Source organism: Mycobacterium sp. Panama NTM2 (assembly GCF_054355555.1).
The window spans coordinates 3,019,225-3,075,908 of record NZ_CM135953.1; the positions used below are offsets into that span (position 1 = coordinate 3,019,225).

56 protein-coding genes and 1 pseudogene (2 of these 57 only partly in view) are annotated in these 56,684 nt (G+C 66.8%); 24 read left to right on the forward strand and 33 right to left on the reverse strand.

Going from position 1 to position 56,684, the window contains the following annotated elements; translation table 11 throughout:
• From ACXYX3_RS14315 to ACXYX3_RS14345, 7 genes are all read right to left on the reverse strand, one after another.
• On the reverse strand, positions 1-427 hold the 5' portion of the coding sequence (locus ACXYX3_RS14315) for a hypothetical protein (protein WP_458607974.1). The gene continues 86 nt to the left of window position 1, outside the view; the window shows 427 of its 513 coding nt (coding positions 1-427); it begins with the start codon at positions 425-427; the stop codon falls past the left edge of the window.
• 133 nt (positions 428-560) lie between these two features.
• Positions 561-1,283: a hypothetical protein gene (locus tag ACXYX3_RS14320; protein ID WP_458607975.1), complete on the reverse strand. Its 723-nt coding sequence runs from the start codon at positions 1,281-1,283 to the stop codon at positions 561-563.
• Complete coding sequence (locus ACXYX3_RS14325; RefSeq protein WP_458607976.1) at positions 1,280-1,798, reverse strand: phage tail protein; 519 nt, start codon at positions 1,796-1,798, stop codon at positions 1,280-1,282. The genes ACXYX3_RS14320 and ACXYX3_RS14325 overlap by 4 nt, the downstream gene beginning before the upstream one ends.
• A 15-nt stretch (positions 1,799-1,813) precedes the next feature.
• Entirely contained in the window at positions 1,814-3,364 is a 1,551-nt protein-coding gene (locus tag ACXYX3_RS14330) for a phage tail sheath family protein (RefSeq protein WP_458607977.1), read from the reverse strand.
• A gap of 35 nt (positions 3,365-3,399) precedes the next feature.
• On the reverse strand, positions 3,400-3,864 hold the full coding sequence (locus ACXYX3_RS14335; RefSeq protein WP_458607978.1) for a hypothetical protein: 465 nt from the start codon (positions 3,862-3,864) through the stop codon (positions 3,400-3,402).
• On the reverse strand, positions 3,861-4,214 hold the full coding sequence (locus ACXYX3_RS14340; protein ID WP_458607979.1) for a hypothetical protein: 354 nt from the start codon (positions 4,212-4,214) through the stop codon (positions 3,861-3,863). Before ACXYX3_RS14340 ends, ACXYX3_RS14335 begins: the two co-directional genes overlap by 4 nt.
• Positions 4,215-4,437: 223 nt before the next feature.
• A complete protein-coding gene (locus ACXYX3_RS14345; RefSeq protein WP_458607980.1) occupies positions 4,438-5,124 on the reverse strand; it encodes a LuxR C-terminal-related transcriptional regulator in 687 nt (228 codons plus the stop codon).
• Positions 5,125-5,988: 864 nt separating this feature from the next.
• On the opposite strand from ACXYX3_RS14345, the gene ACXYX3_RS14350 reads away from it, so the two are divergent.
• Together ACXYX3_RS14350 and ACXYX3_RS14355 are read left to right on the forward strand one after the other, a co-directional pair.
• Positions 5,989-6,609 carry an integrase catalytic domain-containing protein gene (locus ACXYX3_RS14350; RefSeq protein WP_458607981.1) on the forward strand — a complete coding sequence of 207 codons (621 nt, stop codon included), beginning with the start codon at positions 5,989-5,991 and terminating at the stop codon, positions 6,607-6,609.
• A gap of 973 nt (positions 6,610-7,582) precedes the next feature.
• A complete protein-coding gene (locus ACXYX3_RS14355) occupies positions 7,583-8,347 on the forward strand; it encodes a hypothetical protein (RefSeq protein ID WP_458607982.1) in 765 nt (254 codons plus the stop codon).
• Positions 8,348-8,754: 407 nt separating this feature from the next.
• Here the strand turns inward: ACXYX3_RS14355 and ACXYX3_RS14360 are convergent, their stop codons facing one another.
• The 16 genes from ACXYX3_RS14360 to ACXYX3_RS14435 all read right to left on the reverse strand — a co-directional run bounded on the left by ACXYX3_RS14360 (position 8,755) and on the right by ACXYX3_RS14435 (position 23,777).
• A complete protein-coding gene (locus tag ACXYX3_RS14360; RefSeq protein WP_458607983.1) occupies positions 8,755-9,129 on the reverse strand; it encodes a DUF2267 domain-containing protein in 375 nt (124 codons plus the stop codon).
• 123 nt (positions 9,130-9,252) lie between these two features.
• The gene (locus ACXYX3_RS14365; RefSeq protein ID WP_458607984.1) at positions 9,253-9,705 is read right to left on the reverse strand and encodes a DUF1931 family protein; all 453 of its coding nucleotides are present in this window, start codon (positions 9,703-9,705) and stop codon (positions 9,253-9,255) included.
• 155 nt (positions 9,706-9,860) lie between these two features.
• Positions 9,861-12,437 (reverse strand): excinuclease ABC subunit UvrA, encoded by a 2,577-nt coding sequence (locus tag ACXYX3_RS14370; protein WP_458607985.1) that lies wholly within the window; start codon positions 12,435-12,437, stop codon positions 9,861-9,863.
• 83 nt (positions 12,438-12,520) lie between these two features.
• Entirely contained in the window at positions 12,521-12,817 is a 297-nt protein-coding gene (locus ACXYX3_RS14375) for a hypothetical protein (RefSeq protein ID WP_241207507.1), read from the reverse strand.
• A 48-nt stretch (positions 12,818-12,865) separates the two neighbouring features.
• The gene (locus ACXYX3_RS14380; RefSeq protein WP_458607986.1) at positions 12,866-13,804 is read right to left on the reverse strand and encodes an alpha/beta fold hydrolase; all 939 of its coding nucleotides are present in this window, start codon (positions 13,802-13,804) and stop codon (positions 12,866-12,868) included.
• A gap of 312 nt (positions 13,805-14,116) precedes the next feature.
• On the reverse strand, positions 14,117-15,193 hold the full coding sequence (locus tag ACXYX3_RS14385; RefSeq protein WP_458612091.1) for an MSMEG_0565 family glycosyltransferase: 1,077 nt from the start codon (positions 15,191-15,193) through the stop codon (positions 14,117-14,119).
• A gap of 2 nt (positions 15,194-15,195) precedes the next feature.
• Positions 15,196-16,032: a carbon-nitrogen hydrolase family protein gene (locus ACXYX3_RS14390; protein ID WP_458607987.1), complete on the reverse strand. Its 837-nt coding sequence runs from the start codon at positions 16,030-16,032 to the stop codon at positions 15,196-15,198.
• Positions 16,033-16,042: 10 nt separating this feature from the next.
• Positions 16,043-17,461 carry an MSMEG_0567/sll0787 family protein gene (locus ACXYX3_RS14395; protein WP_241207550.1) on the reverse strand — a complete coding sequence of 473 codons (1,419 nt, stop codon included), beginning with the start codon at positions 17,459-17,461 and terminating at the stop codon, positions 16,043-16,045.
• Positions 17,461-18,516 (reverse strand): MSMEG_0568 family radical SAM protein, encoded by a 1,056-nt coding sequence (locus ACXYX3_RS14400; protein WP_458607988.1) that lies wholly within the window; start codon positions 18,514-18,516, stop codon positions 17,461-17,463. The genes ACXYX3_RS14395 and ACXYX3_RS14400 overlap by 1 nt, the downstream gene beginning before the upstream one ends.
• 77 nt (positions 18,517-18,593) lie before the next feature.
• Complete coding sequence (locus ACXYX3_RS14405) at positions 18,594-19,868, reverse strand: MSMEG_0569 family flavin-dependent oxidoreductase (protein WP_241207511.1); 1,275 nt, start codon at positions 19,866-19,868, stop codon at positions 18,594-18,596.
• Entirely contained in the window at positions 19,865-20,161 is a 297-nt protein-coding gene (locus tag ACXYX3_RS14410; protein WP_241207512.1) for an MSMEG_0570 family nitrogen starvation response protein, read from the reverse strand. The genes ACXYX3_RS14405 and ACXYX3_RS14410 overlap by 4 nt, the downstream gene beginning before the upstream one ends.
• A complete protein-coding gene (locus ACXYX3_RS14415) occupies positions 20,154-21,044 on the reverse strand; it encodes a carbon-nitrogen hydrolase family protein (RefSeq protein WP_458607989.1) in 891 nt (296 codons plus the stop codon). The genes ACXYX3_RS14410 and ACXYX3_RS14415 overlap by 8 nt, the downstream gene beginning before the upstream one ends.
• Positions 21,045-21,051: 7 nt before the next feature.
• A complete protein-coding gene (locus tag ACXYX3_RS14420; RefSeq protein ID WP_241207514.1) occupies positions 21,052-21,573 on the reverse strand; it encodes an MSMEG_0572/Sll0783 family nitrogen starvation response protein in 522 nt (173 codons plus the stop codon).
• A 288-nt stretch (positions 21,574-21,861) separates the two neighbouring features.
• A complete protein-coding gene (locus ACXYX3_RS14425) occupies positions 21,862-22,299 on the reverse strand; it encodes a RidA family protein (RefSeq protein WP_458607990.1) in 438 nt (145 codons plus the stop codon).
• Entirely contained in the window at positions 22,281-23,312 is a 1,032-nt protein-coding gene (locus ACXYX3_RS14430; RefSeq protein WP_458607991.1) for an acetamidase/formamidase family protein, read from the reverse strand. Before ACXYX3_RS14430 ends, ACXYX3_RS14425 begins: the two co-directional genes overlap by 19 nt.
• 54 nt (positions 23,313-23,366) lie before the next feature.
• Entirely contained in the window at positions 23,367-23,777 is a 411-nt protein-coding gene (locus tag ACXYX3_RS14435; RefSeq protein WP_458607992.1) for a TIGR03618 family F420-dependent PPOX class oxidoreductase, read from the reverse strand.
• Positions 23,778-23,924: 147 nt separating this feature from the next.
• Between ACXYX3_RS14435 and ACXYX3_RS14440 the strand changes: the two genes are divergently transcribed.
• Entirely contained in the window at positions 23,925-24,593 is a 669-nt protein-coding gene (locus ACXYX3_RS14440; protein ID WP_458607993.1) for an NADPH-dependent F420 reductase, read from the forward strand.
• A 63-nt stretch (positions 24,594-24,656) separates the two neighbouring features.
• On the opposite strand, the gene ACXYX3_RS14445 is transcribed toward ACXYX3_RS14440, so the two are convergent.
• Positions 24,657-25,259 carry a TetR-like C-terminal domain-containing protein gene (locus ACXYX3_RS14445; protein WP_241207519.1) on the reverse strand — a complete coding sequence of 201 codons (603 nt, stop codon included), beginning with the start codon at positions 25,257-25,259 and terminating at the stop codon, positions 24,657-24,659.
• 80 nt (positions 25,260-25,339) lie between these two features.
• On the opposite strand from ACXYX3_RS14445, the pseudogene ACXYX3_RS14450 reads away from it, so the two are divergent.
• From ACXYX3_RS14450 to ACXYX3_RS14465, 4 genes and pseudogenes are all read left to right on the forward strand, one after another.
• Positions 25,340-25,695 (forward strand): annotated as a pseudogene (locus tag ACXYX3_RS14450) (hypothetical protein); the annotation flags it as partial.
• Complete coding sequence (locus ACXYX3_RS14455; protein ID WP_458607994.1) at positions 25,695-26,672, forward strand: TIGR03617 family F420-dependent LLM class oxidoreductase; 978 nt, start codon at positions 25,695-25,697, stop codon at positions 26,670-26,672. The pseudogene ACXYX3_RS14450 and the gene ACXYX3_RS14455, both read left to right, overlap by 1 nt.
• Positions 26,673-26,676: 4 nt before the next feature.
• Entirely contained in the window at positions 26,677-29,058 is a 2,382-nt protein-coding gene (locus ACXYX3_RS14460) for a PEP/pyruvate-binding domain-containing protein (RefSeq protein ID WP_458607995.1), read from the forward strand.
• A gap of 96 nt (positions 29,059-29,154) precedes the next feature.
• On the forward strand, positions 29,155-29,778 hold the full coding sequence (locus ACXYX3_RS14465; protein WP_241207522.1) for a flavin reductase family protein: 624 nt from the start codon (positions 29,155-29,157) through the stop codon (positions 29,776-29,778).
• Between the two features lie 7 nt (positions 29,779-29,785).
• Here ACXYX3_RS14465 and ACXYX3_RS14470 read toward each other — a convergent pair whose 3' ends face one another.
• Positions 29,786-31,765: a DUF7064 domain-containing protein gene (locus tag ACXYX3_RS14470; RefSeq protein ID WP_458607996.1), complete on the reverse strand. Its 1,980-nt coding sequence runs from the start codon at positions 31,763-31,765 to the stop codon at positions 29,786-29,788.
• Positions 31,766-31,936: 171 nt separating this feature from the next.
• Between ACXYX3_RS14470 and ACXYX3_RS14475 the strand changes: the two genes are divergently transcribed.
• Positions 31,937-32,926: an NAD-dependent epimerase/dehydratase family protein gene (locus tag ACXYX3_RS14475; RefSeq protein ID WP_458607997.1), complete on the forward strand. Its 990-nt coding sequence runs from the start codon at positions 31,937-31,939 to the stop codon at positions 32,924-32,926.
• On the opposite strand, the gene ACXYX3_RS14480 is transcribed toward ACXYX3_RS14475, so the two are convergent.
• Positions 32,908-33,510 carry a TetR/AcrR family transcriptional regulator gene (locus ACXYX3_RS14480; protein WP_458607998.1) on the reverse strand — a complete coding sequence of 201 codons (603 nt, stop codon included), beginning with the start codon at positions 33,508-33,510 and terminating at the stop codon, positions 32,908-32,910. The genes ACXYX3_RS14475 and ACXYX3_RS14480 overlap by 19 nt on opposite strands.
• Positions 33,511-33,569: 59 nt before the next feature.
• Between ACXYX3_RS14480 and ACXYX3_RS14485 the strand changes: the two genes are divergently transcribed.
• Entirely contained in the window at positions 33,570-35,813 is a 2,244-nt protein-coding gene (locus tag ACXYX3_RS14485) for a molybdopterin-dependent oxidoreductase (protein ID WP_458607999.1), read from the forward strand.
• On the opposite strand, the gene ACXYX3_RS14490 is transcribed toward ACXYX3_RS14485, so the two are convergent.
• Complete coding sequence (locus tag ACXYX3_RS14490) at positions 35,797-36,624, reverse strand: peptidoglycan recognition protein family protein (protein ID WP_458608000.1); 828 nt, start codon at positions 36,622-36,624, stop codon at positions 35,797-35,799. The two genes, ACXYX3_RS14485 and ACXYX3_RS14490, sit on opposite strands and share 17 nt — an antisense overlap.
• Positions 36,625-36,708: 84 nt before the next feature.
• Here ACXYX3_RS14490 and ACXYX3_RS14495 point away from each other — a divergent pair, with 84 nt between their 5' ends.
• Together ACXYX3_RS14495 and ACXYX3_RS14500 are read left to right on the forward strand one after the other, a co-directional pair.
• Positions 36,709-37,188, forward strand: coding sequence for an SRPBCC family protein (locus tag ACXYX3_RS14495; protein ID WP_458608001.1), 480 nt, complete (start codon positions 36,709-36,711; stop codon positions 37,186-37,188).
• Entirely contained in the window at positions 37,178-38,785 is a 1,608-nt protein-coding gene (locus ACXYX3_RS14500; protein ID WP_458608002.1) for a phytoene desaturase family protein, read from the forward strand. Before ACXYX3_RS14495 ends, ACXYX3_RS14500 begins: the two co-directional genes overlap by 11 nt.
• Positions 38,786-38,860: 75 nt before the next feature.
• On the opposite strand, the gene ACXYX3_RS14505 is transcribed toward ACXYX3_RS14500, so the two are convergent.
• From ACXYX3_RS14505 to ACXYX3_RS14515, 3 genes are all read right to left on the reverse strand, one after another.
• The gene (locus ACXYX3_RS14505; RefSeq protein ID WP_241207530.1) at positions 38,861-39,187 is read right to left on the reverse strand and encodes a DUF8129 domain-containing protein; all 327 of its coding nucleotides are present in this window, start codon (positions 39,185-39,187) and stop codon (positions 38,861-38,863) included.
• Between the two features lie 10 nt (positions 39,188-39,197).
• Complete coding sequence (locus ACXYX3_RS14510; RefSeq protein ID WP_458612092.1) at positions 39,198-39,518, reverse strand: hypothetical protein; 321 nt, start codon at positions 39,516-39,518, stop codon at positions 39,198-39,200.
• A 156-nt stretch (positions 39,519-39,674) separates the two neighbouring features.
• Positions 39,675-40,586, reverse strand: a complete 912-nt coding sequence (locus tag ACXYX3_RS14515) for a manganese catalase (protein WP_241207531.1) — start codon at positions 40,584-40,586, stop codon at positions 39,675-39,677.
• A gap of 484 nt (positions 40,587-41,070) precedes the next feature.
• Here ACXYX3_RS14515 and ACXYX3_RS14520 point away from each other — a divergent pair, with 484 nt between their 5' ends.
• From ACXYX3_RS14520 to ACXYX3_RS14530, 3 genes are read left to right on the forward strand one after another with little or no spacing between them, the layout of a single operon-like run.
• Entirely contained in the window at positions 41,071-41,286 is a 216-nt protein-coding gene (locus tag ACXYX3_RS14520) for a GAF domain-containing protein (protein ID WP_458608003.1), read from the forward strand.
• 37 nt (positions 41,287-41,323) lie between these two features.
• A complete protein-coding gene (locus ACXYX3_RS14525; protein WP_241207533.1) occupies positions 41,324-41,719 on the forward strand; it encodes a nuclear transport factor 2 family protein in 396 nt (131 codons plus the stop codon).
• Positions 41,719-42,543, forward strand: a complete 825-nt coding sequence (locus ACXYX3_RS14530) for a PHP domain-containing protein (protein ID WP_458608004.1) — start codon at positions 41,719-41,721, stop codon at positions 42,541-42,543. The genes ACXYX3_RS14525 and ACXYX3_RS14530 overlap by 1 nt, the downstream gene beginning before the upstream one ends.
• 5 nt (positions 42,544-42,548) lie before the next feature.
• On the opposite strand, the gene ACXYX3_RS14535 is transcribed toward ACXYX3_RS14530, so the two are convergent.
• Positions 42,549-43,373: an alpha/beta fold hydrolase gene (locus ACXYX3_RS14535; protein WP_458608005.1), complete on the reverse strand. Its 825-nt coding sequence runs from the start codon at positions 43,371-43,373 to the stop codon at positions 42,549-42,551.
• A 61-nt stretch (positions 43,374-43,434) separates the two neighbouring features.
• Between ACXYX3_RS14535 and ACXYX3_RS14540 the strand changes: the two genes are divergently transcribed.
• From ACXYX3_RS14540 to ACXYX3_RS14550, 3 genes are read left to right on the forward strand one after another with little or no spacing between them, the layout of a single operon-like run.
• The gene (locus ACXYX3_RS14540; RefSeq protein WP_458608006.1) at positions 43,435-44,748 is read left to right on the forward strand and encodes a glycosyltransferase; all 1,314 of its coding nucleotides are present in this window, start codon (positions 43,435-43,437) and stop codon (positions 44,746-44,748) included.
• Positions 44,745-45,947: a glucosamine kinase gene (locus ACXYX3_RS14545; protein WP_458608007.1), complete on the forward strand. Its 1,203-nt coding sequence runs from the start codon at positions 44,745-44,747 to the stop codon at positions 45,945-45,947. Before ACXYX3_RS14540 ends, ACXYX3_RS14545 begins: the two co-directional genes overlap by 4 nt.
• Positions 45,944-46,924: an SIS domain-containing protein gene (locus ACXYX3_RS14550; protein WP_458608008.1), complete on the forward strand. Its 981-nt coding sequence runs from the start codon at positions 45,944-45,946 to the stop codon at positions 46,922-46,924. The genes ACXYX3_RS14545 and ACXYX3_RS14550 overlap by 4 nt, the downstream gene beginning before the upstream one ends.
• On the opposite strand, the gene ACXYX3_RS14555 is transcribed toward ACXYX3_RS14550, so the two are convergent.
• Positions 46,902-48,098 carry an ankyrin repeat domain-containing protein gene (locus ACXYX3_RS14555; RefSeq protein ID WP_458608009.1) on the reverse strand — a complete coding sequence of 399 codons (1,197 nt, stop codon included), beginning with the start codon at positions 48,096-48,098 and terminating at the stop codon, positions 46,902-46,904. The two genes, ACXYX3_RS14550 and ACXYX3_RS14555, sit on opposite strands and share 23 nt — an antisense overlap.
• A 223-nt stretch (positions 48,099-48,321) precedes the next feature.
• Here ACXYX3_RS14555 and ACXYX3_RS14560 point away from each other — a divergent pair, with 223 nt between their 5' ends.
• From ACXYX3_RS14560 to ACXYX3_RS14575, 4 genes are read left to right on the forward strand one after another with little or no spacing between them, the layout of a single operon-like run.
• On the forward strand, positions 48,322-49,134 hold the full coding sequence (locus tag ACXYX3_RS14560) for a siderophore-interacting protein (RefSeq protein WP_458608010.1): 813 nt from the start codon (positions 48,322-48,324) through the stop codon (positions 49,132-49,134).
• 22 nt (positions 49,135-49,156) lie between these two features.
• Positions 49,157-50,188: a FecCD family ABC transporter permease gene (locus tag ACXYX3_RS14565; RefSeq protein ID WP_458612093.1), complete on the forward strand. Its 1,032-nt coding sequence runs from the start codon at positions 49,157-49,159 to the stop codon at positions 50,186-50,188.
• The gene (locus ACXYX3_RS14570) at positions 50,185-51,237 is read left to right on the forward strand and encodes a FecCD family ABC transporter permease (RefSeq protein ID WP_458608011.1); all 1,053 of its coding nucleotides are present in this window, start codon (positions 50,185-50,187) and stop codon (positions 51,235-51,237) included. Before ACXYX3_RS14565 ends, ACXYX3_RS14570 begins: the two co-directional genes overlap by 4 nt.
• Positions 51,238-51,240: 3 nt before the next feature.
• Positions 51,241-52,047, forward strand: coding sequence for an ABC transporter ATP-binding protein (locus ACXYX3_RS14575; protein ID WP_458608012.1), 807 nt, complete (start codon positions 51,241-51,243; stop codon positions 52,045-52,047).
• Here ACXYX3_RS14575 and ACXYX3_RS14580 read toward each other — a convergent pair.
• The gene (locus ACXYX3_RS14580; RefSeq protein WP_241207544.1) at positions 52,031-52,975 is read right to left on the reverse strand and encodes a methionyl-tRNA formyltransferase; all 945 of its coding nucleotides are present in this window, start codon (positions 52,973-52,975) and stop codon (positions 52,031-52,033) included. The two genes, ACXYX3_RS14575 and ACXYX3_RS14580, sit on opposite strands and share 17 nt — an antisense overlap.
• 141 nt (positions 52,976-53,116) lie before the next feature.
• Here ACXYX3_RS14580 and ACXYX3_RS14585 point away from each other — a divergent pair, with 141 nt between their 5' ends.
• The 3 genes in view from ACXYX3_RS14585 to ACXYX3_RS14595 are tightly spaced (each overlapping or abutting the next) and all read left to right on the forward strand, a layout consistent with a single transcriptional unit that may run on beyond the window.
• Positions 53,117-53,356, forward strand: coding sequence for an MbtH family protein (locus ACXYX3_RS14585; protein WP_241207545.1), 240 nt, complete (start codon positions 53,117-53,119; stop codon positions 53,354-53,356).
• Positions 53,353-55,053 carry an ABC transporter transmembrane domain-containing protein gene (locus ACXYX3_RS14590; RefSeq protein ID WP_458608013.1) on the forward strand — a complete coding sequence of 567 codons (1,701 nt, stop codon included), beginning with the start codon at positions 53,353-53,355 and terminating at the stop codon, positions 55,051-55,053. The genes ACXYX3_RS14585 and ACXYX3_RS14590 overlap by 4 nt, the downstream gene beginning before the upstream one ends.
• Positions 55,050-56,684, forward strand: partial view of an ABC transporter ATP-binding protein gene (locus ACXYX3_RS14595; protein ID WP_458608014.1) — the 5' portion only. It continues 138 nt past the right edge of the window; only the first 1,635 of its 1,773 coding nucleotides appear in the window; it begins with the start codon at positions 55,050-55,052; its stop codon lies beyond the right edge, outside the window. Before ACXYX3_RS14590 ends, ACXYX3_RS14595 begins: the two co-directional genes overlap by 4 nt.

Here is a 56,684-nt window from a genome sequence, read left to right on the forward strand (position 1 = left end):
GGGCCGCGGGTATCGGCTGTGCCGGCGCCTGCGCCGTACGGATTTCGATACGGCCGATACTGATATGGACATCAGGCTCAGCGGCAGCGGCGAAGACCCGCCCGCGCGCGCTGCTGTCGCGGTGCTGTGTTGGCGGGTCGATCGAGATCTGATGAGGTGGACGCAGCCGATGTATGTCAAGTTCCGAAGCAGGCAAATCGGTTTCGGGCGCGGCGGAGTGGGCTACGACATTTGGTTGCACTTCTCCTCGGTGTTCCGTGCTGTTCACCACGGTACGGTCCGATGCCGTCGCGTGGGCGCGACCTGCTACGACGGCCGGGCCCTGCTGGTTGGCGTTGGCGACATTGTTGACCAGCCCATTGGACGACGGCGTTGCCGCGCCAACGTCAACCTGCGGCGGTGCCGACAGGACCGACTCGGCGGTCACGGAGTCGCGGTCGTCCGCCATTGAGGGTTCGGTCGAAATGATTCCCGTTTGTGGTGATTCGAATCGCGATGCTACTCGGGGTGCGATCGCAGAAGCCTCTCCGCGCGCATATTCGTACAATCGCATGAACAAATCACCCACCGCGCACCAACTCCAGGTAGTTGTCCCTGCGAGCCTGTGACAGCGCCAGAATCTGCTGTTCCGACCAGCCGTAACAGCGCGCCAGTTCATCGACTTCGCGCAACAGTCGCCGAGCCCGCGACTGCATCGCGACCCAGACGAACTCGGCGATATCCAACGTGGTCTCCCACGCACCCGTGCAGGTAGGACAGACCAGTGTCAGCGTCAAGTCGGCGTAGGGGTCAGCTGCGGCGATACATTCGGCCAGCGCCTCTCGCGCACCACCGGGCAAAGTGCCATCATGAGTTGATCCCCCACTGGTGCAGCGGGACAAAAGGATCCGCGCCCCTTGGTCGGCGTCACTGGCCGCAGCGGCGGCCGACAGATCCGCCGTCACCGGTAACCGCCACTCGATGGTTTCGCCCTCGATTACAAGCGGCTCGACCGGATGGGTCGGCGCCATGGACTCCTGCAGACCGGCGATGTCAAGCGACAACTCCACATCGGTACCGCAGTCCGGACAGCATGCGACTCCGTCAAGCTCCGGCGAAAACTGCTCGGCATATAGGCTGAGCAGTTCGGCATTGCAGGCGCCGATTGTGGGTGGGTCGGCAATCCCAAACGCGCGAAAGATTGCGTTGGTGCGCTGGCTGGCTGGCGCCGACCGGGCGACCTCCCACGCAGCAAGCTCGACATCGGCGCCAACGTTTACCATCTCGACGTGCCACCGGCTCACTCAGTGAACTCGGGTTCGGATGGCTCGACGACTTTGTCATCCCGATCCCAGCCCTCATGCTCAAGCTTGATGTGCTGAATCGCCACCGCGTTCGCGTTGGCGTCCAAGTCCGGCAACGCTTGGTACTCCGACACCCACACTCGATACACGTTGTACGCAAGTACCAGCTGACCAGCCTCGTTGTACATCTCGATGGTGAGGTCCTTTCGGAAATTCTTCAACGCGACTTCCATTCCCAAGGCGGCACCGAAGTTCCACACCCGCTTGGCCCACGTCTCGAATTCGGTGTCATGGGTGACTCCGCGTTCCAGCGTAATTGGCTCATACTTCGTGCGGCCCGGCGACTTTCGCGACGTCGACGGATCCCCACCCTCGCGGTGTTCGACAACCTCGGTCGTCCGTTTGAGCGCGCCAACCTTGCTCACGCCCGCGACATAGCGGCCGTCCCATCGCACCCGGAACTTGAAATTCTTGTACGGGTCGAAGCGTTTCGAGTTGACCCTGAACTGTGCCATTTGTTCGCGCCTCTCCTAGGTAGCGATTTGGCCGGCCATCTGCTTGAGGGAGATGACCACGAACTCGGCAGGTTTGAGGGGAGCGAACCCGACGACGATGTTGACGATGCCGTTGTTGATGTCACTCTGCGTGGTGCTTTCGTTGTCGCACTTGACGAAGTAGGCCTTGTTCGGAGTCAACCCTTGGAACGCGCCCTGCCGAAACATGTCGTGCATGAACGCGCCTACGTTGAGCCGGATTTGGGACCACAGCGGTTCGTCGTTGGGTTCGAAAACCACCCACTTAAGACCGCGATACAGGCTCTCTTCGATGTAGAGTGCTGTGCGCCGCACCGGAAGGTACTTCCACTCATTCGCCAGCTGGTCGTCACCCTTCAATGTGCGCGCACCCCATACCACGCGACCGGTGGCAGGGAATTGGCGCAGACAGTTGATGCCCCGAGGGTTGAGTCGGCCATTCTTGCCGTCGTCCAAGGTGTACTTCAGCGCGCTAACCCCCACCAGCGTGGCGTCCAGACCAGCGGGCGCCTTCCACACACCGCGGGTGGCATCGGTACGGGCGATCACTCCTGCGACCGCGCCGCATGGAGCGAAGGTGTCAATCCGGTTCTCCCGCAGAGGATCAGCCGCCATGATACGCGGATAGTAGATAGCGCCGTTCGCTGTAGTGCTGACCCAGGTTTGTAGTCCATCACGTGCCGCATCCGGATTAGCCCAGCTTGTCTTGGGGTCAACGAGCACTATCGCCCGCCGCGCTTCGGCATATGTGGCGACCGCGTCCCACAGATTCTGGTCCCAGTCGCCTTCACGAGTGGGTGGCGGCACGCAGATAAGGTTGACGATGTCGGCCAAGTCGAGCAAGTACATGCCGCGCTGCAGCGCTTCGAGGCCGGGATCTGCGACTTCGTTGGCCGTGATGTCCACCCCGTCGGATCCGTCAGATTGAAATCCGGTGGATGTTGAGGCATCTTCCAGCGGATCGGCGGGAAGCGGGTTGGGGGTGTTGCTCGCGGTCGGCGCTGCATTCGGCACAGACCCGGAGATACGCACTAGTGCCGATTCTGCTTCCAGAACCTTCAACACAAACCTCGGGTGGGTGTCCACTACTGACAAGTTGAGAAATGCTTCGGTCTGTTTCGTATCGGTATCTCGCACCAGGAGATTGAACCGGCTGTTCGGCGGATCTGCACTGTCGTGCGGGGCGCCCTCCACCCGGACGCGAAGTTTGCTTCCCCAGGACCCCTCGTTGGCCGCCTTCAAACCAAAACTGTTGGGCAATGTCACCGACGCCGTCTGCGCGCTCTTGTGCACCCGGCAGATCAGAGCGTCCCGGCCACCGTTGAGAAAATATTGGGACACCGCGTATGTCAACGGACTCTGGTCCCACATGCCACCGTAGATCGCAGCGAACTCGCCGAAGCTTTGCACCAGCACCGGCCGATCTGTGGGGCCCCGGCGGGTCCGGCCGATAAAGGCCGTGACCGAGGTTGCCACACCGGTGATGGTCCGGACCTCGCTAGGGATCTCGCGGACGTAAACGCCCGGGTACTTAAAGCTGAGGGTCATGAATAACGCTCCGTGTCGAGTCGGCTGTGGATGAACTAGGGGGGTGGCGCCTTTTTGGCTGGGGCCTTAGCCGCCGGGGCCTTGGCTGGCTGAGCCTTGGCTGGTTGGGCCTTGTTCGCCGGAGCCGGTCCGCCTTCTGGGGGATTTCGCCGTCCGATCAGAACCTCGATCGAAACCGGGTCACCGTCGGCGTTTTGAATTGTCAATTCGTCACCGACTAGTCCAACGGCGCCGCCAAAGAGAAACTGCGGCTGATCGAGTGCGATCGACTTGCCGCCAACCCTGTAGGTGAGGTGTTCGGTTTTCCGGTCAGGGACAAGCGCCACGCAGCAGGCGACTTTCCCATCTCCGTCAGGGCCGATGTCAACCGTAAGGTCATTATTGTTCGCCACTGACTCGGAAACCTTGGTGTACGCATCGATAGGTATCGTGTTGGAACCCGTGAGTTGTGGCCCGCCGTCCACTCGGACTGTGGCATTCCAGATCAGTTGTTCGGTCACCATTTCTCCTCACCGTCAGGGGGATCAACACAACGTGCGGTACTCGCACAGATGGCCGCGATGAGGGCCTCCGGCGACAACTCGCCCAGTTGCATACGTGCAGGCATCAGTTCCCACAGCGACGCGCTGCGACCGTCGGCGACTGTGGCCAATACCCGCGGGGTGGTATCCAGGTCTCTTAGCCACTGCCACAATGCGGTTTCGTCGGCGTTGTGCCAGACGACGAGGTCTGCGGCATCCGGCAATCCACCCTTCAGCGCATCGACATCGAGTTCAGCAACTACATCGATAGACCGTGCCTGGCTAACTGTCCTACGGACGATATCTCCCAGCAGCCCCGTGCATCCCACGAGAGCAACCCGCACACTTGCCGAGTCCTGTGTGCTCGATGACAAGTTCACATGCGTCCCCACTCGGTTGCCGTCGCAGCCAGTAAGCGCCTCTACACTCGACGCCGACAATCCATCCAGGGATGCCTTTGGGATCCAGTCACTAGATCCGCATTGGCCAGTCTGGGAAGTCGGCGTCGGTAGTCGACGAGGTACTAGATCCTTTACCGGCTTGAGCCGCAGCTCAACGGGATGCGATCGCCCCGGATCTATCCGGCGATCCGTCAGGAGTGAGATTGAAATCCAGATCTCGACGCATCGCAGCCAGTGCGAGCTCACGACGGCCGGACACACCCAGCTTCGTCAATAGACGGTGGACGTGGTTCTTCACCGTGCTGAGTTCAATGCCGAGCGTCCGTGCGATCTCTTTGTTGGACATGTCGGCCTGAATGAGAAGCAACACCTCGCGCTCACGGCGCGTCAGCGTATCGCCGATACCCGAGACGCGGTGCGAGCGAGCATGCAGGGCAATATGGCGAATTAATCCTGCCGCAATCTTCGCTGAGCACGACACCTCGCCGCGCATGGCTGCGCGAATTGCAGACGCGAGGTCGTCGAAACTTGCATCACGAGACACGTAACCCGACACGCCCGTCTCAGCACACGCAACGACATCGGGTCCCTCCTCACGGACGCCAAGCGCGATCACTCGGACGCTTGGCCGCGCCGTGAGGAGAGCAACGGCGGTTTGAATACCTGAGTCGATCGCCATATCTAGCAGTACGACGTCACACTGGCTGCGTTGTGCTGCTGCCACAGCCAGCGCTCCGTTTGCTGCCGTAGCCACATGCTGAACCTCTGGCAATGCTCGCAACCCCTGGGCCACCCCCTCGCGATATAGCCGGATCTCTGCTACCACCAGCACTCTCATGGGTCAGACGATCCTGCGGAGCGCACGAGAAGTTTCGGAAGCAAGCGGCTTTCTTGGATGTGCCCGGATTCTGCCAACCATGTCCCGATCTCCCCCGCGGGATTGAGCCATTGCAACTTCAGTAGAGCACTATTGTCGCGGCGGTTTTAGTAGTTGGCTACAGCATTTCTGGATTGGTGTACTTCCCGGCCACAGCACTGGGGCCAACGTAGTCTCGCCGCGCCGCCTAATGGGTCACCGCCAGTACCGCGGCCATGCACTTCCGCGGCACCAAGTGCTATGCCACGTGAAACGGCTCATCGTCGACACCGCGGCCTCGGTCTCACCTGTGGTTACCTCTGCTGATCCTCGGGCTGACATCGGTACTGCTTGCACGAGTGCACTCGCTCGCACCATCCCCGGGTGGTTGTCCCTTATGGAGGGGATCCTCATCCTGGCCCCGTATCGATCTTCAGCGCATCCTCGGTGCAGAAGCAGTCACCCGAGTCACGGCGTCCGGCACTCTCAGGTTTTTCCGGATCTCGTACGAGACTCCCAGGTATTCGCGGACAAGTACAACCGCGGCAGTCCGGAACAAATTGAGAGCATGCAAGTCAGGACGTCGGCTTACTCGCACCTAGTTCAGGATCGGACACGAAGGGCGTGGGCGGCGTTGCGCTACGACGAGCGCCGTGAGGTCAACAGGAAGAAGATCCACCGGCTGTGGCGCGAAGAGGGCCTGCAGGTGCGGGTGCACAGTCCACGCAAGCGGGCCGGGGTCTCGTCGATCCCACCGATCGAGGCCGACGCACCGAACGTGGTGTGGGCTATCGACTTCCAGTTTGACTCCACACCATCGATGGCAAGGCCATCAAGATCGCCTCGATGATCGACGAACACACCCGCGAGTCGCTGCTGCATCTGGTGGAGCGCTCGATCACCGGCGAGGTACTCGTCGCCGAGCTCACCAAGGTGTTCGCGTCCCACGGCGGGCTGCCGAAGGTGCTGCGCATGGACAACGGTCCGGAGATGGTTTTCTCAAGCGCTGCAACGGTTCTGCGCGGGCAGGACCGGCATGATGTACATCCCGCCGGGCTGCCCGTGGGACAACAGCTACATCGATTCGTTCAACAACCGACTACGCAAGGAGTGCCTCAACCGCAACCACTGGAACACCCTGTTCGAGGCCCGCGTGGTCATCGGCGACTTCAAACACGAGCACAATCACCGACACCGGCACTCAGCCCTGGGATACAGGACGCCGGCCGAGTACGCTGCCACCTACCGGTGCACCCACACTCCGGTGGCATGCAGCATCAACTGAGAATGGATCACACCAACCCGACTCTAGAACCGGGTGGACTCAGTAACGGGGACTCGCCAATGCGCAGCTCCTGGAAGGCGTCGGCCGCGATCCTGACGCGTCCAACTTCCAACTTCATGGACACCCTGACCATCGTGCAACTTGAGTTTCGCTTGGTTGGCCATGACGACCGCGACTGGTGAAGGGCGGATGCTTCGCGAAACGTGCGGGTGTATGTCACCTGGCCGGAGTCGGGACGTAGGCAGGAGTTCGTGGCCACAACGCAAGGGGGACATAGGTGGATGGCGGCGCGTCGGCGGCAAGCCGTTCTGGCGTTGCGACCGAATTACGCGCAAAAGTTGCCGTCGTCACCAGCGGCTGTTCTAGCATCGCCCGATTCGCTCCCGGCGGGCAAGCACGTGTGGGCTCCGAGTTTCCGGCCATCCAGATCGCCGAAACTGTCGAGCGGAATTGCCAACCGGCATGCCTCCCGGGCTCATGTCCGATGGAAAGAGTCTGCGAGGTCACCGATTGTCGATTGGTTGATAGGTCATCTTATTACCCGGGTCAATCGAGTGGATTCGCCACGCAAGCGATGAGAACTGCCGTTGGCAACCCTTTTGGGACCAGCCATGTCCGAACCCCTCTCCGTAACAGATGAATTCGTCGGCATAGCTGGCGGGTCCGACCGCACATCCGGGTGGCTCGTTCGTGAAATTCACCCTTGACAACGCATCTTGAGTACGGGATAAATCCGTGGGGAGATTTGACGTAGTCGTCACCGGACACGCATTGGTGACAGCTACCTGTCATATGGGGTGCGTTATGACATCGAAGCGTGGAGCGACCAAAAGGCGGCAAGCCCCACGGCAGAATCTAGAGGCAAGAGCGCCGCTAGGGTCCACGACCGCATCGCCTACGGCTCGGCGGCCGCAAGTTCCATCGCCACCAGCCCTGCGGGAAGCACGGCGGACGAGCGACCAGGCGCCTGAGCCGGTCAAGCCGCCAGGGCCGACGGCACAGGATTGTTGTTGTGGCTTCGTCTTCAATATTTCCGCGGATGGTGACGTCCACGTCAACAACTACTGCGCACCTCCGGCCCGGGAGACGGATTCTGACTCAGTCGGCCCGCCCGGCCACTCCTGCGCTCCGCTGAGCGGTAGCTGTCTGCCGGTTGTGGCAGGAGCCAAGCACAAGCTGAGCCGCGCGCAGAAGATCGCCCTGCGGGCGGCATCGAGTCGGACGCCAAGCGTGTTGGCTACCAGCACTATTCATGCTATCCGCCGATATATTGCGGGTGCAGCGCCGGCAAATGGCCTCGAGGAACGGATTTTTGGTGTGCTTGCGCACATGCCTCGTGAATTTCTGCAATGCGCCGTCGACGGTGTCGACCAGTTGCCGCCAGGGCAGCGCGACGTCTTATTCACCCCCGGCTTGATAGCTGACCCGAATGCTCCCATTGACATCAGCGACCTGGCGGCCGCCCTCGACAAGGAACTGTCGATACGGGCTGCGATCGAAGTATTCGGTGATGCGGCGGCCGTTGACGGGGAACGTCCCGGACTCAACCGGCTGTACGAACCGCAAGGAGAAGACTTCTTTAGCCAGGTGCGGATCTGCCGGGTGAGCAACCTCAGGACTGCCAGTTACATCCCAAGTCTGCAGCCCTCCGAGTACCAACCCGACGAGTTCCAGCAGGACTGCGAAGCAACAATTGTCGACGGCGAGCCTCGTGTTGTGTGCGAAATCCGCGCCTCCGACTGCTACGGCAATCAGTTGGCTGGTGCGTGTGGCCGAGTCCTGGACGTGATGCAAGGTGACGGCGTGTCAGTTGAGGGAGTCAACTACTTCGACACCAATGCTGTAGTGCGACTTACTGATAAAGACACCGGCACAATTCAGCGTCGATTTCCTGAACGGATGCTGTCCACAACCAGTTGAGAGCGCGCTGGTCAGCGCTCCCCGGGACTCTCAGATACTTCCGGATCGGACATCAGCGACCGATCCGGACCTCGTTGAGCGCCATCTTGGAAATCCGAGAGCAATCAGATTTCTCGCCCTGCTCGAGAACTATCTGACAACGCAACCCGCTCAGGTCTCCGCCCATGCACCTGACGGCTTGTGTTCACCGGATCATCTGCGACTAATCGGCGGCGACGAACTGGACGATTGTCGGCCCAGAACTGCCCACACCGAGCGGACCGCCCGGTCTTGAGAGCCCCTTGCACCCCAGGCCTAAATCGTCACTGTGACGTTATTGTGATGGTTCCGACGCCGGTCCCATCTCTGTAGAAGCACTTCGTCGCGGACGAGTCGCGAGTGCTGCCGAGATCGCGTCTTCTGACTCTCTACGGTCGCGTACCCAGCCGCTGGAAGTCCGAGGGCAGCTGACTGAGGACATCGTCGAACTCCCCAGGCGTAACTGCCTCTCTCAGAGTGACGAACACGGCGTCGACGCCCCGTTCAGCGACATCTCTATCTATGTCAGCCGACTTAGCCACACGCTCAACGAATTCCTCGAAACTGAACGCCTGGGCGTTTTCTTGGGTACTGACCAAAGCCGACTGAAGGGGCGCGGGCAACTGAGCTGCGAGATCCTGCGCCTCGCCGCCGCTGATGCGGTCCGCGAGAGTGGCCAACGTGGCGCGAGTCAGACTTGCTGCTTGCTCCTGTGGCAGGTCGGCAGCCATGGCCACTCGGGTGATGAAATCGTCGTATTGCATTGTTTCTCCTTTTCATTTTTATGTGTTCCGTTGCCATCATGACGAATTCGCAATCGCCGCGCCTCCATCTACGGGGCGGAACTCGACTACCGAAAATCAACACCAGCAGACGAAACGTCAACGTCAGAAGACAAGTCGGAATATGGTGAACACTCGGTTCCAATGCTCGCTGGACGGATTCGCCACCGTCGCATCCACCATGCGTAACGTGCGGGCGAGCGCCACGGCCAGGCCGCCGAATACTTCCGGCAGCAGCTGCTCTGCGTCCTCCGCGAAAGTGACATCGGCGGGTGGCTGTCGCACCACCTGGCGAAGCAGGTCTCGTATCCCCTCAGCTTCGTCGAGCTTGTCGAATTCGCGCATTCGCTCTTGAAGGCCCTTCGTTATCGGAAGGTCCTGCGCTGCGACGACGTCGCGGCCGTTCATCTTCGCCGAATTGCGCCCGCTGATGGCCAAGTCGTCTACCAACTCACCGATGAAACTCTGCAAGCGACGAATATCGTTCTTGTCGATGTCGACGCTCGCGACAACACGAAAGAAGCGCTCGAACAACGGAATACCGGCCGGATGTGTCACGTCCTGCCTCCATTTCGCAATTCACGCCCCGAGAGCGCGCTGAGGTTCACGGTCGCACTGTTGCCCGTGAGTGCGAACCGGACCGGCAGGTGCAATATGGACCGGCCGTTTCGACACGCCAGGCCGAAGAATCCACCGAACGCAGGTCAACCGTTCTATCCGGTTACCCGCGCATCATTCGATATTCGATCAGCGTCACGCTGTGACCCGTCTCCCACGAACGGGGCAAGGTACGGCGCGGTCCGGCTCACCGTATCGGCGGCAACCACCGCCGGCGCACCGGCCACGACGACGCTTCCTCCGTCCTCGCCGCCACCGGGTCCGAGGTCTATGACGTGATCCGCGTTTGCTACGACGGACATGTCGTGCTCGGCCACCACGACGGTGTTGCCGGCGTCGACGAGGCCGTGCAGCTGACGTTCCAACAACTCGACGTCGGCAGGATGTAGCCCCGTCGTGGGCTCGTCGAGCACGTAGAGCGTGTGACCCCTCTTGGCCCGTTGCAACTCCGATGCGAGTTTGATGCGTTGCGCCTCGCCACCGGAGAGTTCTGTGGCCGGTTGTCCGAGTCGCAAGTATCCCAGACCCACATCGCACAACGCTGCCAAACTCCTTGACGCAGAGGGCAAGTCAGCCAGGAACTCGGCGGCCTCGTCAACGGTCTGAGCGAGCACGTCGGCAATGGTTTTGCCTCGATAGGTGATCTCGAGGGTCTCGTCGGAATAGCGCGCTCCCCCACACGCCGGACACCTCGCGTAAGTGCCGGGCAAGAACAACAGTTCCACCGCGACAAACCCTTCGCCGCGACAGGTGTCGCAGCGGCCTTCGGCGACGTTGAACGAGAACCGGCCCGCGCTCCACCCGCGTCGCCGCGCTTCGGGGGTATCGGCGAATGCCTTGCGGACCGCGTCGAAGAGGCCGGTATACGTCGCGAGGTTCGAACGAGGGGTGCGGCCGATGGGTCGCTGATCCACGGTGACGAGCCGGCCGAGCACCTCGGCACCTTCGACGGACACGCCCACACTCGAATCGATGTCGATATCGAGGAGCTCGGCATCGCTGTCATCGGCGTCGTCGACGAGTTCGATCTGCCTACCCAGCTGCCTGGCCATCACGTCGCCGAGTACTTTGCAGACCAGTGTCGACTTGCCCGATCCTGACACACCGGTGACCGCGACGAACACACCCAGGGGAATATCGACGTCGATACCCCGTAGGTTGTGAAATGTGATGTTGCGCAACCGCATCACACCGACCGGTGCGCGCGTGGGTCGCCGGGCGACCTGGCCGTCACGGAACAAAAAACGCCGGGTGACCGACGGGGCGACCTCGGCGAGGCCGGCCACCGGTCCGCTGTACAGCACCTCGCCGCCTAGTTCGCCGGCGCCAGGTCCGACATCGACGATCCAGTCGGCGCGCCGCACCACATCCATATCGTGCTCGACCACGAACAACGAGTTGCCTGCGCGGCGGAGCCGGTCCAGCACGTCGAGAAGAGGCTCGGCGTCGGCGGGATGCAGCCCCGCCGACGGCTCGTCGAGGACGTACAGGACACCGAACAATCCGGCCCGTAGTTGGGTAGCCAGGCGCAAGCGCTGCAGTTCACCGGGTGACACGGTAGGTGTGCGACGGTTGAGGCTCAGGTAACCGAGCCCCAGGTCGACGAGTACGGATATGCGCGCCACCAGATCAGCCGCGATCATGGTCGCCACTTCGGTGAATTCACCCGATTCGGTCGATTCGTAGGCCGCGGCGAACTCCGTCCTGATCGCCGCCGGCGAGAGAACGTCGGTGAGCTTCGTGAGCGGCAGGGCCGCGAGCTCGGCGATGGTGCGGCCGGCGAACGTCACCGCGAGGGCTTCGGGTCGCAGCCCAGAGCCGCCGCAGACTGGGCAATCAGTGCTGTGCACGAAGTGCAGAACCCGCCGTCGCATCGCCGCGCTCTGCGAGTTGGCAAGCGTGTGACGGACGTGACGCTCCGCGCTGGAGAATGTCGCGTTGTAGTAATAGTCCGCGGTGACCGGATGCTGGCTCGGATCGATCTCGACGGTGGGTTGCTCCTCGGTGAACAAGATCCATTCCCGTTGGCGCTTGGGAAGTTTGCGCCACGGTTTGTCGATGTCGTAGCCGAGCGTGATGAGGATGTCGCGCAGATTCTGTCCCTGCCACGCTCCGGGCCACGCCGCCACCGCGCCTTCCCGGACGGTCAGCGACGGGTCGGGCACCAGTGTCTGTTCGGTGACCTCGTGGATGCGGCCGAGACCGTGGCATGTCGGGCACGCGCCGATCGTGGTGTTCGGAGAGAACGCATCGGAGTCGAGCCGCTCAGTGGCTCCCGGCGGGTAGCTCCCTGCGCGGGAGTACAACATGCGCAGCAGATTCGACAGCGTGGTGATGGTGCCGACGGTCGAGCGGGAGGTCGCCGATCCGCGTCGCTGCTGCAGGGCGACCGCAGGCGGCAGTCCTGTGATGTCGTCGACCTTCGGTGCATCCTGAGGGAGTAGGAGTCGGCGTGCATAGGGTGCCACCGACTCGAAGTAGCGGCGCTGGGCCTCGGCGTAGATGGTGCCGAATGCCAATGACGATTTGCCCGAACCGGACACTCCGGTGAACGCGACGAACGAGTCCCGCGGCGCGGCGACGTCTACGGTTTTCAGGTTGTGTACCCGGGACGCGTAGACACGGATGTACGGATCCGGCCCATCCAAGCCCGTCTCAGTACCGCCGTTCATCTCGCCCATTGTGTATGACTGCCCATCATTTCCGGCTTTATGTCACGCGACACCTCGCCACCGCTGCGTCGCGCGCAGCGCTCCTAGTCGATCTCGCCAGTCAGTCCCACGCGGCGCTGCTCCAGATCCGCCAGCACAGCGGTGTAGAGATCGTGCGTATCGATGTCAGTACCGCTTACCCGTACGACGCGCGTGTTCTGTGTCGATTCGAGGTGGACGCGCCCGCGGGGATCCAACGGGGTGTACTCACCCGTCGCATCGCCCGCCGCGACTGCCTCGTAGTTGTAGCGCTGAAGTTCCTGGTACACGGTCGACAGGATGTCCGACTCGAGTTCCTCGGCGATGGTCTGATCCGGCAGGATCACTTTGAGTGACGACATCTTTCCACGTTAGCCCCGCGAGAAGGTCCGATGACAATTCTCTGCGGCCTAGCCGGGCGAGCCGACCATTTCCATCCCCGCATTGATAGCCGGACGGTGACGCAAGATGCGGTAGTGGGCCAACCGGCCGAGCCCACGTGTGCTCATCAGCTGAGCACCCGGCCACAGTGTCGACAGCCGCGCCGTAGCGGCGTACGGGCTGTCGGGGTCGTCTGGGTCGTGGATGAGCAGCAGCGGCGGATAGTTGGCGCGGCGACCGAGACGCGACATGTTCGTCTCTTCCAACCGCATGCCGATCCGCTTCTCCAGACGACGGTGCAAACCGGCACGGATTCGACGACCGAAGTCGTGTCGCGCGGCGAAAAGATCCAAATACAAGGGGAAGTCGCCCATAGGCGCCAGTAACACCAGTCGCCCAACGGATGCGCCGCCTGCCGCAGCAAGTGTAGTCGCATTGGCTCCCAGAGAATGTGCCACCACCGCGTGGGCAGCACCATGTGTCCGGATCATCGCCGCAATCGCATCGGCGCACTCAGTGGCGGTCGTGCGTCCCGGCGCCAGCTCCCCCGGATCGGATGCGTTGTGACTGGGAAGATCGAAGGCAATGGCCCGAAAACCCCTATCCACCAACGGCTTGACGAATACCGCAAGGTGCGCGCGCTGCCCGCCCCAGCCGTGCACCAAGTACACCGGCGGCCCCTCGCCCCACTGCTCGCCGACTACCCGATGCCTGTTCCCCCAGTAGGCGTCGACGGGCTCACCCGGACCTACGCCAGGTGGCATACGCAGAGCTGATTCCAACACCGGCGGTGTGCACCACAGCTCGACTGCCCAGCGCGACCCCACCCAGGGCGCCAGCCGTTCCAGCCACCGGAACGCCTGGCGCACCCTGGGCTCGACCGGCGGCAATACACCCGAGCCGGCGATATCGAGCGGTGCGATGGCGCTCGCCTGGCCCGGCGCGCTTCCAGCAGCCTCTTCGGTCACCTGACAATCATGGCACCAGGGGCACAACGCCGATCGCGTCCGGTCAGCCCATTCGCATTACGTTCCTGAACCCGCAAATCTTCACCCGCGGGGAGCCGAAGCGGTAGGTGATGACGTTGCCGAGCCCGCCCCACAGATTGCCTCCTGTCATCAAAGGACTTCAGCCATTGCGCGCGCCCGCTCGTCAACGAACGGGATACGAGCTCAGATGATGTGCGCTTTGGTGATACGGATTCTGGTCTGACTGCAGCACCATCCACACGACCGACACCTGGGGAGCGCCGTCGGCGTTGAGTCTCATGGTTGTTCCCTTCATGACGTGACGCGTCGATAAAAGTCGATATGTGCGGCCGCCGCTGCGTCCCAGGTCATGCTCGACGCCAACGCGCGACCCCACACCGGCTCGGGTGGCGTTGCGATCGCTTCCTGCAGCCGGGCTGCGAAATCCGCCGGCGTGGAGGCGTACGCGACGCTATCGCCGAACACTTCACGCAGGACCGGAAGGTCGCGCGCCACCACGGGCCTGCCCGCGGCCAATGCCTCCATGGCGGCCAGGCCGAACCCTTCCTTGGTGGATGGGAACGCGAACACCTCGCAGGCGGCTACCAGACTCGGCAGGGCGTCATTCTCGACGGTTCCGAGAATCACCGGGGCGACGCCCAGTTCAGCGCAACGCTCGTCGAATGCCGACCGGTAGTCGCGATAGTCGAACAGTGTTTCACCGCCCGCGATCACCAGCGAGACGCCCGGCTCGCGCTCTCGCAACACCGCCATGGCGTCGACCAGATCCACCGTCCCTTTGCGCGGTTCGATACCCCCGACCGCCAGGACGTACCGGCCCAGGTCTGAGCGCCACTGTTCCTGCGCAGCGGTGTCGTCCGAAGCATCGATGAACCGTTGCGCCTGAACACCATTGGGTATCACCGTCGGAGAGAAGCCCCACCCGGCGCGAACTTCGTCGGCCACCGCCTGGGACACACAGATCCGGGCGTACGGCTCCACGATGGCGCGCTCGTGGCATTCCGCGAGGACGGGGGTCGTGAACTGGTCGAGATGGTGAATCGTGCGGATACACCGTCCGACCGCGTTGGCGCTGATGCAGTCTTGAGCGTGCACGATGTCGTAGTCGTCTGCGCAGAACGCGTCTCGCAGGGTGGCGATCGACCGCACGATCCGGTCGGTGACGGTGTCGCCAGGCAGATCGGTGAACTCGACGAGTTTCACGGTCACGGCCGGATCGACAGCGCGGAAGAAGCCGCGATCACCGGCGCGCGCCAGCGACCACACCGTCACATCGACCCCGCGATGCGCCAGTGCCTCGGACAGGTTCAGCGTGTGCACCACGCCGCCGCGCGGTTTGGTCGAATACGTCAGCAGGGCGACGCGCATCGTCACGATCCGCTCCGGTAGGTGTCCGGTCGCAGCTCCGCGAGGTGGTTGAGTACCTTCCGGGCGCGGCTGATCTCGGCCTCCACGTCGATCTCCGCTCTTGCGAGCCCGCCTTTGGCACGAGTGGTCGCGAGAATGTCCCCGCCCGGCCCCACCACTTTGGCCTGACCCAGGAAGCGCAGATTGCCCATCACACCCGTCTGATTGGACGACACCAGCACCACCTGGTTCTCGGCGGCGCGAGCGCAGTCGTACAGGTCGAACAGGCGGGACTGACGATCGGCGGGTAGCCGAGAGGCGCGGTCGGTGATGCTCGCCGGCCACGCCGACAGCGCGGCGATGACGTGCGCGCCGTCGGCCGCCAGCGTGCGCGCCGCTTCCGGGAAGGTCTTGTCGTAGTCGATCAGCATGCCGAGTTTTCCCACGGGGGTGTCGAACGCTGAGAAACCATCACCGGCAAGGTAGGTCAATGACTCGCCCGCCGGTTGATGCACTTTGCGATAGGTGCCCAGGACGCCGTCACCGGTGACGCAGATGGCAGCGTTGTACCGGCCGCCACCGGCAACTGCCTCCGCATACCCCAAGCAGACGGTCATCGGCCCGGCCGCGGCGATGACGTCGGCGATCTCGGGACCGTCGGGATCGAGCGCAGGTGGCGGATCAGCCGGGTCGGGGGCACGGAAGTCGCCGATGTACCCACCCAGGCACGCATCCGGCAGCACCAGCAGATCGACGCCGTCCTGCCGGGCGGATGCGATGATGCCGACGACCTTCTCGACACATCGAGGGAGGTCGCGCCCGAAGTGCGCGGCCACCGCAGCCAGGGTCACCGATGTCATCGGCTGTAGCCTACGACGGCCCCAGCCCCGTCACCGCGGGCGCGAGAGCGCTTGTCACGACTCCATCGGGCCACCGCAGCCGTACTCCGGGCTCGGCTGTCAGCACGGCGCATTCTGCGCTGTCGACGCCGGCGGGCAGGGCGTGCACCAATTGCGGTCCCGCGGTGAGCATTCCGAATCCCGGGAAGCAGGTCAGCCAGTCGCCCATCGCCGCATCAGTGGGCCGCGGGACCGCCGCAACGTCGATCTCGGCCCCGGTACCGCACGCTTCGGCCATCATGCCGAGGGTGCCGGCGATCCCGGCCATGCTCACGTCTTTGGCGGATGCCGGCATCGACTGCGCCACCAGACCCGTCATGGCAACCAGGTCGGCGCTGCTGCGTCGACTGGTCGAATCCCACTGCCGCCCGTGATATCCCGGCCGCCATTGCCCGGAGGTGTCTGCGGTCAACCGCACCGTGTCCCCCACCGCGGCTCCCCCTGCTCGCACCAGAGCGCTGCTGCGTCCCAGCGCCGTGACGGACAGGGCCGCCGGCACACCGAGCTGCGTGTGTCCGCCGAGCACCGGGATCTGCCAGGCCGCGGATGCTCTAGCGACACCGGAGATGACCCTGTCCAGAAGTGCTCTGTTGGGAGCACCGACGGCGTCGAGAAGACCGATGGGGTGCGCTCCCATGGCGGCCAGGTCGTTGACGTTGACCAGAACCGAACACCAGCCGGCCCATTCCGGGTCGCGTTCCACCATGGACGGGATGATCGCGTCGCACGCGGCGATCAGGTCGCTTCCCGGCACCGGTACACCGTCATCACCGACGAAACCCGCCGGCCCGAGTGCCCCGGGCACACTTCGTAAGGGCGCCAACGCATCGCCGAGGAAGGATTTGGTGGCGGTGGCCACGCGTTGGATCGAGGTGATCGGCCATCGCATCCATGCGTGCCGCCGGCCGGCGACCATCCGCTCGCCGACGAGATTCCATCCCAGGGTCTCGAACAATCGGGAGTACCGCCGTTGCACGGTGGCCTCGAATCGCAGCACGCCGGCCGACTCGGCATGGGCGCAGGCCGCCCGCACCAGCGCGGGCCCCACACCGTCAGACCTGACGCTGGGGTGGACCACCAGCCGGCTGCCTGTCCACCAACCGATGTCAGGCTCGATGGCCGGGGCCAGCCGCACTCCCCCGAGCACCTGCCCATCTGGGGTGGTGGCCACCAGGACGACGGTGCGCGGATCGTCGTCGATGTCGTCGCGGTCGGTGCCCGCGAACAGCCCTTGCGCGGAGACGAACTCCTCGTGGCGCAGGTGCCGGTAGGCGGTGATTTCGGACGAGCTGGCCGCCGGGGCGATCAGGAATGGGGCCGCAGGGCGTGGCGTGCCGGACAGGATCGACAGTCCGACAGGACCCTGCGCGCTGGCTGCGAACGGGATCATCACGCCCCCAGGTTCTGCAGGACGCTGCACGCTCCGCATGCGGCGCATCCGGCGCGTTGGTCGGCTCCTGTCATCCCCGCGGACTGCAGCATCAGTGCGACTTCGCGACTGACCTTCTCGACCACCGGAGCCTCGGGAGAACGGGCGCCGTCGACGTCGACGGCGAGCGAACCGGGCTGCGGACGGAACGGGACGATGAACGGATACACCCCCATGTCGATGAGTTCTGCTGCCCCGCTGATCAACTCCTGCGGATCCTCGCCGAGCCCGACGAGCAGATAGGTCGACACCTGGTTGCGCCCGAAGACCCGCACCGCCTCACGCCAGGCCGCCCGATAGCGCTCCACACTGACCTGGGCCTTGCCGGGCATCCACCGTTTCCGGACGTCGTCGTCGAGCGATTCGATGTGGATGCCGATGGCGTCGGCGCCGGCCTCGCGCAGTTCGGTCAACACCTCGAGGTCGGCCGGCGGTTCACACTGGACCTGTATGGGTAGCGACGGCACCGCGGCCTTGACCGCCCGCACGCAGCGGGCCAGGTGCCGGGCACCGCGGTCGCTGCCCGCCGACGTGCCGGTGGTCATCACCATCTGGGTGACGCCATCCAGACGCACGGCCGCGGCGGCCACCTCGGCCAACTCAGAGGGTCGTTTCACCGCGGTGGTGGCACCGGAACGCAGCGACTCTTCGATCGTGCAGAATCGGCACCGCTGGTCTTCGACGTATCGAATGCAGGTTTGAACGACGGTCGTGGCCAACACGTCACGGCCGTGCAGGCGGGCCAGCTTCTCGTAGGGCACGCCGTCGACCGTGCACAGGTCGTAGAACCGAGGCCGGGTCACCACCTCGACATCGAGGCCGGTGTCCTCGCCGTCGAGAATCACTCGCGTGCCGTCGAAGACGAAGGGACTGTTCGGGTTACGTGGGATGGCGGCATTGAGCCCGTCGATGACCAGGTGACCGTCGGCGCTCGGACCGGCGCCCGCGGTCCGGCTCACCGGTGGCGAACCCCGGAAACCCAACAGCGCCAGATCGACTCGTGTGGATACAGACATGCGATGCCTCCTACGCTGTGGGGGGTTCGGGTGCGCGGAAGGCACGTCGATGTGCCGTGAGTGCGGGTGCCATGACGTCAGCTCCCGACGGCGAGTCGTAGCACCGACTCGTGGTAGCCACTGATGATGGTGGCGGCGATGTGCGAGGCGTCGCGGTCGATCCCGAGGAACCGACCCGATCCCCACGTGTGCATCCACGGCAGCCCCACAAAGCTCAGCCCCGGCACCGAGGTGACACCACGCGTCTGCATCGGCCGGCCAGCACCGTCGAACGCGCTGGCTTCGATCCATCGATAGTCCGGCCGGTATCCGATGGCCCACACGATGCTGGTGACGTTCTCGGCGGCCAGATCCAGTGTCGTGGGCTCTGTCTCGGGCACCCACACCGGCTCATAGCGGGTGGCCGGCGGCGCGGTGATGCTCTCGCGTTCGATGTGGGCGTCGATGTCCGAGCAGATCGAGTTGTAGACCGCGTCGGCATGGTCGAGGGCGGCACGCAGGGTGGGCTCGAACGACAGCGTGGTGTCCTTGCCGCCGGCCAGAGCGCCATAGAGCTTCATGCCCTCGACGGCGAACTGCCGCAGGTCCACATCGCGGCCACCGTCGCGGCCGGTGACATAGTGGTTGGTCTTCTCGATTGCGGCCTTTCCACCCGGATACTGCGCTGCTGCGCGGTCATACAGACCCATGTCCGACAGCCAGGTCATGCAGTCGCGGCCCCGGTAGAAGCGGGCCACCCGTGGAGCGTTGCCCACCGCCAGGTGCACGCGGCGGCCGGCGAGGTGCAGGTCCTCGGCGATCTGGGCGCCGGACTGCCCGGTGCCCACCACCAGCACCGCGCCGTCGGGCAGCTGCTCGGCGTTGCGGTACTGCTCGGAGTGGATCTGGGTGATGGCGGCATCCAGCGAACCTGCGTAGGCGGGAATGACGGGCAGCGGATACCCGCCGGTCGCGATCACGGCGTTCTCACAGGTGAGTTCTTCGATTCCCGAGGGGGTTTGGAGTGTGAGAGCGAAGCCGCCTTCGGGGCGTCGGGTCAGCGTGGTGACGCGGGTGTGGGTGCGCAGCGGAGCGTCGAAGGTCTTCAGCCAGCCGTCCAGCCAGGCGACCACTTCGTCACGGGTCATGAAGCCGTCGGGGTCTGCGCCGTCATAGGCGTAGCCGGGCAGCTTGCAGTGCCAATTGGGGGTGACCAGGGTGAAGTTGTCCCAGCGGCTGTCGGCCCAGGCGTGCACCGGTGTGTGCGCTTCGAGTACCACGTGCTCGATGCCGGCGCGGCTCAGATACCAGCTGACCGAGAGCCCGGCCTGCCCGCCGCCGATGATCGCCACCGGTACATGCGCGCCTGTCATGATTGCTCCAGCGAGGGTTGCATGGCGATGACGGTGACCTCCGCGTCGATGGCAAAACGTCTCGCGGACTCCATGATCTGATCATTGGTGGCGGCTGCCGACGTACAGGCAAAGCCGTACTTGGCGCGCACCCTGTCGCTGGCCTGCTCGAGTGCGGCGCCGGCACGGTCCACCAGGTCGCCGACGGTGTAGCGCCGTCCCGTGGTCAAGAAGTCGTGCATCACCAGACTCGGTGAGTAGCAGGACTGGATGGAACCGTCGGGCCAGCGGATGTCGAATGTCATCTCAGGCATGCGCCAGCTCCGCCCACTTCGTGGCGTCGGCGTCGGTCAGCGGGCCGTACACGTCCGGCCGGCGGTCACGCAGGTGGAACATGCCTGCCCGCATGGTTCGGAAGGTCTCGTCGATGTCCACGTCGGCGACTGCCATCCCGCTTCCCAGCAGGGTGGTCGCGAGGATGTTGCCGCCCGGGTCTACCACTTTGGAGTTGCCGACGTAGCGCAGCGACCCGAAAGTGCCGCTCTGGTTGGAGGCCACCCAGAACACCTGGTTGTCGAGAGCGCGGGCGATGTCGAACTGGTTGAACCGGTAGGTCCAGCGGTCGTCCTGCAAGTTCTCCGCCGTGGCGGTGCGAGCCGCCGGCCATGCCGACAGGCTGGCGATGATCTGCGCGCCGTCCAGAGCCATCACGCGGGCGGCCTCGGGGAAGGCCTTGTCGTAGCAGATCTGCAGTCCGATACGCCCGGCCGGGGTGTCGTACACGTCGTAGCGGGTGCCCGCCGCGTACGACATGCTCTCCCCCAGCGGCTGGTGCACCTTGCGATAGACGCCGTAGACATTCCCGCCGTCCAGCAGTGCTGCTGCGTTGTAACGGGTTTCGCCGTCGTCGGCGAGTTCGCAGAAACCGATGGCGACCACCAGGTCCCCGGCCAGTTGTTGCACTCGTTTGATCTCGGGTCCGTCGACCCGGATGGCCGGCGGCAGTGATCGGGTTGTGGTCTTGATGGTGTCCCCGTGATTGCCCAGCGACGACAGGTAGCCGCCGATCGCCGCTTCCGGCAATGCCAGGAAGTCGACGCCGCCTGCGCGTGCCTCCTCGGCCAGCGATGCGATCAGAGCGTAGTTCTGGTCGAGATCCCTGGTGAAGTTGGCAGAAACCGCTGCAAGAGTGGTCATTTCGCTGTCACACCATGTACGTGGAGTTGATGATGGCACCCTTGCGGGCGTAATAGATGAGGGCGTCCTGGACGTCCAGCGGATGCGCGGGGATGACGCCCTCGATCAGGTCCTCCTCACGGCCGCCGTGCAGCGCGAGCCCGAAGCGACAGGCGAACACCGTGCCACCCTCCTTGATGAAGGTGGCCAGCGCATCGTTGATGTTCTGCTCACCTGGGAAGCCGGAGTCACCGGTGGTGGGAAAACCGCGGGTGGCGAGGCAATTGATGGCGCCGGGGCCGTAGAAGTAGATGGCGGACTCGAATCCTTTGCGCAAGGCGCGAGTCGCCTGCAGGACGGCTACGAAGCTGACCGACGACTCGTGGGCGATACCGTGCACCAGGGTGAAGTAGCTCTCGCCCTCTTCGGCCTGGTAATCGGGGAAGATCTTGGTGCCGCCGTAGATGTTGCTGCCCTTGGGTAGCGACGGATGCGGGATCTCGGCGAGCGAGGTGGCGATGTTCTCGGCGATGGATGCGTCAAATGCCATGGAGGACTCCATATTTCTTGCTAGACGTGCTGGCGGATCGTGTTGCCCGGCCGAGCCCCGTTGGTCGATCGACGTCGACCTGCAACAATTACAGAGCCTGTCTATTGCGCGGTGGTTATGAGCGGAATACGTCCCTGTTGCCAAGCGGCAGAACCCGGCAATGCGCAGTTAACACGCCGGGAAATCACTACAGCTCTGTCAGAGCGCCCGGGGCCGCAACGCCGGGTCGAGGCCGCCGATGTGAGCGTCATCGAGAGCGCACAGCAACCGGCGTAGCTCGGTCAATCCCTACTCAGGCGAACCCCAACCGCCGCGCCGCCAGCACACCCAGTCGATCTCGACGCGTGCGCCGACCGCCAGCCCGGTAACGCCGACGCAGGTTCGCGACGGCAACCGGTTGGGAAACCACGCGGCGTACGCCGTGTTGAAGGCCTCGTACTCAGTCCAGTCGGTGAGATAGGCGCGCACCGATACCACGTCGGCCAGACCGCCGCCGCACAGTCCGGTGACCCGCACCAGATTGGAGAGCACCTGGTCGGTCTGGGCCGCAATCTCGTCGCTCACCACCGATCCTGTTGTGTCGGTGGGCATCTGACCGGTCACATACAGCGTCTCGCCGGCCGCGGTGGCGTGCACGAACGGGGCCACTGACGGCGGCACCCCATCGGCAGGCGTAAACGTGAAAGGTCGGATGCCTCCTGACGCACTCACGCCGCTCTCCCCCATTCACTGGGAAAGCAGCGCTTGTCGATCCGGGCGTGCACACCCTGACGTTGATCGACGACTTGGGTGACGGTGAAGTCAACAGCCACCGACATGAACGAGTAGGCGTCGGCGCACGACAGCCCGTAGAGCCGCTGCAACACATCGAGTGCGCGTACCGCCGCCGCCCGCATCGCGCTGTCCAAATCATCGCCGAAGCCGTGGACCAGGAGCTCGGTCGCCGTCTCCAGCACCGGCACGGTGAACGGCAGATCGCGGCGCACCGTGAGACGCAGCAGCCCGTTCAACGACGCCTCCAGCGCCGTACCGCTGATCTCCCCGTCGCCCTGGGAAACATGTGGGTCACCGATCGACAGTAAGGCGCCGGCAGTCTGCACGGGGTAATACATCGTGCCGCCCATGCCGATCCGCCAGTTGTCGATGTTCCCGCCGTGATCGCCGGGCGGCACCGAGGACAACCGTCCGGGGTCGGCCGGTGCGACACCCATCGTGCCGAAGTGCGGGCGCAGCGGGACGGTGACACCAGGCAACGCAGGTTCGCGGGTGACGCTCGCCGGTTCGACGACGGTTCCTGCCTGGTCGGCGAGCGGCGTGGTGGTCCAGTCGTAGCCGAAGAGCGCCCGCCCGCGCAGCGCGAAAACATCCAATTCATAGACCGTGACCCGCTCGGAGGCGGTGAGATCATACAGATAACCCCAATGCGCGGCGAGATTCGAGCCGTACTTGAGACGCGGCGTGGCCTCTAAGATGTCGACCTGCAGCACGTCACCCGGGCGGGCTCCGGTCACCGCGATCGGCCCGGTCAGCAGATGCGGCCCCGGTCCACGATCGGCGACCTGCTCGAACACGGCACGAATATCGTCGTCCATCAACAGATCTGGAGCGTCACCTGCGTGATGGGTGAAAGTCTCTACGGCTACCAGATCACCCGAGTCGACAAAGAGCACCGGAGTCAGCGCGGGGTCGAAGTACCCCCAGTGCACTGTCGCCGGGGTGGCCCGCAGCACGTGATGCATCCGGCGATCATGCCAGCGCACCGGGGCCGCTGCAGCGCGAGATCTCCGCGCGTCTCAGATGATGCGCGCCTTGGTGATGCGGATTCTCGTCAGCAGTCCCGGCGGTGCGTCCGGCGGCGGAAAATGGTCACTGGACCCGAGCATGACCTCGGCCAGATCCCTCAGCAGTTCGGGGGCACCACCCTCGACGACACGCGCCTCGCCGGCCACCGTCAGATAGGGCGTCGGAACTCCCGGATGGGGTTGCCTCGACAAGATCGTCACCGCCACGCGCGGATCCCGGCGAATGTTGCGGGTCTTCTGGTACTCGGCCAGATGAGCAGTGACCAGCTCGTCTCCGTCGGGCGTCGACTGCAGCGCCATCCACACAACCGACACCTGCGGGCTGCCGTCGGTGTTCAGGGTGACGAGTGTGGCATCGGCCCCGTCGCCGATGATGGCGCGCGCGTCGGCGTCCAGTCTCATGGTGGCTCCTCTCCCGAAGCTGCAGCGGTCACACTCGACAACCCGTCGTCGAGGCGGTCGATTCCCGCAACTGCGGGTTCGGAATAGTCCTCGCGGACTCGACGTTGCGCGACGAAGGTCGTCACGACATCACCGAGGAGTCGAACTGTGCGCATCGGAATCATCGGAGCAGGCCTCATCGGCGGAACGCTGACTCGCCGTCTCCGCGAACTCGGCCATGAGGTGAGCGTGGCCAACTCACGATCACCGGAGACACTCGCGGACCTCGCGGCGGAAACGGGTGCTACCGCGGTGTGGGCCCGTGACGCCGCGACCGACGCTGATCTCGTGATCGTCAGCATTCCTCAGAAGAACGTTCCGGACCTCGCGGACGGGATCGTCGACGCGCGCAAGCCGGGCGCCCCCGTGATCGAGACCAACAACTATTACCCGCAGCAGCGCGACGGCGAGATTGCCGCCATCGAAGACGGTCAGGTTGAAAGCGCCTGGGTGGCAGAACAAATCGGCGCACCCGTCTTCAAAGTGTTCAACGGCATCTGGTGGAAGCATCTGCTCGGTAGCGGAAAGCCTGCAGGCGCGCCCAACCGGATCGCACTCCCGATCGCCGGCGACGACGGTCCTGGCTGCGACCTCGTGCACGACCTCGTCGAGCAGTTGGGCTTCGACCCGGTCCACGCCGGCCCGATCTCCGACTCGTGGCGTCAGCAACCCGGAACCCCGGTGTACGGCAAGGATTTCGATGTCGAGAAGACCGTGAAGGCTCTGGCCGAGGCATCTCCTGAGCGGACACCCGAGTGGAGCGCTCGGGCGTCCTGAGCGGACTGTAGAGGCGGGCATCGGTACGGCGAGCCTGCCGCTACCGGTGCACCTTTCGGCGCGTCACCCTCTCGCTCCCCACTGCTCGACGAGCATCGTGGTCATCGCGTCGACCCACGCGTCATCGAGCAAGGCGTCGCGGCGGATCACGATACGAAAGATGGCAGCACCGGCCACCACTTCGGCAAGCAGAGGAAGATCGTCACCGCCGCGCCGTTCCTGCCCGAAGCGAGATTCGAACGCACTGAGGTTGCCGGTGAGCCGGGCGATCATCAGGGCGTGCAGGTCGGGGTCGGCGACCGTGTCGGCGATGAGTCCAGGCAGGGCGACGCGGACTTCGGGCCTGTCGAAGATCCGACGGATCGTTTCGACCATTGCGCGGATGTCTGTGCGGATGTCGCCGGAAGCACCTGACACGGTAATGGGTTCGTCCGCGAGCACTGCCTCGTGCACGAGGTGCACTTTGCCCGACCAGCGGCGGTAGATGGCCGCCGTCGTCGTACCCGCCCGCGCCGCGATCGCGGACAACGACAGCGCTGAGTAGCCCGTGTCGACGATCAGCTCGCGCGTCGCCGCGATCACTGCGGCGTCGATCTTGCCGTCACGGGGCCGGCCCGGCGGGGGCCGGGTGGCCTCCTTGCCATCGCTGCCCTGATCTGCTGTCATGTTGGCAGTCTACTTCCGATGCGACACGCATCGTATTTATTGGAGAGTCCATGAGCCTCGGCCCGCTCGACGAGTACCCCTACAACCCCGGCACCCGAATTCCGCACGGCGCGCACGTCGAGTTCATGAACCGGGCCGGTGACCACATGTCACTCGACGTCGACTCGAAACTGTTCGCTCCCATTGCGGCGACTCCTCGTGGGTCCACGGCACCTGGAAGGGTGGTCCGTTCACCGAGCGGGTCACCTTCGACCTCACCGATCCCGCAGTGATGGCCAGGGCACCGTTCAGCCTCATCGACCATGTCGGGCACGCCGTGTGCACCGAACCCGATGGCACCACTCGACATGGCGCCGGCCTGTTCGAACATGCGGTGATCGGACCACATCACCCCTCCGGATTCTCCGATTGGACCGATGTGGCAGGACAGCACTGATGAAGGTCATGACGGCTCTCTTCGGCCCGACCGACGCGGTCGAACGCGCCGCCCTGCTGCGGGAGGCTGGCGCGTCCGGCGTTTTCACGTTCGAAGGCCCTCACGATGTGTTCACTCCCCTGGTCCTTGCCTCGTCGGTGAAGGGGCTCGACGTGATGTCCAATGTCGCGATCGCTCTCCCCCGCAACCCGATTCAGCTCGCACACCAGGCCAACGATCTGCAGCTCCTCACCGAGGGACGTTTCATCCTCGGGCTGGGAACTCAGGTGCGCGCACAGATCGAGAAGCGGTACGGCGTGGCGTTCGACCATCCGGTGGAGCGGATGACAGAAATGGTGGGGGCGTTGCGCGCCATCTTCGCGACGTGGGATCACGGCGAGCGACTCGATTACCGCGGCGAGTACTACCGCCACACCCTGATGACGCCGACGTTCGTGCCGGGGCCGAACCCGTACGGTCCGCCGCCGATCTACCTCGGAGCGCTCGGGCCGCGCCTGACCCGCGCCACTGCCCAGGTGGCCGACGGGCTGCTGGTGATGCCCTTCGGGTCGAAGCGGTTCCTGCACGAGGTGACGATTCCCGCGGTGCGCGAAGGGTTGTCATCGGCCGGACGCCGCGAGGAGGATTTCGCCGTCGTGCCGGAGATCATCGTCTCGGTCGGAGAGGACCACACCTCGACCCGGATGTTGTTGGCGTTCTACGGTTCGACGCCGGCGTACAAGCCGGTGCTCGATGTTCATGGCTGGGGCGATCTCCAGCCCGAACTCAACGCGATGTCCAAGCAGGGCCGGTGGCAGGAGATGGCGACGTTGATCGACGATGAGATGCTGCACACCATCGCCGCGTGCGGAGCGCCTGCCGAGATCGCCGACCACATCCGCGACAGGGTGGCAGGCGTCTCGGACCGGATCTGCCTGTACCAGCCGGGCCCCATCGAGGTCACCGCGCTGGCCGAGATCGTCGACGCGCTGGGCTGACGAGATGGCGCCGACAGTGATCGAATTCGACGACGTCACCGACGACTGCTTCGGTGGCAAAGCCGCCGGCCTCGCTGAACTCCGCCGGCTGGGACTCCCGGTTCCGGCGGGTTTCGTCGTCGCCGACGCGTCCACCGAGGGGTCCCTCGCCGCAGCGGGCGACCGGTTCCGCCAACTGAACGCCGCCGTCGCGGTGCGCTCCTCGGCGGCCGGCGAGGACGGCGACGACCAGTCGTTCGCCGGGCAGTACGACACCGTGCTCGATGTGCGGTCGGTCGAGGAGTTCACCACCGCCGTGCGCCGCTGCGCCCAGTCGGTGCAGTCGGATCGGGCGACGGCGTACAGCAGGCAATCGGACGACGGTACCCCGGCCACCGCCGTGATGCACGTGGTCGTCCAGCAGATGGTCGATGCACGTGCTGCCGGAGTCGTGTTCACCGCGGACCCTGCCAGCGGCCGACGCGACCTGATGGTGATCGACGCGGTGGCAGGGCTCGGCGAGTCGCTGGTGGACGGTTCGGCCTCCCCCGACCACATCGTGCTCACCGCCGACGGCAGCGTCGCTGTGCTCGAACTCGCAGCTGACCCGGTGCTGTCGCGCGAGGACATCGACGCCATCCGGTCGGGTGCGAGGCGGGCAGCTCAGCATTGGGCCAGGCCGATGGATCTGGAATGGGCGATCGATGCCTCAGGTGCCTTGTGGTGGCTCCAGGCCCGCCCGATCACGACCCTGCCCGGCGACCTCAACGAGATGGATTCACCGGTGGCCGGCCCCGACCATGTGTACACGCGGTGCAACATCGGCGAGATGATGCCCGGCGCCTTCTGCCCGCTCACCGCATCGGTGTCCGGGTACGCCATCGATCACGCCATGCAGATGACGCAGGTGGTGGCGCGCGCCCAGCCCCGCTACGAAAGACCCTGGCTGCAGGTCGGATACTTCTACGGCCACATGTTCCTGAATCTCACCGAAGGTACGGCACTGAGCTCGGGCATTCTCGGCAACTCCCTCGAACAGTTCTCGATGTCTGTCTGTGGTCGTGTCGTCGACGAACTGAAACCCAAGCCGCCGCAGCCCTTTCACCGTCGCGTCGTCAACACTGTTCTGTTGACCACCCACGCGCTCTCTGCCGGGCCGGCGATCCGACGACTCGGCCGCCAGATCGCCGCGTCACCGATTCCCACCAGCGACGATCCGAGAGTCGTTCTCCGACAACTCGAGTCCGGTGTCGATCGGTACCGCCATGTCACGCTCACCCATGTCCGGTCCTCGTCGCGCGCCGCAGTGGCGGCGAACATCCTCGAGAGTCACTGCATCAAGCAGGCGGTGAAGCGCGGCCGAAGCGCGCAGGACGGTCAGGCCGAGGCCATGCGCTGGATGGCCGGGGCGTCGAATGTCGAAAGCGCCATGATGGTCGACCAGCTGAACTCGGTGGTCGGTGTCCTGGCGGCCGATGCGGCGGCTGCCGAACGGTTCCTCGCGGCAGAGCCCGCCCATGCCGTGGCCGAACTCCGCGGCGCCGGCCACAGCGGTGACGCGCTGCGGCAGTTCCTGACTCGGCACGGCCACCGCGGCTACCGCGAACTCTGCATGCGGGACCCGTCCTGGGCCGATGACCCCGGCGGTCTCGGTTCGATGATGCAGGTCATGCTGCGCGCGGCACTCGATGCGGGACGACGCTCGGCACCGCCGGTGGGGGCCGACCAGGAGCCGCCGTCGCGCGCGGTCAGGATGCTCGCCCGGATGGCCCAGGCCGGCGCCCGCGGACGGGAGGAGACGAAATCGAAGATGGCCCTGATGGCGCACACCCTCAAGCAGGGGTACCGCCACCTCGGCGAGGTGCTCGCCCGGTCCGGCCGACTCCCCGACCCCGATCTTGTGTTCTTCTTCGACCGCAGCGAATTGCCGCGGGTGGTCGGCGACGACGACATCACCGAGCTGGTGGAGCGTGCACAAGCCCGCCGCGACGCCCTACCGTTCCAGGAAGCACTGGAATTCGACGACGTCTCGGTCGGCCGCCCTACCCCGGTGATCGCAGCCCGCCGCACCATGTGCACCGACGGCCAGATCGTCGGTCGCCCCGCCAGCCGCGGATCGGTCGAAGGCGTTGTGCGCGTTGCGAAATCCATCAACGACGCCCGAGATGTCCAACGTGGTGAGATCCTGGTGGCGCCCGTCACCGATGTCGGGTGGACGCCGTACTTCACGGTCATCGGCGCACTGGTCACCGACATCGGCAGTTCGGTGTCACACGGCGCCGTGGTGGCGCGCGAATACGGCCTGCCCTGTGTGGTCAACACCCTGGTCGCCACCAAGTTGTTGAAGACGGGCGACCGGGTGCGCGTCGACGGCGACCGCGGTGTGGTGACCCGTCTCGACGTCTGACGGTGTTCGCCGCCATTGCTGCGTCGCGACCCGCGGGTGGGACGACTCGTGCCAGGCAGCGCCATCGCGACACCGACCCTGTGGTTGACTGCTGCGATGGCGACGTCTGACGCGCACTTCTATCGGCCCGCGGACGGTACCGGGCTGCCCCACGATCCGTTCAACGCCATCATCGGGCCACGGCCGATCGGATGGATGTCCACCGTGAGCGCTGAGGGCACCCGAAACCTGGCCCCCTACAGCTTCTTCAACGGCTTCAACTATCACCCGCCGGTGATCGGCTTCGCCTCGATCGGATGGAAAGACAGCGTCGCCAACATCGAGGCCACCGGGGAGTTCGTGTGGAACCTGGCCTGCCGCCCGATCGCGGCCGCGATGAACGAGACCGCCGCCAGCGCAGCGCCTGACGTCGACGAGTTCACCCTCGGCAGGCTCACCCCCGTGGACTCCGTCGATGTCACACCGCCGCGGGTGCTGGAGAGTCCTGTCAATTTCGAATGTCGCCTGACTCAACTGATCCAACTGCACGACATCGCCGGTACGCCCGTGGACACATGGCTGGTACTCGGCCAGGTCGTCGCTGTCCACATCGACCGGCAGTATCTCGTCGACGGCGTCTACGACACCGCCGCCGCCCAACCCATCCTGCGCGCCGGCGGACCTGCGGCCTACTTCGACGTACCGCCCGACGCTCGATTCGAGATGACCCGACCCGGCTGACCTGTCGTCAGCCGTGGCTGCGGTTCCATTCGATCCAGCCGACCCCGCTGCGGCCGTCGTCGGTGGTGACCGTGCCCCACGAGCGCGGGAAGCGACTGAGCCGACCGTCGGGAGAGGTCAGTAGCACCGGCGCATGGGCCGTCGGCGTGATCGTGGCGGTCAGTCCGTCATAACCCACCACCGCTGAGGCCGGGAGTTCACCATCCCAAACCGTCTCGCGCGCTTCGACTTTGACGAGCTCGATCAGCGGCTCCCCACTGCGCTGCGAGTAGCCCACCGACAGCGCGGGTGCACCGGGGATACGAATGTCGACGCCGTGCAGGTGGGTTCCGTCGTCCAGGTGTACGGCGCTCCACACCCAGTCCATCCCCCACCAGTCCCGCGACGCCCACGAATGGTCGCGTTGTCCGGCAACGCCGGTGAGGGTGAAGGAGTGTCCGTCGGCCGTGACCGTGCCCGACACCCGGCATGGAATCTCGTAGCGCGGCGACACCCGGTACTGATAAGGCACTCCCACACTCGTCCACTCCAGGTCCACGCTCACCTCGACCGGCCTGCCCGCCTCGCCGCGCAACAGTGCGGTCGGATCGTCGTGAGCCTGCCCCCGGCCCAGCAGCGCCACGCGATAGCGGACAAGCGGTTCAGCGACGTCCAGCCGGAGCTCCGCCTCGTCGGTCACCACCACCTCTTGGTCGACGGGCAGGGGCGCCTCGAAGTCCAGCACCGCGACGGTCGGGCGGCCGGGCCCGCACAGCAGGCCGTTGACCCAGGCGTGACCCTGGTTGGGGATGAGTCCGAGCCGGAACCAACCGCCCACCTGCTGGCCCGGCTCGACGAAGTCGAAATACCAGCTCTCACTCCACAGCGGCTCGTCGGTCGGGGTGTGCCTGCCCTCGTCGGATGCGTTCGGCTGCAACGGTTCCGGCGTCGACGGCGGGGGCAGCAGCGAGAGCGCGCCGGTGTCGATCACATGCTGGCAGTGCCGGGCGATCATCGCCATGAACATCTCATCGCCCCGGGCGGTCCGCTCCACCAGCATCGGCGACACGATGGCCATCAGCACCCCGAAGAAACTCTGCCGCCGCACCCCCTCGCGCACCTCGTCCAGGGAGACGCCGGAGGTTCCACCGAGTGCACGGTGATAGGCAGCGAGCAGCTCGTCGTACCGGGCGCGACGCTCCTCGACGGGCAACGCGCACCCGAGGAAGTAGGCGACGTCGGTGAATGCCGGTCCCCACGTCACCGTCTGCCAGTCGACCACGGTCAGCGGCCGGTCGGCACCCGGTTGGCCGAACAGCATGTTGTCCAGCCGGAAGTCGCCGTGCACCAGGCCTTGCCGACCGCTCCCGCCCTCGGCGGCCATGTACGCGTCGAACGCGCCCACGAACTGCTCGCAGACCGCGCGATGCTCCGGCGCCACCTGGTCGGCGTAGCGATCGATGAACCCGGCATACAGGGCGCTGATCAACCCCTGATCGACCGGCGACTCCCTGTTGAGCCAGGCCGCGTCGGCGAGCGCCTGGTCACCCAGAAGCGGACCGTGCACCAGACCGAGTTGGCGCATCGCGAGTTCCGCTTGATCCGGGGTCGCGCCGCGGATCTCGTCGCCCACAGTCGCCGGAGCGGCGTCGTCGAGCAGCAGATCGAACGCGTGCGTCGCGCTGTCGTACGCCGCATGATGACAGGGCGCCACCGGACCGGCCAGGCCCGGTGCCACATCGGTGTAGAAGCGGACCTCGCGTTCGTAGAGCCCCATCGCCAGCCCGGTCTGGCGGCTGCTCGGATCGGCGGCAGCGACCTTCAGGACCACCGACTCAGGCCCGTCGGCGCCGTCGGCATAGCTCACCTGCACCCGGTAGCACTCACTCATCTGACCGGTGCCGATGCGGGTGACCGAGAAGCTCGAGACGTCACGGTCGAGTGTGGCGCTGAGCCATTCGACGGTCAGATCGGCGGGGCTTTCCAGGAGCGGTGGCAGCGTCGACACCCGGCCAACGTATAGCAGGAGGGTCACCGCGACGGGCACATCCGACAAACCAATTGACGGCCGTCAACTGCTGGACGGACGAAAGCGACAACGTGATCATGATCAGGCGCTCCCCGGTGGGGCGTGCGTGCGGAAAACGGGTATAGGGCGCGTCGTGGAACCGGAGGGCACATGAGAGTACTGATCACCGGCGGCACCGGCTTCGTCGGCGCGTGGACCGCAAAGGCGGCACAGGATGCCGGCCATCGCGTGCGTTTCCTGGTGCGCAACGCCGGCAGACTCGCCACCAGCGCGGGCAAGATCGGCGTCGACATCGAGGACCACGTGCTCGGCGACATCGCGGACGGCGAGAGCACGGCCGCGGCCCTCGAGGGATGCGACGCGGTGATCCACTGCGCGGCAATGGTCTCGACCGACCCCAGCCGGGCCGATGAGATGCTGCACACCAACCTGGAGGGGGCGCGCAACATTCTCGGCGGTGCCGCGGCCGCCGGGATCGACCCGATCGTGCACGTCTCGAGCTTCACCGCGCTGTTCCGGCCCGGCCTCGAGGTGCTGCACGCCGACCTGCCAGTGGTCGGGGGCAGTGACGGCTACGGCCGGTCCAAGGCCGCCGTCGAGGCGTACGCTCGCGGCCTGCAAGATGCAGGTGCGCCCGTCAACATCACCTATCCGGGCATGGTGCTGGGGCCGCCGGCCGGCGACCAGTTCGGCGAGGCGGCCGAAGGTGTGGAAGCGTCGGCCAAGATGCACGCGGTGCCCGGCCGCGGTGCCGGTTGGATCGTCATCGACGTACGCGATCTGGCCGACCTGCATGTCGCGCTCCTCGAGCCCGGTCGCGGGCCGCGCCGCTACATGGCCGGCGGTCAGCGGGTGTCGGTCGATCAACTCGCGAAGATGATCGGCCGCGCAACGGACCGCACGCTCGCGGTGGTCCCCGTGCCCGATGTGGCGCTGCGCAGCGCCGGCCGCGTCTTCGACGTCGTGGGCCCGTTTCTGCCGTTCGAGACGCCGATCAACTCCGCGGCCATGCAGTACTACACGCAGATGCCGGCCTCGGACGACGCACCGAGCACCCGCGATTTCGGGTTGCACTGGCGCGATCCGGTCGAGACGATCGCCGACACCGCCGCGGGGCTGCGTCAGGTCGGCCGGCTCTGAGGGCGGGCGAGCACCCCGCCCAGCACCACATCCGCCAACTTCGCGGCCGCATCATCGACATCGGTCACCTTACGAACACATACGGCGTACCACGCAGCCCCGGCGATGACGTCCATGACCGTGTCGGCGTCGGCGCCGGCACGCGCACGCGCAGACCGCGCCAGATGTCCGGCCAGGTTGCGGCGCGCCGCCGCTTCCAGCCGATCGTTGAGCAATCGGCGCATCGCCGGCTCCAGCCGCAGGTCCTGCAGTAGACCCGGAACAGCCTCGCGGACAACCGGATCGGCGTACATGACGAGCGCGCCCCGGCACAGGCGGGTGATCTCCGCCGCGAGGTCGTCCTCCTCAGGTTCTGCGCCGAGATCCGGGAACGCCGCCTCGTGGATGAGGTGCGCCTTCGTGCGCCAGCGACGGTAGATGGCCGGTCGGCTCACCTTGGCGGTCGCAGCGATCAGGTCGATCGTCGTTGCCGAGTAACCCCGCGTCACCAACAGGGCACGGGCGGCCTCGAGAACGGACGCATCGATCGCAGGGTCACGGCGCGACCCGTGGTGTCGCCGCGCACGAGGCGCCGATCTGTCCACGAAAACCCCGTTCGCCAAGGCCGGTTGTCGATACAGTGTGTCACGACACAGGGGGTTCGATGACGGACACGGAACAACTCGCACGCACCGGCGAGGACGGACTCCACCTCTACACCTGTCCATTGTGTGAAGCGATGTGCGGCTTGCGAATCCATGTCGAGCAGGGGCGTGTGAGTGACATTCGCCCCAACCCCGACGATGTGTGGAGCCGCGGCCACATCTGCCCGAAAGGTGCGTCGCTGGGTGCGGTGCACGACGATCCCGACAGGGTCCGGGCGCCGATGATCAAGATCGACGGGCAATGGCACGAAGTCGATTGGCGCACCGCGTTCGCGCGCTGCACCGAGCTGCTGGCCCCCATCATCGACAAGCACGGGATCGGAGCCGTCACGGCCTACACCGGCAATCCGCTGGCGCATTCGTTCTCGCTGGCCCGCTACGCCGGCGTCCTGCTCGGCCTTTCGGGAATGCCCCTGACCTATTCGCCCGGCACGGTCGATCAATGGCCGAAGAACCTGTCGTCCCATCTGATGTACGGCGGCTGGTGGACCTTCCCGGTGCCTGACATCGAGCGCACCGACCTCCTGGTCGTAATGGGCGCCAACCCTGCTGCCTCACAGGGTTCGCTGCTGGCGGCGCCCGACGTCATGGGACTCATCGCCGACGTCCGCCGACGGGGCACGGTGATCGTCATCGACCCGGTGCGCACCCGAACCGCCCAGCGCGCCGACGAATGGCTGCCCATCACCCCGGGTACCGACGCCGCGCTGCTCCTCGGAGTCGTGCACACGTTGTTCGCCGAGAATCTGGTGACACTCGGTGCGCTCCAACCCCATGTCGTCGGGGTGGATTCGCTGCGCGACATCGCTGCCGACTGGCCCCCCGAGCGGGTCTCCGCGGTGACCGGAATCAGTGCCGACCGTATCCGCGAGCTCGCCCACCAGCTCGGCACCACACCCCGCGCGGTGGTCTACGGCCGCATCGGAACCTGCAACCAGGAGTTCGGCAGCCTGGCGAGCTGGCTCGTCGACGTCGTCAACATCCTGACCGGGCATTTCGACACCCCGGGTGGGGCCATGTTCCCCACCGCGGCGGCCTGGTCGGTGACGGTGCAACCCATCCCCGGCCTCGAGGACGGGGCCGCCGACTTCGGCCGCTTCCACACGCGGGTGCGCGGCGCCAAGGAGGTGCTGGGTCAAGTCCCGGTGTCGTGTCTCGCCGAGGAGATCGCCACACCGGGCGAGGGGCAGATCAAGGCGTTGATCACCGTCGCCGGAAACCCCGTCCTGTCCACCCCCGCGGGCGATCGCCTCGACGACGCGCTGCCACTGCTCGATGCGATGATCTCGATCGACTTGTGGCTCAACGAGACAACCCGTCACGCCGATGTGATCCTGCCCGGCCCCTCCCCTCTGGAGCAGCCCCACCACGACGATCTCATCCTGCACTTCGCCATCAACAGCGTCGCCAACTACTCCCCACCCGTGTTCGCCAAACCGGATCCCGGGGCCCCTGACGAGTGGGAGATCCTGATCCGTCTGACCGGCTTGTGCACCGGCACACCGGCCGAGGACGTCGACGTCAGCGCGATCGACGACGGCTTCTTCGACTACTTGTGCTTCACGCAGGGGCTCGACGGCGCAACGGTGCGCGCGCACTATGAGCACGGTGGGCCCGAGCGCATCCTGGACCTCACCCTGCGGACGGGCCCGTTCGGGGACCGCTACGGCGAGAACCCCGGCGGGCTGACTCTGCAGATGCTCAAAGAGCGCCCCGACGGGATCAATTTCGGTCCGATGGTGCCCCGCGTCCCGGACGTTCTCGGAACCGCGGACCGTACGATCCGGCTGGCACCGCCCTACCTGACCGATGACCTGCCGCGGCTCGCGCGGCGCCTGGACCGCGCGCCCGACGACCTCGTCCTGGTCAGCCGGCGGCACCTGCGCTCCAACAACTCCTGGCTGCACAACGTCGGACCGCTGATGAAGGGCCGCGACCGCTGCACGCTTCTGATCCACCGCGACGACGCGCAGCGGCGCGGTATCGCCGCCGGCGACCTCGTCACCGTCACATCCGCGGGCGGCAGCATCGACGTGACCGCCGAACTCACCGAGGAGATCAAACCGGGGGTGGTCTCGTTGCCGCACGGCTGGGGCCACGGCAAACCGGGTACCCGGCTGGGCGTGGCCAACGGCTCCCCCGGTGTCAACACCAATGTCCTCTCGCCCGTGGACTTCCTGGACGAGCCCTCGGGCAACGGCGCCCTCAACGGCATTCCCGTCGAGGTCAGGCGGGCGCGCTGACCAGGCGCAGCCGTAGAGCCGCCGCCGTGGCCGGTCCGACCACTCCGTCCACCGCCAAACCTGGTGTGCGGCGCTGGAATTCCTCCACCGCCGCTTGGGTGGCTGGTCCGAAGACACCGTCGACGTCGAGGTTCCCCGCGTAGCCGGCATATGCCGCTTTCAGACGGCGCTGGAGTTCGGCGACCTGAGGGCCGCGAGACCCCCGTTCGAGCAGGAAGTCTGCATACTCGTCGACGGGCAGCGGCAGGACGCGTTGGTGGGCGGCGACATCGCGACGCAGTATGGCCATGTCGATCGCCCCCGGATCCCACTTGCCCTGAGCGCGCCCTGCGTACTCCTTGTGCCCGATGACCCGGTCGGCGGATCGACCGAGTCGCCGGCAGATGGCGGCGCAGCTACGCACCAGAGCCAGGTACTGGGCGTCGGGCCAGTGCATGCGATGGGGCGCCGACGGGCTCGTGCCGCTGTTGGCGCACTCGATGCCGATCATGTGCCGGTTGGCGCCGTTGACCGGCAACCAGGGGTAGGAGCCCGCGCCGGCGTGCCAGGAGACGCCCGCCGCCACCACGGTCACGGTGCCGCTACGCGCGATGTGCAGCGCGGACAGTGGCCCGGGCAGCTCGGGCCCGCCCCGTGCGATGGATTCGGCGGTGGCACTGTCTGATCCCGTGTGGTGCACCATCACCCCGCGGATATCGGCGAAATCGCCGTGGCCACGGCCGCGCCAGCCGGGCAACTCCTGCACATCGAGGCCCTCGACGCGCAACACATCGGCCAGCCAGAGCGGATCACCGCTGGTCACCGCGACCATGGCAGCACCTCCCGTCGTCGACTGCGGCCCTCATGCAACCAGACGGCCAGGTTTGGCAGACGAGGGCGCGGGTAGTTCGACCCGGTGTCGACAGAACCCGAGGACATCGAGAGCGCGCCGGTCGTCGCGCGTGACACCTCAGCATCGCGCCACGATGTCTGGGCCGTGATCGCCGACGGCTGGACGTATTCGCAGTGGGTGGTGGGTAACAGCCGGATGCGCGCCGTCGATCCGTCGTGGCCCGCGGTCGGCAGCACGATTCACCACTCGATCGGGATCTGGCCGCTGGTGCTCAACGACAGCACGGTCGTCGAATCCTGCGATCCGGAGCGGGAACTCGTTCTGATCGCCAACGGCAGGCCGTTCGGCAAGGCGCGGATCACCCTGCGACTCGTCGATCTCGATGGCAGCGGCTGCCGCATCGAGATGGCCGAGGTGCCCGTGTCACCGCCGCTGAGCTGGCTGCCCAAGCAGGTGGCCCTCGCCGCGGCGTTCCCCCGCAACCGGGAGACCACATGGCGTCTCGCCGCGATGGCCGAGCGTCGCGGCCGCGATGAGCGCTGAACTGTCCCGCTCGGAGACCGCCGACGCCGTCGTCATCGGCTCGGGCCACAACGGGCTGGTCGCCGCCGCCCTGCTGGCCGATGCGGGTTGGGACGTCGTGGTGTTGGAGGCGCAGGACCAGCCGGGTGGCGCCGTCAAGAGCGCCGAGCTGACGCCGGGTTACATCAGCGATCTGTACAGCGCGTTCTACCCGCTGTCGGTCGCCTCGCCGGCGCTGGCCGACCTCGCCCTGGAAGACCATGGTCTGCGCTGGAGTCACGCACCGGCCGTCGTCGGCCATCCCCGCAGCGCAGACGACGACGACGCACCGGTCCTCCATCGCGACATCGCCCGCACCGCAGCAGAATTCGAGCGCTTCCACCCCGGCGACGGGGACCGCTGGATCACCGCCTTCGAGCAGTATCAGCACATCAAAGGTCCGCTGCTGGAGACTCTGTTCGCGCCGTTTCCGCCCGTTCGCGGACCTGCGGGGCTGCTGCGGCGGCTCGGCACCGCCGACGCGCTTCGGTTACTGCACCTGTTGCTGTTACCCGCGGGCGAGATGGCGCGCCAGCTGTTCGAAGGCGAGGCGGCCCAGCTGTTGTTGCTGGGCAACGCGATGCACGCCGACGTGCCCGTCGATGCCCCGGCCAGCGGCGTGATGGGATACCTCCTGCTGATGCTGGCTCAGGACGGGGGCTTCCCCGTTCCGGTCGGCGGTGCGGGTCAGCTGACCGAGGCACTGGTGCGGCGAGCCGAGTCAGCAGGAGCTCGCGTGTACTGCGGTCGCGAGGTCGACAGCATCGACGTGCGCGGACATCGCGCGACCGCGGTGAACCTGGTCGACGGTGGTTTCATCCGCTGCCGTCGCGCCGTCATCGCGAACACCTCGGCGCCACAGCTCTATCGACGCCTGCTTCCGCGCGACGTCCTTCCGGAGGGGCCGCAACAGCACCTGGACCGCTTCGTGTGGGACACGCCGGTCCTGAAGGTGAACTACGCTCTGGACGCCCCCATCCCGTGGCGCTCACCCAACCTTGCCGGGGCGGGCACGGTGCACCTGGGCGCCGACCACGACGGTCTGATCCGCTGGATGGCGGATCTGAACACCTCGACAGTGCCGACTCAGCCGTTCATGCTGTTCGGTCAGATGACGACGGCAGACCCCACACGCTCCCCCGCCGGTACCGAGAGCGCGTGGGCCTACACCCACCTGCCGCGCGGCCGCAGCGACGATCGCAGCGCCGACCAGCTGGCCGAGGCCGTCGACGCCGTCCTGGAACGGCACGCGCCCGGCTTCACAAGCCATGTCGTCGGCAAGACCGTGCAGCGGCCCTCGGACCTCGAACGCAGCGACGAGAACCTCCATGCCGGCGCGGTCAACGGTGGGACGTCACAGTTGTTCCAGCAGTTGATTTTCCGGCCGATGCCCGGCCAGGGTGGACCGACCACACCGCTGGACAACGTCTTTCTCGGCAGCGCCGGCGCCCCGCCCGGCGGAGGAGTCCACGGCATCTGCGGCCGCAACGCCGCTCGGGCGGCGTTGCGGGCTGACGGGGCGACGGGCTGGCCTCGGCGGCGGCTCTACAGGGCAGTGAGCCGGCTCCTTCTCGGCTGAACCCCGCCCGCCATGGAGAAGCCGTGGCGGTGGATTCGCCGATTTCACAGCCTGGAACTCTATTCCGCGGTGGGGTCAGGTCCGGCCGCGCTTCGGCGTCTGGTTGGCCACGCCGTGACGTAGCGGGGTGCCGGGCTCAGCGGCGGTCGACAGCTGGACCGACGAGCCACCTTCCGTGGCATCGATGCCCGGCGCGTTGCCCGGGTCGCCCGACGATGGTTGAGCACCTGCGTCGAGTTCTCGCATCCGGGCCTCGAGAATCTCGAGCACCGGAACCCGGGCGGCATGGCCCGCTTCGTGCGTGAGCAGCACTTCCAATGCGTCTTTGTCCAAGGCCCGAATGCGATGTCGGACGTCGCCGAGCGCCATCTGATCGAAATCCGGAAACGGCAGGTCTGTCATCGGTTCATCCCTACTCGACTACCGGGAACAGCGCGTCGCCGTCCTCTGGGGCACCGTCGATCTGCCCCTCGTGGTCGCCGGGCTCAGGAGGCGCAGCGTCGCTCCCGAGCAATGACTCGTCACCGCCGGCACCGTCTGCTGCATCGCGCGGATCGACGTCGGATTCTGTGACATCGGGAACTTCCTCGGCCAATCTGTCGTCGAGGCTCTCGCCCTGACGTTGCTCCTCGGCCGACATCCCGAACTTGTCGACGCCGCTCCAGCCCTCGGGCGGATCGACGACCTCGTCGCCATCGTCGTTGTGCACGTCGTCGGAATCGGTGCCCTCCATCGGACTGAGCAGATCATCACTGCCGCCTAGGTCGTTGGCGGTGGTCTCCGTGGCGTCGTCAGTGCTCACCACTGATCTCCTCTCGCTGTCGTGTCCCCCAGCCATAGCCGGGAAGCGGACTCTCGAAACCGGTTGGGCCTCAGCGCCGATTCAGCGCTACGTCTTGTCCGGGTCGATGGCGTCCTTGAGCTTGCCCATGACGCCTTTCTCGGTACCGAAGGCGGGCGTGCGCGGTTCGCCCATCGCGCCGTCGTACGTGCAGTACAACTTCGGGTCCGGCGGCGGCCCCGACTGCAGGTCACCGAGTGGTTGCGGATCGGCGAGGAACTTGCCGGTGTGACGGCCGTCGGGCAGCGGCCCGTGCGCCCACCGGCCCTTGTCGGCGTCGGCACCGTCAGAGAGGTGCCAGAGCGTGGAGGCGTGCTCGTCGAACTCCTCGTCGAACAGGTCGTTGGGTGCCACGACGCCCTCCAAACCGTCGGCCTGCAGCTCCTCGATCGCGGACAGCCACATGTTCTGGTGATAGGTGTCGCGCGCCAGATTGAACTTCAACATGGCCTTCACACCGGGATCGTCGGTCATGTGCCACAGTCGTGCGGTCTGCACTCGGCCCTGCGCCTCGGCAGCGACGTTGGCATAGAAGTCCGCCAGCAGATTCCCTGACGCCACAATGAATTTCCCGTTCCAGGGTGAGCCCTGGCTGTCCGACAGCGTCGGTGCACCACCCGACATGATGGCCTGCTGGGGGTCCATACCCCCCATCACCGCCGCCACCACCGGATCGCCCAGCGCGTTCTCGGTGGCATCAGTGGCCGGAGCGCCTTCGAGCAGCCGGGCGCACATCGTCGCGATCATCTCGACGTGCCCGATCTCCTCGGTCGCCACGTCCATGATCAGGTCCTTGTACTTGCCTTTCATCCGGCAGTTCCAGCCCTGCATCAGGTACTGCATGGTCACGGTCATCTCGCCGAACGCCCCGCCGAGCAGTTCCTGGAGCTTGCGCGCGTACACGGGATCCGGCTTTTCGGGCTTGACGTCGAATTGCAGGTAATCGGTATGTCGGAACATTGAGTCGACTCCACATCGAAGTTCTGGACAAGATCATCGGCCGGCGAGCGGGCGGCGCTGCGCCGGCGCTACGGACGACATACCCGCGTGGGAAGGGCCAAACCGAAATCCTGCAGTCGATGCCGGACGTTTGCGTGGCAGCCGCTGGGGTAGCGGCTCCGTCGATGACGTCGACCCGAGGTGACACCATGAGAACCGGACTGATGCGTTCCCGGACGCCCGCACCCAGCGTGGTGCCGATGCCGTCACCGATGATGGCGCTGTTGCGGGCGGTGGCTCGAGACGGCGCGCGCCTCCTGCCCGAAACCACGGGGTGCGGTATCACGCTGATGGCGACCGACGGACGACGGATCACCTCTGCGGGCAGCGATCACGTCGCCGAGCGCCTCACCGCACTCCACGATCAGCACCCGCACAACCCGTGCGCCAGCGCGTGGGCGCACGGGGGCGTGCGGCGGACGCAGAGCTCGGTCACCCGCGCCGCATGGGCGAGCTGGATGACACACGCCCGACAGCAGGGGTGCGCTCTGTGCTCGCCGCGTCCCTCTGTGTCGGCGACCGCCGACTGGGGACGGTTCTGTTCTATTCGACGACCAATCGCGCCTTCCGCCATGAACACGACGAGACACTCTCTGCGTTCGCGGACGCGATCGCCATCGGTATCGACCATTGCCAGAACGGGCCGAGTCCGGCCGGCTGACCGTGGTCGCGTGTGGCGCGTTGGCTACCGTTTCGGTATGCATCCCTTCCGCCAGGCCGTCGAGGCGCGCGACAGCGCCGCCATCGAGGCGCTGCTCGCCGACGACGTCGTCTTCACCAGCCCGGTTGCGTTCAAGCCCTACACCGGGAAGCCGATCACCGCGGCGATCCTTCGCGCGGTGATGCGCGTGTTCGTCGACTTCCGCTACATCCGCGAGATCGGCGATGCCACCGGCCGGGACCATGCGCTGATCTTCGAGGCGACCGTCGACGGCAAGAAGATCACCGGCTGCGATTTCCTCCACGTCGACGAGAACGGACTCATCGACGATCTGATGGTCATGGTGCGACCGCTTTCGGGAGCCACCGCGCTGGCCGACGCGATGGGCGCACAGTTCGACCGTATCCAGCACGAGGCGACCCAGACGCCCTGATGCTGCCCTCCGACAACCACGTGCACACCCGGTGGTCCTGGGACACCGCCGGCACCTCGACGATGGAGGCCACCTGCCGCCAGGCGGTCGAGCTGGGCCTGCCCGCGGTGGCGTTCACCGAACACGTGGACTTCACCGAGTGGGGCGACGACGACGCCGCAGCCGCCGGGATGGTCGTCGGCGACCGGCCCCGCGTCGCACCGCTGGACATCGACGGCTACCTCGCCGATGTCCAGCGATGCCGCGAGATGTTCCCCGAACTGCGCATCCTGTCGGGAATCGAAGCGGGAGAACCACATTGGTTCTCCGGCAGTGTGGCCGCGGTGCTCGCGGCAGGAACGTTCGACCGAGTGCTGGGGAGTCTGCACGGGATCCCGGTGGCGGGCCGCCTGGAAGGGATAGATGCGCGGCTGTTCGGCCGCCACGACCCGCATGACTTGGTGCAGCGGTACTTCGCCGACATGGTCACGTTGATCGAGCGGTCAGACGTGTTCACCTTGCTCGCCCACTGCGACTACCCGCGCCGCTACTGGCCCGCAGACCGGGTCGGCGCCTACCGCGAGAGCGATTTCGAAGAGCAGTACCGGACAGTCTTCCGCGCCCTCGCCGGAACGGGGCGAGCGCTCGAGATCAACACGAAGTCGCCGTTGGCGTCGGTCGACCTCGTGCGGTGGTGGTGGCAGGAGGGCGGGGATGCGGTGTCCTTCGGCAGCGACGCCCACCAGCCGGCCCATGTCGGCAGACGCTTCGCCCACACGGTCGACATCGTCGAGGCCGCCGGATTCCGGCCCGGACGCGACCCCTTCGACTTCTGGCGGCGCTGACCGCGTCAGGAGCGGATGAACTCCAGCAGGTCGGCGTTGATGACATCGGCGTGGGTGGTCGGCATCCCGTGTGGATATCCCGGATAGGTTTTCAGGGTTCCGTTGGGCAGCAGGGCAGCCGAGCGCGGTCCCGCGTCGGCGTAGGGCACCACCTGGTCGTCATCGCCGTGCATCACCAACACGGGCAGTTGGATGCGGCGCAGATCGTCGGTGAAGTCCGTCTGGGAGAAGGCGACCACGCCGTCGTAATGGGCTTTGGCGCCGCCCATCATGCCCTGTCGCCACCAGTTCGCGATCACCGCCTCGATCGGTTCGACGCCGTCCCGGTTGAAGCCGTAGAACGGTCCCTCGGGCACAGCGCGGTAGAAGGCCGATCGGTTGGTCGCCACCTGGGTCTGGAAGTCGTCGAACACCGACTTCGGTAGCCCCCCGGGATTGGCGTCGGTCTGGACCATCAGCGGCGGCACCGCGGCGATCAAGGCGGCTTTGGCTGCCCGCTGCTCGCCGTGGCGGGCCAGGAATCGCACGACCTCACCGCCGCCGGTGGAGTGCCCGACATGTACCGCGTCGCGGAGGTCGAGATGCTCCACCACCGCGGCGAGATCGTCGGCGTAGTGGTCCATGTCGTGACCATCGCCGACCTGAGCGGAGCGGCCGTGCCCGCGCCGATCGTGTGCGATGACCCGGTAGCCGTGGCCGAGGAAGAACATCATCTGGGCGTCCCAGTCGTCGGCCGACAGCGGCCACCCATGGCTGAACACGATCGGTTGACCCGATCCCCAGTCCTTGTAGTAGATCTCGACACCGTCGGTGGTGGTGATAGTCGGCACGAGCGGAAAACTACTCCGCATCAGCGCCGCCGACCACCCGAGGCAGAGGTAGGTTGTGCCGGTGACGACCCCATCGCAGACCCCGCTGACGATCATGTTCTGGCCGGAGTCGGCGTACGGACCGACCAATCAGTGCATCGGTCTGGCGTCGATCCTGCGCGACCGCGGGCACCGGATCGTCTTCGCCGCCGAGAGTTCCTGGGCCGGGAAGATCGCACCGTTCGGTTTCGTGGAGGAACTCGTCGACCTCGCCGAGCCCGCGCCGGATGCGGGCGAGGAAGACGCAGGCGCCTTCTGGACCCAGTTCATCGCCGAGACGGCACCGGAGTTCCGCAAACCCACGATCGAGCAGCTGTCGACCTTCATCCAGCCAACCTTTCAAGCGCTGATCGACGGCGCTCGGTACTGCGAGCCGCGGTTGCGCGACATCATCGCCGTGCACCAACCCGACGTCATCGTCGAGGACAACGTGGTCCTGTTCCCGGCGCTGGTCACCGCGGGCGTCCCGTTCGTGCGCATCGTGTCCTGCAGCCCGCTGGAGATCCCGGGCCCCGACGTGCCGCCGCCGTTCTCCGGGTTGCCGAGCGACGATCCGGCGCAATGGAGTTCGTACCGCGCGGAGTACGACCGGACGCTCCGGCCGATGTGGACCGAGTTCGACGCCTGGGTACGGGATCAGGGGGCCGCGGCGCTGCCGGACCTCGAGTTCATGCCGCGCGACAACGCGGCCAACCTGTACGTGTACCCCGCCGAAGCGGACTACCGTGACCGCCGCCCGCTCGGCGACCCCTGGACGCGAATGGACTCCAGCGTCCGCGAGACAGACGAGGCTTACGCACTCCCCGCGCAGGTTGCCGATCGGCCGGACGGCAGCGCACTGATCTACCTGTCGCTGGGCTCTCTCGGCGGAGCCGACGTGGATCTGATGCAGCGGCTGGTCGACGTCCTGGGCACCACCCGGCACCGCTTCATCGTCAGCAAGGGGCCCCAAGCTCACCGGATCACGTTGGCCGACAACATGGTCGGCGAACAGATGCTGCCACAGACCAAGGTCATCCCCCTGGTCGACCTGGTCATCTCGCACGGGGGCAACAACACCGTCACCGAGACATTGCACTTCGGCAAGCCATTGATCATCCTTCCGCTGTTCTGGGATCAGTACGAGAACGCGCAGCGGATCGACGAACTCGGCTGGGGTGTGCGGCTCGACACCTATCACTTCAGCGATGACGAGCTCACCGGCGCGGTCGAACGTCTGCTCGCCGACTCGGCGCTGCGTGAACGCCTGGCCGACCTCGGCGCTGCGATCAGACAGCGCGACGGGCTGCGGATCGGTGCCGATGTCATCGAACGAGTGGGTCGCAGTCACCGGTGACGACACTGCCTGACCCGCTGGACTGGTTGGACCTCTCGGACGGGCATCGACTGGCCATCGTCACCCATGGGTCCACCCGATCAGCCATTCCGGTGGCTGACGGCCGGCGGCGCGCACGTCCCGGCGACGGCACGTCGGCCGCATTGCTGAGAATGCTTGCGTCTCAACCCGGGGAGCGTCGACTCGGGCGCTTTCGGGTGCAGTCGTGGACGGCACGTGCAGTCGACGGCGAGCGACCGATCGACGTCGACCAGACCAACGAGTCGGTGATCGTCGGTGAGGCTGCGGTGGTGAAGTGGGCGGTTCACCTGCAGGACGGACCTCACCCTGCGCCGCGGCGCATCACCGCGCTGCGCGATGCCGGCTTCGCGGGCATCCCCGAACCGTGGGGGCTGATCACCTGGCAGCCGGCCGACGGAGTCGAAACGGTGGCGGCCTACGTCGACGACTACCTGCCGGGTGCCGTCGACGGGTGGACCTGGGCGGTGGAGATGATGACCGCTGCCGCGCTCGCCGCCGACGCGGGGGAAACCGCCGAGACGGCCCAAGAACTCGGCGTGCTCGTCGCCGACATGCATGCCGCGCTGGCGTCCACCGCGTCGACCGCCACCGCCGCCGATGCGCGCCGATGGCACGCCGCGGCGCTCGCCACACTCGAAACAGCCTGCGCGCTGGCAGAATCCGATAGCGCGCTCGTGCTGCGGACACGTCGCGCAGAGGTGGCCGCTGAGCTCGCGGTCCTCTCCTCGCTGGCGGGCACGGCGGTGCTCGACGGGCACGGCGATCTGCACGTCGGACAGGTGCTGCGCAGTGGGGAGAAGCTGTTCGTCACCGATTTCGACGGCAACCCCGTGCTGAGCGCCGCGGAGCGGGCGCGTCCCATCCCCGCGGTCGTCGACGTCGGCGGGATGGTGCAGTCGCTGGCGCACGTGGCGATCGTCGCCCACCGGTACACCGAGCTGGACCCTGCAGTGCTTCACGCAGTGGAATCGACGACGCGTCAGGTCTTTCTCGAGTCCTACACGACGCGACTGAGGGCCACCGGGCACCGACATCTCTTCGACCCACGTCCTCTTCGCGCGCTACGTCTGATCCAAGTGCTGCGCGAGATGATCTACGCCGCGAAGCATCTGCCGCGGTGGATGTACGTGCCCGACGCCGCGCTGCCGGCCCTACTCGACGACGAGGTGCGACGGTGAAGCCCGATGCGTTCGTATCCGATCTGCAGCGCAAGCCGGAGGTGCTGGCGCGTCTGGCCCTGATGCTGTCCGAGGCGAACCCGTGGGCGGCGCTCGTGCCCGCCGACACCGAACGGGTCGTGCTGCTCGGTATGGGCTCATCGGCGTATGCGGGCGCGGTCGCCGCCGCACGGCTGCGGTCCCGCGGCGTGCTGGCCGCCGCCGAGCTCGCCTCGTCGGCGCTGATGCCGGACTGGGGCCCGCGGACGCTGGTCGTCGCGACGTCGGCCAGCGGTGGTTCCGCCGAAACGCTGGATGCGTTGACGCGTCTCCGCGGCGGTGCGGTCACCGTCGCCCTGACCAACACGGCCGGCTCCCCGCTGACCGAGCGGTGCGATGCGGTCGTCACGCTCGAGGCCGACGTCGAGCACGGCGGCGTCGCCTGCCGCAGCTATCAGCACACGCTGGCGTTGCTGCTGGCTCTCGAATGTCACCTGCTCGGCACCGACACCGCAGCGCTCGCGGCATCCATCGACAGCGCCGCCGCAGCGACAGCACATCTGCTCGACAGCGAGAACGACTGGCTCCCCGAGGCTTCGGAGCTGCTACTGGGACCGTCGGGCACCTACCTCGCCGCGCCCGCTCATCGCTTCTGTTCTGCCCAGCAGGGTGCGCTGATGGTGCGCGAGGGACCGCGCCTGACCGCCGCGGCATGCGAGACCGGCGACTGGAGCCACGTCGATGTCTACCTCACCAAGACCACCGACTACCGGTTGCTCGTGTTCGCCGGTTCCCCGTGGGAAACGCAACTCGCCGAATGGACCACCGCGCGGGGCAGCACCGTCGTCGGGGTCGGCGGTGACGTCCCCGGGGCGCGATACGTGCTGCGCTATCCGGGGGATGGCGATGACGACGTCGCTCTGCTGACCGAGGTCCTGGTACCGGAGCTGATCGCTGCCCGGAAGTGGCAGCTCGTCACCGGGGAGAGCGTCGGCTGAGGAGCGCGGCGGCCTCCGGCTGGTAGGCGTGCTCGGCCCACTGCTGCGGCGTGGTCCCGAAGCGGCCGTCGACCGCCGACGGGTCGGCACCGGCAGCGAGGAGGCGGTCGATCAATGGGAGGTCGCCCGCCCAGGCGGCGTGATGCAGCGGCGTGGCCCCGGCGTCGTCGCGGCTGTTCGGGTCGTCGGGGAAGACGGGCGCCGTGACGTGCACGCCGGACACGTCGATGCCGTGCCGGCCCAGGAGAGCGAGCCGCTCGGTGAAACCGTGCTCGGCCGCCCACTCCATCTGCTGTTGCCACATCTGCTCACGCGTCGGCATGGCCACCCCGAGACGGCGCTCCCAGGGACTCGCACCGGCCGTGGCCAGGCCGTGATCGAACAGCACCTCCAGGTGGGAGTCGTCGGACCGGAACATCCTGTTGTACAACGCCTGGTGATCGGCAGGGTGGGCGCCGCGGTCCAGCAGCAGCGTGGCGAGCTCGGTGGCGTAGCGGTGGCGTGGCTGCCGCCTCGGGCCCTGCTCCCCTTCCCCGAAGACACCGGTGAGCGCCGTGAACGGCGGCGCCATCCCCCGCCACAGGTAACCGGCGTTCGGGTCCGCCCCTGCATCCAGCAACAGTGTTGCGGCAGTAAGGGTTTCGTCGGCGGTCCGATCCACGGGCGCCCGGGAGTGACACAGGTACATCAGCGGCGTCCAGCGCAACGGGCCTCCGGACCGCCGGGCCGCGGCGGCGTCGGCGCGCAGGTGACGCGAAAGGGCGTCCACGTCGGCGGCGGCTGCCGCGGCCCACACGTGGTCGTCCGGCAGGGCAGGCACGGCCGCGAGGAGGTCCGCTGCCTGTGCCCACCGCGGCGGAGCGTCGTCTCCGGTGTACACCAGCACCGCGAGGGCGCTGAACCTGTCGGCCGTACCGAGCGCGGCGTCGTCGATGCCGCTCGGATCGACACCGAGGGTGCGTGCCGCCTCGAGGTAGTGCACGAGATCCGGCCACCCCGGGAATCCGTACCGGCGGGCGAGCGCCAGCTGCGCGTCGTGGAGGGCACAGCCGCCGGGACGCAGCAGCGCCACGCCTGACCGGGGATGGTGACGACGGAGGAACGCCTCGGCGTCCGCGTCACCGGCGCGGGCGCGCCGTTGCAGATCGCGGGCGTTGGAACGCAATCGCGGCAACGACGGATTGTCGGGCAGTGCGCTGGCCGTGGCAGCCTCCTCTCGAGAGGCCCGGCGTCCGCGAGGTCGGGCACGAGAAGAGGTGGGGCCGATCAGTCGTATCGCAGGGAGGCTGAGCCTCTTCGAGCGGACGTCGGGCGGTCCTGCGCGCCCAGCGGTCAGCATACCGGCCGACGCCCACCGGGCGAGCACCACTCGACGAACATAGGTTAGCCTCACTTATGTGTCGCACTCCTACGCCTCTGTCGTCGACACCCGCACACTGACCAGCCGGCTGCGGCGCATCGTGCTGCACGTCGACGATCCGGACGCTCTCGCGGTCCGGCCCGGCGCCGACTCCGCCGTCGGGGTCTACTTCTCCCCGCGGGACCACCCGGACGGCGACGGGCGCAACTACTCCGTGAGACACCAGCAGGGTGCGCTGCTCACGCTCGACATCGCACTGCACCGCGACGGCCCCGGGTCGTCCTGGGCGACGACCGCCACGCCGGGGCACCGGGTGATTCTCGACCACGCCCGGGCGTGGTACCGCCCGCCCGCGGACGCCCGGTGGCAGCTGGTGGTGACCGACCTCTCGGGGCTGCCGGCGGCGGCTCGCATCGTCGAGGAACTGCCCAGCGCCACACCGGCCATCGTCATCGCCGAGATACCGACGATCGGCGATCTCGACTACTTGCCCAGACGTGACACTGTCACCGTCTCACCGCTCGTCGGCACCGGAAACGGCCTGGGGCCGAGTGCGTTGGCCGACGCCGTGCGCGCTCTGTCCTTGCCGCCCGGCCGCGGGTACTGCTGGTTCGCCGGCGAAGCCGCCGAATCCCGCGCGGTACGGAAGCACCTGCGCTCGCTGGGGTGGCAGCGCGACGACTACGACATCACCGGCTACTGGCGGGTGGACTCCGAGCGCTGGGATGCCCGGTTCGAGGAGGCCGGCGACGAAGCGTTGATCGTCTACGAGCGCGCTCTGGCCGCCGGAAAGGACGAAAAGGCCGCCTTCGAGGAGTTCGACGAGGTCTGCGAACGGATCGGGCTCTAGCCGCGTGGTCGTCGCTGCCCCGGTGCGCACCGCGCCTTCGTCGCGTCCCCACCGGATCTCGGTGCGCAGGAACACCGCCGGACTCGCGGTCGCGGCCGCGCTGCTCGCCGTGCTGTGCGTGCTGAGCCTCGCTGTCGGGACCCAGCACGTCCCGCTGAGCACGGTGTGGCAGGCGCTGGCCGGCGAGTCGACGACCGGTGACGAGTGGATCGTGCGTGACCTGCGCATCCCGCGCACCGTCCTGGCCGTGTTGGTCGGTATCGCGCTCGGGCTGTCCGGCACCCTGATCCAGGGGGTGGGCCGGAACCCGTTGGGCGACACCGAGGTCCTGGGGATCAACGCCGGTGCGGGGCTGTTCATCGTCACAGCGATCGCGCTGCTCGGACTTCAGGGCATCTGGACCTACATCTGGTTCGGGTTCGCCGGCGCCCTGTTCGCGATGCTGCTCGTGTACCTGATCGGAATGGCCGGCCGCGCCGCGGCCACCCCGGTGCGCGTGCTGCTCGCCGGTGTCGCGATCGGCGCGGTGATGGACGGCCTCGGGTTCGCGGTACGGCTGCGCTACCCGCGGGCGTTCGACAACATGCGGTTCTGGGACGCCGGCGCGCTCGATGGCCGCCCCCTCGACGTCGCCCTGGCGATCAGCCCGTTCATCGCACTCGGCGCAATCCTCAGCCTGGTCGTCGCCCGCTCGCTGAACATCACCGCCATCGGCGATGATCTGGCGACGAGCCTGGGGGGCAACGTCGTTCGGACCCAGGCGCTCAGCCTGGTGGCAGTGACACTACTGGCCGGAGCCGCCACCGCCGGGGCGGGACCGATCGGCTTCGTGGGCCTGATGGTCCCGCACGCGGTCCGCCGGTTCACGGGGCCCGACTGGCGGTGGATCCTCGCGTACTCCGTCGTCGTCGCGCCGGCGGTGCTGCTGGCCGCCGACATCGTCGGCCGTGTCGTGATCGCGCCGTCGGAACTCCCCGCGGGCATCGTCACGGCGTTCGTCGGTGCGCCCGTGCTCATCTGGTTGATCCGCAAGCGCGGGGGCGACCGGTCATGACGACCGCGACGCGCCCGGCCGGCCGGCGCCACCACACGCTCGCCATCGGTGGCGTCGCGGTCCGCGCGTCCCGACGCGCCGTCATCACGGTGACGCTTCTGCTCGCCGGGGTCGTGCTGATCGCGGTCCTCGCCGTGGGCCTCGGCAAGTACCACGTCGCTCCGCTGGACGTGCTGTCGGTGCTCGCCGGCACCAACACGTCGTTCGACCGGGTGGTGGTGTTGGAGTGGCGGCTCCCGCGCATGCTGATGGCTCTGCTGGTCGGGGCGGCGCTCGGCCTCTCGGGGGCCATTTTTCAAGCGATCACCGGAAACCCCTTGGGCAGTCCTGAGATCGTCGGCGTCAACTTCGGCGCCTACACCGGTGCCCTCACCGTGCTGGCCACCGTCGGAAGTGGCTACTACGGCGTCGCGGCAGGCGCCCTCGTCGGTGGACTGGTGACCGCGGTGCTGGTCTACGCGCTGTCGTTCCAGCGCGGGGTGGCAGGTTACCGGCTGATCGTGGTCGGCATCGCGATCGGGGCGGTGCTCAACTCCGTGAACCAGTGGATCGTGATCAAACTCGACCACCACACTGCGGTCACGGCAGCCGTGTGGCAGCAGGGCACATTGAGCGGTCTCAGCTGGGCGCAGGTGGTTCCGATGAGTGTCTGTGTGGCGCTGCTGGTGTCGGCTCTGCTCGCCCTGGGTCCCCAATTGCCGGTCCTGCAGCTCGGCGACGATGCCGCGGGTGCGTTGGGATTGCGGCCCGACCGCGCGCGAGTCTGCTATCTCGTGGTCGGGGTGGGGCTCGTGGCCGTCGCGTGCGCGACCGCCGGCCCGATCACCTTCGTCGCGCTCGCCGCGCCCCAGTTGGCCCGGCGACTGACCGCGAGCCCCGGCGTGGCGCTCGTCCCCGCTGCGGCCATGGGCGCTGCGCTACTCCTCGTCAGCGACGTCATCGCCCAACAGCTGTTCTCCGACAACGAGTTGCCCGTCGGCGTCGTCACCGTGTCGCTGGGCGGCTGCTACCTCATCTACCTCCTCGTCACCCAGGCACGGAAGCGGTGAACCATGACTGACAGCCGGCTGGGCGCCGACGCCGTGTCGCTGAGCTACGGCGACACCGCGATCGTCACCGACCTCACCCTCGCGATCCCCGACGGTCGCATCACGATGATCGTCGGTCCGAACGCGTGCGGAAAATCCACGCTGCTGCGCGGATTGGCGCGGCTGCTGCGCCCGGCTGCCGGCCGGGTGCTGCTCGACGGCTCCGACATCGCCGGCATGCACACCAAGGAGGTCGCTCGCCGGCTGGGCCTGCTCCCCCAGACGTCGATCGCACCGGAGGGCATCACGGTCGCCGACCTGGTGGCCCGTGGTCGCTTCCCCCACCAGAAGTTGTTGCGGCAGTGGTCGGTCGACGACGAGAAGGCCGTCACCGAGGCGATGACGCTGACCGGAGTGAGCGAGCTGGCCGACCGGCTCGTCGACGAGCTGTCCGGGGGGCAGCGGCAACGGGTCTGGGTCGCGATGGTGCTGGCGCAGCAGACCCCCGTCCTGCTCCTCGACGAACCAACCACCTACCTCGACATCGCCCACCAGGTCGAACTGCTCGATCTGTTCGCGATGCTCAACCGATCCCACGGCCACACGGTGGTGGCCGTCCTGCACGACCTCAACCACGCGTGCCGGTACGCCGACGAGATCGTCGTGATGAAAGCGGGTCGCATCGTCGATCACGGGAATCCGCGCATCGTGGTGACCGCAGAGCTGATCGCCGACGTCTACGGGTTGTCCTGTCAGATCATCGACGACCCGCAGACCGGCACGCCCCTGATCGTGCCGCGTGCCTCGCCCTACCTCACGGTCGATCGGTGAGGTATCCCCCGCCCCGGCCGAAGAAGTCCAGCGCGCGATGATTCACGCCGTCGTCGGTGCGCACCACGTCGATCACCAGACCTCGGGACCGCCCGCGATAGGCCTCGGCGCCGGCGACGACGACCATGCCGCCGTCCTCTTCGATGAACACCCGCCCCGGCATGCCGCCGTACACACACTGCGACACATGAGACGAGATCACACGCAGTCGCTGCCCGCGAAAGAACGTGTAGGCGTTGGGGTATGGGTCCGACAGTGCCCGCACGAAGCGTTCGATGTCGGCGGCCGGCCACCGCCAGTCGATCAGGCTGTCCTGCTCGGTGCGTTTGTGGAAGAAAGTGCGCTCCGCGAGGTTCTGCGGCACCGGTTCCACACTCTGATGCTCCAGCCCGTCGAGTGCGGCGTCGAGAACCTCGGGCACCAGATCGAGGGTGTCGTAGACCAGGCTGGTACCGGTGCTCGCCGGCGTGATCTCGACGGCACGCTGCACCAGGACCGCTCCGGTGTCCAATTCGTCGTCCATCAGGTGCGCGGTCAACCCGGTGTGCGTGGCGCCGCTGATCAGCGACCAGATGACCGGCGAGAAGCCGGTGAATCGCGGCAACAGCGAGTCGTGCAGATTCACCGTCCCCAGCCGTGGGATGGCGAACAGCTCGCGCGGCAGCTTCGTGCGCCAGTTGTTGGCCACCATGACGTCGGGGGCGACGGCGCGCACCCGGTCGATCAACGCCGCGTCGGGACGTTTCGCCAGGTGTACGTCTATTCCCTCGCTGCGCGCCAGATCCTCCACGGAGTCCGCCCAAATCGATTCGTAGGCATGCTCACTCGTCGGATGCGTCACCACCAGTTCGACGTCGTGGCGCGACTTGAGCAGCGCCTGCAGGGTGCGATGGCCCCACGTCTGATATCCGAACATGACCACGCGCACGACGAACCTCCCGTATCCCGGCCGACCCACTGTAGGTGCCTATGGTTAGCCTAACCTTTGATAGCATCCCGACGGTGCGTTCCCCGCACCCTGCCGCGCGGGACCGACGCCCACGGGATCTTCGCAGAGAGAGAGAACACGTTGTCCAGCAATCCTTTCGACGATCCGAACGGCCGCTTCGTGGTCCTGATCAACGACGAAGAGCAGTATTCGCTGTGGCCGACGTTCGCTGAGGTGCCCGCCGGATGGCGCACCGTGTTCGGCGGGCCCGACGGCACCGATCGGGACAGCGCGCTGCGCTACGTCGAGGAGAACTGGACCGACATGCGGCCGAAATCGCTGCGGGAGCAGATGGACCGCGCCGGGTCCGCGCAGGCGTGAGCACGCCGTCGACGGACGGCTGGTCGGGATCGGTGGTCCTGCGCCGCGCCGTCACGCGGCAGCGCGCGCGGCTGGCCGCGGGGTCCGTACTCATCGCCGCCCACCAGCTCTGCGAAGTCGCCGTCCCGATCCTGATCGGCGTCATCGTCGACCGCGCCGTGGCCACCGGCTCGGTCGCCGCCATCGTCACCTGGATCGCGGCACTGGCCGCACTGTTCGTGGTCCTGACGATCGTCTATCGCTTCGGTGCCCGCATGTTGATGGCGGCGATCGCCCAGGAGGGCCACCTGCTGCGCGTCGAGCTGTGCCGGCGAATCCTGGATCCGCGCGGCATGGTCACGACATACCAAGCGGGAGAACTGCTGTCGATCTCGTCCACCGACGCCGAGGAAACCGCCTATCTGCTCGACTACGTCCCCCGGATGGTCGGCGCGGCGGTCGCCACCGTCGCCTGCGGCGCCGTCTTGCTCCACATCGACGCACCGCTGGGTGTCATGGTCCTCGTCGGTGTGCCGGTGGTGATGATCGGTCTGCAGCTCACGGCGCCGATCATCGCCCGTCGCGTCGAGGAGCAGCAGTCACAGATCGGCCGCGCGACCGCGCTGGCCACCGACCTCATCAGTGGCCAGCGCCCCCTGCAGGGCATCGGTGCGCAGCGCCATGCCGCGGACCGATACCGGGTCGCGAGCCGGCGCTCCCTGGCCGCGACGCTGCACGCGTCCCGGATGGAGAGCGCGCACGCGGGGGCGGCCGCCGCCGCGGGGGCGCTCAGCGCGATGGCGGTCGCGGTGGCAGCCGCGTACTTCGCTCTCGCCGGTGATCTCACCCTCGGCCAACTGATCACCGTGATCGGGCTCGCTCAGTTCCTCGCCGAGCCCTTCTCGGTCCTCGCGACCCTACCGAGCTCGGTGGCCGAGGCACGGGCCTCGGCCAACCGGGTCGCCGACGTACTGTCCGCCCCCGCGCGTCGCCCTGCCGGGCCAACGTCGCAGGCTCTGGACGCACTCGACGGCCCCGCGCTGGACGTCCTCGACGAGTCCGGACACCTGACCTTCTGCGCGCAACCCGGCGAGATGGTGGCGGTGCTGGCCGCCGACCCCCGCGACGCGGTGACGCTGATCGACGCGATGGCCGAGCGCGACCGCGCCGTCGGCCTGACCGTACGCATCGGAGGCCGCACCCTGCAGGACATCCCGTACGGGCAACGCCGTCGGATCCTGATCGTCGAAGCGCACCGCGGCGATCTGTTCAGCGGCACACTGGAATCCAATCTCACGATGTCGGGCGCCGACGCGGATGCGATCGCCGCGGCACTGATCGCCTCGTGTGCCCTCGACGTGGTCGAACAGCATGCCGACGGGCTCGGCCACCGCGTGATCGAGCGGGGCGCCAGCCTGTCGGGTGGGCAGCGCCAGCGGTTGACGCTGGCCCGGGCGCTGGCCGCCGACCCCGACGTGCTGGTGCTCCACGATCCGACCACCGCCGTCGACGCCGTCACCGAACAGGCGATCGCGGAAGGCATTCGCACCCTGCGGGTCGCGCGCAATCGCACCACGATCGTGTTCACCACCAGCCCGGCCCTGCTCGCCGCGGCTGACCGGGTGATCGTCGTCGACGGCGGCCGGGTCCGGGGGGAAGGCACGCACGACATCCTCGTCGACTCCGACGACGGATACCGGGAGCTGGTGCAGCGATGACCATCAGCACGTCAACGACACCCCCGGTGCTGCCCGTCGCCTCGATGCGTCGAACGTGGGGATGGCTGCGCGCCGAAGCGCGGAACCGCAAGAGCGCAAGTGCCACCGCGCTCGTGGTCGGGCTGGCCGCTGCGGCGGCGTCGACCGTGCCGATCTACTTGCTGGGCTCACTGATCGACCGCATCGACGACGGACGCTCCGCCGGGCTGGTCGGGCTGGCCGTGGTGATCGGGGTGAGTGCAGTGATCGGCGGGCTCGGCACGGGCCTGTCGACGTACCTGATCGCGCGTCTCGGCGAGTCGGCCGTCGCGGACCTGCGCGAGGACGTTCTCCGCCATGCCCTGGGTCTGCCGGCGACGACGATCGAGGAGAGCGGCCGCGGCGATCTGCTCTCGCGGGTCGGTGCCGACGTCGCGGCCGTCGCCAAGGCCGTGTCCCAGGTCCTGCCCGACATGCTCAACGCGTTCTTCCTCGGCATCGTCACCGTGGTCGGGATGGCGGGCATCGACTGGCGGCTGGGTCTGGCCGGCGCACTGTGCGTTCCGGCCTATGTCGCCGGATTGCTGTGGTACCTGCCCCGGTCCGCGCCGCTGTATGCGCAACAACGCATCGCGCTCGCCGAACGCGCCCAGGCCACCGTCGAATCCATCCAAGGCGCCCGCACCATCGACGCCTACGAGGTTCACGCCGAGCACCTGCGCGGCATCGAGAACGCCTCAGCGCGGGCCCGCGACTGCGAGGTCACGGTCTTCGGTCTGTTCACCCGATTCGTCGGGCGGGTCAACCGTGCCGAATTCATCGGCTTGGCAGCCACTTTGGTGGTCGGCTTTCTCCTGGTCCGCAGCGGCGCCGTCACGGTGGGACAGACCACCGCCGCGGCGCTGTTGTTCCACCGCCTGTTCAACCCGATCGGGCTGATGATGTACAACTTCGACGAGATCCAGGCGGGTGCCGCATGCCTTGCCCGTCTCGTCGGCGTGCTCGACCTGCGGCCGATGGCCACCGATGCGCCGCCGCCACCGACGGCCGAGCCCCCCTCGGCCGACGTGGAGGTGCGCCACGTGTCGTTCCGGTACCCCTCCGGTCCGATCGTCCTGCAGGACGTATCGCTCTCGATCCCGGCCGGGACCCGGTGCGCGCTGGTGGGCACCACCGGCGCAGGTAAGAGCACCCTGGCCGCGGTGATCGCGGGGTCGTTCGTGCCGAATGAAGGGCAGACCCTGATCGGCGGCGTGTGCGTCGCCGAGATCGCCGAGGACCGACTCCGCCACTGGGTGGCCACGGTCACCCAGGAGGTGCACGTGTTCTCGGGAACCATCGGAGACGACCTGCGCCTGGCCGACCCGCAGACACCCCGTGAACAGTTGCTCGACGCCCTCGACCGGGTGGGCGCCCGGGACTGGGTTGAGAGCCTGGACGACGGTTTGGACACCCTCGTCGGCGAGCACGGCATCGATCTGACCGCGGCGCAGGCGCAGCATCTGGCGCTGGCGCGGCTCGTCCTCGCCGACCCGCGCGTCGTCGTTCTCGACGAGGCCACCGCCGAAGCAGGCAGTGCCGCCGCCGGCGAGCTGGACGCGGCGGCATTGGCCGCCACCGAAGGCCGCACCACTCTCGTTGTCGCTCATCGT

Excerpts from the sequence above, each read along its gene's own strand:
- ACXYX3_RS14325 (WP_458607976.1), bottom strand. The coding sequence starts at position 1,798 with ATGGCACAGTTCAGGGTCAACTCGAAACGCTTCGACCCGTACAAGAAT.
- ACXYX3_RS14330 (WP_458607977.1), bottom strand. The coding sequence starts at position 3,364 with ATGACCCTCAGCTTTAAGTACCCGGGCGTTTACGTCCGCGAGATCCCT.
- ACXYX3_RS14345 (WP_458607980.1), bottom strand. The coding sequence starts at position 5,124 with ATGAGAGTGCTGGTGGTAGCAGAGATCCGGCTATATCGCGAGGGGGTG.
- ACXYX3_RS14350 (WP_458607981.1), top strand. The coding sequence starts at position 5,989 with ATGATCGACGAACACACCCGCGAGTCGCTGCTGCATCTGGTGGAGCGC.
- ACXYX3_RS14360 (WP_458607983.1), bottom strand. The coding sequence starts at position 9,129 with ATGCAATACGACGATTTCATCACCCGAGTGGCCATGGCTGCCGACCTG.
- ACXYX3_RS14370 (WP_458607985.1), bottom strand. The coding sequence starts at position 12,437 with ATGAACGGCGGTACTGAGACGGGCTTGGATGGGCCGGATCCGTACATC.
- ACXYX3_RS14375 (WP_241207507.1), bottom strand. The coding sequence starts at position 12,817 with ATGTCGTCACTCAAAGTGATCCTGCCGGATCAGACCATCGCCGAGGAA.
- ACXYX3_RS14385 (WP_458612091.1), bottom strand. The coding sequence starts at position 15,193 with ATGCGCGTCGCCCTGCTGACGTATTCGACCAAACCGCGCGGCGGCGTG.
- ACXYX3_RS14390 (WP_458607987.1), bottom strand. The coding sequence starts at position 16,032 with ATGACATCGGTGACCCTGGCTGCGGTGGCCGCGCACTTCGGGCGCGAC.
- ACXYX3_RS14395 (WP_241207550.1), bottom strand. The coding sequence starts at position 17,461 with ATGATCCCGTTCGCAGCCAGCGCGCAGGGTCCTGTCGGACTGTCGATC.
- ACXYX3_RS14400 (WP_458607988.1), bottom strand. The coding sequence starts at position 18,516 with ATGTCTGTATCCACACGAGTCGATCTGGCGCTGTTGGGTTTCCGGGGT.
- ACXYX3_RS14405 (WP_241207511.1), bottom strand. The coding sequence starts at position 19,868 with ATGACAGGCGCGCATGTACCGGTGGCGATCATCGGCGGCGGGCAGGCC.
- ACXYX3_RS14410 (WP_241207512.1), bottom strand. The coding sequence starts at position 20,161 with ATGCCTGAGATGACATTCGACATCCGCTGGCCCGACGGTTCCATCCAG.
- ACXYX3_RS14415 (WP_458607989.1), bottom strand. The coding sequence starts at position 21,044 with ATGACCACTCTTGCAGCGGTTTCTGCCAACTTCACCAGGGATCTCGAC.
- ACXYX3_RS14420 (WP_241207514.1), bottom strand. The coding sequence starts at position 21,573 with ATGGCATTTGACGCATCCATCGCCGAGAACATCGCCACCTCGCTCGCC.
- ACXYX3_RS14425 (WP_458607990.1), bottom strand. The coding sequence starts at position 22,299 with ATGGGGGAGAGCGGCGTGAGTGCGTCAGGAGGCATCCGACCTTTCACG.
- ACXYX3_RS14430 (WP_458607991.1), bottom strand. The coding sequence starts at position 23,312 with ATGCATCACGTGCTGCGGGCCACCCCGGCGACAGTGCACTGGGGGTAC.
- ACXYX3_RS14435 (WP_458607992.1), bottom strand. The coding sequence starts at position 23,777 with ATGAGACTGGACGCCGACGCGCGCGCCATCATCGGCGACGGGGCCGAT.
- ACXYX3_RS14445 (WP_241207519.1), bottom strand. The coding sequence starts at position 25,259 with ATGACAGCAGATCAGGGCAGCGATGGCAAGGAGGCCACCCGGCCCCCG.
- ACXYX3_RS14455 (WP_458607994.1), top strand. The coding sequence starts at position 25,695 with ATGAAGGTCATGACGGCTCTCTTCGGCCCGACCGACGCGGTCGAACGC.
- ACXYX3_RS14460 (WP_458607995.1), top strand. The coding sequence starts at position 26,677 with ATGGCGCCGACAGTGATCGAATTCGACGACGTCACCGACGACTGCTTC.
- ACXYX3_RS14465 (WP_241207522.1), top strand. The coding sequence starts at position 29,155 with ATGGCGACGTCTGACGCGCACTTCTATCGGCCCGCGGACGGTACCGGG.
- ACXYX3_RS14475 (WP_458607997.1), top strand. The coding sequence starts at position 31,937 with ATGAGAGTACTGATCACCGGCGGCACCGGCTTCGTCGGCGCGTGGACC.
- ACXYX3_RS14485 (WP_458607999.1), top strand. The coding sequence starts at position 33,570 with ATGACGGACACGGAACAACTCGCACGCACCGGCGAGGACGGACTCCAC.
- ACXYX3_RS14490 (WP_458608000.1), bottom strand. The coding sequence starts at position 36,624 with ATGGTCGCGGTGACCAGCGGTGATCCGCTCTGGCTGGCCGATGTGTTG.
- ACXYX3_RS14500 (WP_458608002.1), top strand. The coding sequence starts at position 37,178 with ATGAGCGCTGAACTGTCCCGCTCGGAGACCGCCGACGCCGTCGTCATC.
- ACXYX3_RS14505 (WP_241207530.1), bottom strand. The coding sequence starts at position 39,187 with ATGACAGACCTGCCGTTTCCGGATTTCGATCAGATGGCGCTCGGCGAC.
- ACXYX3_RS14510 (WP_458612092.1), bottom strand. The coding sequence starts at position 39,518 with ATGGAGGGCACCGATTCCGACGACGTGCACAACGACGATGGCGACGAG.
- ACXYX3_RS14515 (WP_241207531.1), bottom strand. The coding sequence starts at position 40,586 with ATGTTCCGACATACCGATTACCTGCAATTCGACGTCAAGCCCGAAAAG.
- ACXYX3_RS14520 (WP_458608003.1), top strand. The coding sequence starts at position 41,071 with ATGGGCGAGCTGGATGACACACGCCCGACAGCAGGGGTGCGCTCTGTG.
- ACXYX3_RS14525 (WP_241207533.1), top strand. The coding sequence starts at position 41,324 with ATGCATCCCTTCCGCCAGGCCGTCGAGGCGCGCGACAGCGCCGCCATC.
- ACXYX3_RS14530 (WP_458608004.1), top strand. The coding sequence starts at position 41,719 with ATGCTGCCCTCCGACAACCACGTGCACACCCGGTGGTCCTGGGACACC.
- ACXYX3_RS14570 (WP_458608011.1), top strand. The coding sequence starts at position 50,185 with ATGACGACCGCGACGCGCCCGGCCGGCCGGCGCCACCACACGCTCGCC.
- ACXYX3_RS14575 (WP_458608012.1), top strand. The coding sequence starts at position 51,241 with ATGACTGACAGCCGGCTGGGCGCCGACGCCGTGTCGCTGAGCTACGGC.